Annotated in this window: 38 protein-coding genes, 1 tRNA gene, 2 pseudogenes and 1 riboswitch (1 of these 42 running past the window's edge); of the genes and pseudogenes, 22 read left to right on the top strand and 19 right to left on the bottom strand. The window is 70.5% G+C overall.

Annotated elements, in window-relative coordinates; all coding sequences use genetic code 11:
* On the bottom strand, positions 1–389 hold a 389-nt coding region (locus tag BLS56_RS15475), incomplete at its 3' end, for a phospholipid carrier-dependent glycosyltransferase (protein WP_228771655.1).
* A 221-nt stretch (positions 390–610) separates the two neighbouring features.
* Here BLS56_RS15475 and BLS56_RS15470 point away from each other — a divergent pair.
* Genes BLS56_RS15470 through BLS56_RS15450 form a run of 5 tightly spaced genes read left to right on the top strand, consistent with a single transcriptional unit; the run spans position 611 to position 4,283 of the window.
* Positions 611–1,462, top strand: a complete 852-nt coding sequence (locus BLS56_RS15470) for a helix-turn-helix domain-containing protein (RefSeq protein WP_175482841.1) — start codon at positions 611–613, stop codon at positions 1,460–1,462.
* A gap of 18 nt (positions 1,463–1,480) precedes the next feature.
* The gene (locus tag BLS56_RS15465; protein WP_091450840.1) at positions 1,481–1,957 is read left to right on the top strand and encodes a hypothetical protein; all 477 of its coding nucleotides are present in this window, start codon (positions 1,481–1,483) and stop codon (positions 1,955–1,957) included.
* 24 nt (positions 1,958–1,981) lie between these two features.
* Positions 1,982–2,467, top strand: a complete 486-nt coding sequence (locus BLS56_RS15460) for a hypothetical protein (protein WP_091450839.1) — start codon at positions 1,982–1,984, stop codon at positions 2,465–2,467.
* Positions 2,464–3,291, top strand: coding sequence for a 16S rRNA (cytidine(1402)-2'-O)-methyltransferase (rsmI, locus tag BLS56_RS15455; RefSeq protein ID WP_091450837.1), 828 nt, complete (start codon positions 2,464–2,466; stop codon positions 3,289–3,291). The genes BLS56_RS15460 and rsmI overlap by 4 nt, the downstream gene beginning before the upstream one ends.
* Positions 3,288–4,283, top strand: coding sequence for a DUF4185 domain-containing protein (locus BLS56_RS15450; RefSeq protein ID WP_091450836.1), 996 nt, complete (start codon positions 3,288–3,290; stop codon positions 4,281–4,283). Before rsmI ends, BLS56_RS15450 begins: the two co-directional genes overlap by 4 nt.
* Before the next feature lies 1 nt (position 4,284).
* Here BLS56_RS15450 and BLS56_RS33025 read toward each other — a convergent pair whose 3' ends face one another.
* A complete protein-coding gene (locus tag BLS56_RS33025) occupies positions 4,285–4,677 on the bottom strand; it encodes a hypothetical protein (protein WP_091450834.1) in 393 nt (130 codons plus the stop codon).
* A gap of 50 nt (positions 4,678–4,727) precedes the next feature.
* On the opposite strand from BLS56_RS33025, the gene metG reads away from it, so the two are divergent.
* The 6 genes from metG to BLS56_RS15415 all read left to right on the top strand — a co-directional run bounded on the left by metG (position 4,728) and on the right by BLS56_RS15415 (position 13,832).
* Positions 4,728–6,527 carry a methionine--tRNA ligase gene (gene metG / locus BLS56_RS15440; RefSeq protein WP_091450833.1) on the top strand — a complete coding sequence of 600 codons (1,800 nt, stop codon included), beginning with the start codon at positions 4,728–4,730 and terminating at the stop codon, positions 6,525–6,527.
* Positions 6,524–7,384, top strand: coding sequence for a TatD family hydrolase (locus tag BLS56_RS15435; protein ID WP_091450831.1), 861 nt, complete (start codon positions 6,524–6,526; stop codon positions 7,382–7,384). Before metG ends, BLS56_RS15435 begins: the two co-directional genes overlap by 4 nt.
* Before the next feature lie 294 nt (positions 7,385–7,678).
* Positions 7,679–9,190 (top strand): resuscitation-promoting factor, encoded by a 1,512-nt coding sequence (locus BLS56_RS15430; RefSeq protein WP_091450830.1) that lies wholly within the window; start codon positions 7,679–7,681, stop codon positions 9,188–9,190.
* Positions 9,191–9,565: 375 nt separating this feature from the next.
* A complete protein-coding gene (gene rsmA, locus BLS56_RS15425) occupies positions 9,566–10,417 on the top strand; it encodes a 16S rRNA (adenine(1518)-N(6)/adenine(1519)-N(6))-dimethyltransferase RsmA (protein ID WP_228771654.1) in 852 nt (283 codons plus the stop codon).
* Between the two features lie 107 nt (positions 10,418–10,524).
* Positions 10,525–10,614, top strand: a riboswitch (SAM riboswitch).
* A 202-nt stretch (positions 10,615–10,816) separates the two neighbouring features.
* Positions 10,817–11,827 (top strand): methionine ABC transporter ATP-binding protein, encoded by a 1,011-nt coding sequence (locus tag BLS56_RS15420; protein WP_091450828.1) that lies wholly within the window; start codon positions 10,817–10,819, stop codon positions 11,825–11,827.
* Between the two features lie 1,042 nt (positions 11,828–12,869).
* A complete protein-coding gene (locus BLS56_RS15415) occupies positions 12,870–13,832 on the top strand; it encodes a 4-(cytidine 5'-diphospho)-2-C-methyl-D-erythritol kinase (RefSeq protein WP_091450826.1) in 963 nt (320 codons plus the stop codon).
* 68 nt (positions 13,833–13,900) lie between these two features.
* Here BLS56_RS15415 and BLS56_RS15410 read toward each other — a convergent pair whose 3' ends face one another.
* The gene (locus tag BLS56_RS15410; RefSeq protein WP_139190713.1) at positions 13,901–14,407 is read right to left on the bottom strand and encodes a hypothetical protein; all 507 of its coding nucleotides are present in this window, start codon (positions 14,405–14,407) and stop codon (positions 13,901–13,903) included.
* A complete protein-coding gene (locus tag BLS56_RS15405; protein WP_091450823.1) occupies positions 14,407–14,862 on the bottom strand; it encodes a Panacea domain-containing protein in 456 nt (151 codons plus the stop codon). Before BLS56_RS15405 ends, BLS56_RS15410 begins: the two co-directional genes overlap by 1 nt.
* A gap of 338 nt (positions 14,863–15,200) precedes the next feature.
* Between BLS56_RS15405 and BLS56_RS15400 the strand changes: the two genes are divergently transcribed.
* The 3 genes from BLS56_RS15400 to BLS56_RS31425 all read left to right on the top strand — a co-directional run bounded on the left by BLS56_RS15400 (position 15,201) and on the right by BLS56_RS31425 (position 20,077).
* Positions 15,201–16,973, top strand: a complete 1,773-nt coding sequence (locus tag BLS56_RS15400) for an ABC-F family ATP-binding cassette domain-containing protein (protein ID WP_091450821.1) — start codon at positions 15,201–15,203, stop codon at positions 16,971–16,973.
* A 21-nt stretch (positions 16,974–16,994) separates the two neighbouring features.
* Positions 16,995–18,665 (top strand): fatty acyl-AMP ligase, encoded by a 1,671-nt coding sequence (locus BLS56_RS15395; protein WP_091450820.1) that lies wholly within the window; start codon positions 16,995–16,997, stop codon positions 18,663–18,665.
* 197 nt (positions 18,666–18,862) lie between these two features.
* Positions 18,863–20,077 (top strand): hypothetical protein, encoded by a 1,215-nt coding sequence (locus BLS56_RS31425; RefSeq protein WP_175482840.1) that lies wholly within the window; start codon positions 18,863–18,865, stop codon positions 20,075–20,077.
* Positions 20,078–20,245: 168 nt separating this feature from the next.
* Here the strand turns inward: BLS56_RS31425 and BLS56_RS15380 are convergent, their stop codons facing one another.
* From BLS56_RS15380 to BLS56_RS15345, 8 genes are all read right to left on the bottom strand, one after another.
* A complete protein-coding gene (locus BLS56_RS15380) occupies positions 20,246–20,761 on the bottom strand; it encodes a DivIVA domain-containing protein (protein WP_091450816.1) in 516 nt (171 codons plus the stop codon).
* Positions 20,758–21,624: a DivIVA domain-containing protein gene (locus BLS56_RS32295; RefSeq protein ID WP_091450814.1), complete on the bottom strand. Its 867-nt coding sequence runs from the start codon at positions 21,622–21,624 to the stop codon at positions 20,758–20,760. Before BLS56_RS32295 ends, BLS56_RS15380 begins: the two co-directional genes overlap by 4 nt.
* 17 nt (positions 21,625–21,641) lie before the next feature.
* Positions 21,642–22,226: an aminoacyl-tRNA hydrolase gene (gene pth / locus BLS56_RS15370; protein ID WP_091450812.1), complete on the bottom strand. Its 585-nt coding sequence runs from the start codon at positions 22,224–22,226 to the stop codon at positions 21,642–21,644.
* A gap of 82 nt (positions 22,227–22,308) precedes the next feature.
* Positions 22,309–22,926, bottom strand: a complete 618-nt coding sequence (locus BLS56_RS15365; RefSeq protein ID WP_091450811.1) for a 50S ribosomal protein L25/general stress protein Ctc — start codon at positions 22,924–22,926, stop codon at positions 22,309–22,311.
* A gap of 222 nt (positions 22,927–23,148) precedes the next feature.
* The gene (locus tag BLS56_RS15360) at positions 23,149–24,129 is read right to left on the bottom strand and encodes a ribose-phosphate diphosphokinase (RefSeq protein ID WP_091450809.1); all 981 of its coding nucleotides are present in this window, start codon (positions 24,127–24,129) and stop codon (positions 23,149–23,151) included.
* Positions 24,126–25,634: a bifunctional UDP-N-acetylglucosamine diphosphorylase/glucosamine-1-phosphate N-acetyltransferase GlmU gene (gene glmU, locus BLS56_RS15355; RefSeq protein ID WP_091450807.1), complete on the bottom strand. Its 1,509-nt coding sequence runs from the start codon at positions 25,632–25,634 to the stop codon at positions 24,126–24,128. Before glmU ends, BLS56_RS15360 begins: the two co-directional genes overlap by 4 nt.
* A gap of 85 nt (positions 25,635–25,719) precedes the next feature.
* The gene (locus BLS56_RS15350; RefSeq protein ID WP_091450805.1) at positions 25,720–27,471 is read right to left on the bottom strand and encodes a GGDEF domain-containing protein; all 1,752 of its coding nucleotides are present in this window, start codon (positions 27,469–27,471) and stop codon (positions 25,720–25,722) included.
* Between the two features lie 52 nt (positions 27,472–27,523).
* Positions 27,524–27,594 (bottom strand) — tRNA-Gln (locus BLS56_RS15345).
* 319 nt (positions 27,595–27,913) lie between these two features.
* Between BLS56_RS15345 and BLS56_RS15340 the strand changes: the two genes are divergently transcribed.
* Together BLS56_RS15340 and BLS56_RS15335 are read left to right on the top strand one after the other, a co-directional pair.
* Positions 27,914–28,861 (top strand): acyl-CoA desaturase, encoded by a 948-nt coding sequence (locus BLS56_RS15340; RefSeq protein WP_091450804.1) that lies wholly within the window; start codon positions 27,914–27,916, stop codon positions 28,859–28,861.
* 111 nt (positions 28,862–28,972) lie between these two features.
* Complete coding sequence (locus BLS56_RS15335; RefSeq protein WP_091450924.1) at positions 28,973–29,581, top strand: TetR/AcrR family transcriptional regulator; 609 nt, start codon at positions 28,973–28,975, stop codon at positions 29,579–29,581.
* Positions 29,582–29,768: 187 nt separating this feature from the next.
* On the opposite strand, the gene BLS56_RS15330 is transcribed toward BLS56_RS15335, so the two are convergent.
* A complete protein-coding gene (locus tag BLS56_RS15330) occupies positions 29,769–30,944 on the bottom strand; it encodes a PQQ-dependent sugar dehydrogenase (protein WP_228771653.1) in 1,176 nt (391 codons plus the stop codon).
* 128 nt (positions 30,945–31,072) lie between these two features.
* Between BLS56_RS15330 and BLS56_RS15325 the strand changes: the two genes are divergently transcribed.
* Together BLS56_RS15325 and BLS56_RS15320 are read left to right on the top strand one after the other, a co-directional pair.
* Positions 31,073–32,962, top strand: coding sequence for a hypothetical protein (locus BLS56_RS15325; RefSeq protein WP_091450802.1), 1,890 nt, complete (start codon positions 31,073–31,075; stop codon positions 32,960–32,962).
* Between the two features lie 127 nt (positions 32,963–33,089).
* Positions 33,090–33,857, top strand: coding sequence for an enoyl-CoA hydratase/isomerase family protein (locus BLS56_RS15320; RefSeq protein WP_091450800.1), 768 nt, complete (start codon positions 33,090–33,092; stop codon positions 33,855–33,857).
* A gap of 123 nt (positions 33,858–33,980) precedes the next feature.
* On the opposite strand, the gene BLS56_RS15315 is transcribed toward BLS56_RS15320, so the two are convergent.
* The 6 genes and pseudogenes from BLS56_RS15315 to BLS56_RS15295 form a co-directional block, all read right to left on the bottom strand.
* Entirely contained in the window at positions 33,981–34,391 is a 411-nt protein-coding gene (locus BLS56_RS15315; RefSeq protein ID WP_091450798.1) for a type II toxin-antitoxin system VapC family toxin, read from the bottom strand.
* A complete protein-coding gene (locus BLS56_RS15310; protein ID WP_091450796.1) occupies positions 34,388–35,278 on the bottom strand; it encodes a hypothetical protein in 891 nt (296 codons plus the stop codon). The genes BLS56_RS15315 and BLS56_RS15310 overlap by 4 nt, the downstream gene beginning before the upstream one ends.
* A gap of 162 nt (positions 35,279–35,440) precedes the next feature.
* Positions 35,441–35,578: pseudogene (locus BLS56_RS32760) on the bottom strand (DUF397 domain-containing protein); the annotation flags it as partial.
* Positions 35,579–35,590: 12 nt separating this feature from the next.
* Positions 35,591–35,746, bottom strand: a complete 156-nt coding sequence (locus BLS56_RS33020) for a hypothetical protein (RefSeq protein WP_407640517.1) — start codon at positions 35,744–35,746, stop codon at positions 35,591–35,593.
* 112 nt (positions 35,747–35,858) lie between these two features.
* Positions 35,859–36,032, bottom strand: a pseudogene (locus BLS56_RS33015) (helix-turn-helix transcriptional regulator); the annotation flags it as partial.
* A gap of 194 nt (positions 36,033–36,226) precedes the next feature.
* Complete coding sequence (locus tag BLS56_RS15295; protein WP_091450792.1) at positions 36,227–36,832, bottom strand: HD domain-containing protein; 606 nt, start codon at positions 36,830–36,832, stop codon at positions 36,227–36,229.
* 115 nt (positions 36,833–36,947) lie between these two features.
* Here BLS56_RS15295 and mfd point away from each other — a divergent pair, with 115 nt between their 5' ends.
* The 4 genes from mfd to BLS56_RS15275 all read left to right on the top strand — a co-directional run.
* Positions 36,948–40,544 (top strand): transcription-repair coupling factor, encoded by a 3,597-nt coding sequence (mfd, locus tag BLS56_RS15290; RefSeq protein ID WP_175482839.1) that lies wholly within the window; start codon positions 36,948–36,950, stop codon positions 40,542–40,544.
* Between the two features lie 78 nt (positions 40,545–40,622).
* Complete coding sequence (locus BLS56_RS15285; RefSeq protein ID WP_091450790.1) at positions 40,623–41,342, top strand: ESX secretion-associated protein EspG; 720 nt, start codon at positions 40,623–40,625, stop codon at positions 41,340–41,342.
* Positions 41,343–41,395: 53 nt separating this feature from the next.
* Positions 41,396–42,391, top strand: coding sequence for a SurA N-terminal domain-containing protein (locus tag BLS56_RS15280; protein WP_091450788.1), 996 nt, complete (start codon positions 41,396–41,398; stop codon positions 42,389–42,391).
* Positions 42,388–42,674, top strand: partial view of a MazG family protein gene (locus tag BLS56_RS15275; protein WP_091450786.1) — the 5' end (the start) only. The gene runs 661 nt beyond the window's last position; 287 of the gene's 948 nt are visible here — the first part of the coding sequence; its start codon is at positions 42,388–42,390; its stop codon lies off the right edge, out of view. The genes BLS56_RS15280 and BLS56_RS15275 overlap by 4 nt, the downstream gene beginning before the upstream one ends.

Below are 42,674 nucleotides of genomic sequence, written 5' to 3'. Positions count from 1 at the left end.
CCGGCCACAGCCGCGGAGAACCGCCACCCCCAGCCGTTGTAGCCGAACAACCACTCACCCACCGCGATCAACGACTTGCCCAACGGCGGATGCACCGTCAACTCATAACCGGCGTTGTCCTCAAACCCCCCATTGCGCAGCATCTGCCACGCCTGCGGCACATAATGCTTCTCATCGAACACCGGAGTGCCGTGATCAGTCGGCCACCCCAAATTCCACAACCGCACAAACCCACCCAGCAACCCGACCACAGCGGTCACCAGCCAGCCGCGCAGCCGGTCGGCGGGCATGGGCTTGCCGGTCAGCCTGGTGAGGGCCGAGTCCTCCTCCGGGGCCGGTTCGGGCGCGGGAACCCGATTGGCCTCGTCTTCAGCCGCGAGGACAGTCACTGGGCCACCTCACTGGTTCGGTGCGCCGACGGGTCGCTCGCAAGCTCGCTCACGGGGGGAAATCGTAGGGTGCCCGTTGTGCGGTCCGTGTCGGGCGCTCCGGTCCGCGTCCCGGTTTCCCGGTGGGGGGTAAGTCGATCAACTGATCGTGTAATTGTTTGCCCAGCTCAGGCGCGGTACCAAAGGACGCACAAGGTGCTCACGATGGGACGGGGGTGCGCGTGCCTCCTGGACGGCCGACCATCAGGTCACGGCAGGTCGCTGGTGAGTTGCGCAGGCTGCGCAAGCAGGCCGGGTTCACGACCGGGCAGGTCGGCGCGCAGCTCGGGCTTTCCCAGGCGAAGGTAAGCCGCGTCGAGACCGGCAGCAGCGGCCTCCGGGTCAACGACGTCGCGGCCATGCTCGGCCTGTACCGGGTGCCCGAGCCGCGGCAGGCGGAGATCCTGGACCTGGTGCGCCGCGCAGCCGAGCCGGACTGGGTGCAGGTCCACGGCCGCGGCCTGCCGGAGCAGTGGCAGACGCTGATCGACTGGGAGTCCAAGGCCGTCGCCCTGCGCAGCAACCACGCCTGGCTGGTGCCCGGCCTGTTGCAGACCGCGGACTTCGCCCGCGCCGCGCTCCGCGACACCGCGCCCGCCGCGCTTTCCGAGAGCGAGCTGGACGCGCTGGTCGCCGCCCGTCTGGCCCGGCAGGCCATCCTGAGCCGCGACAGCCCGCCCACGGTGCACGCCTTGCTGGGCGAGATGGCGCTGAAGGTCCCGGTGGGCGGGCCGGGCGTGCTCGCGGGCCAGTTGCGGCACCTGCTGGAGGTGGTCCGCAAGCCGCACGTGGTGGTGCGGGTGGTGCCGCTGTCGGCGGGCGCGCACCCGGGCCTGGACGGCGCCTTCCTGCTGATGGAGTTCCACCGCGACCCGCCCCTGGTCTACACCGAGCACCGCACGAAGAGCCTGTTCCTCGACGACGACGCTGCCGTGGCCGCGCACCGGGCGGCCTGGGACCGGGTGGCCGAGCGCGCCCTGCCCCAGGCGGAGTCCGTGCGGCTCATCGCCGACCTGGCAGACCGGAACGGGTGACGCTTTACCCTCTGCCGGGTGGAGAAGACTTACCCGATGCGCTGGAACCACGTGCTGGGGAACGCGATCATGACCGCCGTGTTCGCCCTGGCGCTGCTGCTCGGGGCGTTCTACCTGTACAAGGGCGGCTTCGATGACCTCAACGTGGCCGGGTTCGTCGTGCTGGCGGTCGTGCCGGGCGCGTTCGTGGGGACATTTCTGCGGCGCTGGAAGCTGGTCGTCGGCCCGGAGACCGTCGTCGTGCGGCGGGAAGCGCTGATCACCCTGCGCTGGTCGGACTTCCAGGAGGTCAAGGCGGTCTCCCGAAACCGCGACCGCCTCGTTTTCACGACCGGCGACGTCGAGTCGGCCAACCCGCTCACGCCGCTCACCAAGCGGGTGACGGCGCGGCTGCGCAAGTCCGGCGCGGACCAGTCCGTTGACCTGGTCTTGTTCTTCCGCGACTGGCGCAAGTCGGACCTGCCGGAGATCCTGGGCCAGGCGCGGCAGGGCTGACCTCTCGGTAGGTACCCTCGCCCGGTGGAAGAGACCTACCGCCTTCGCTGGCCGTACGCGGCGATGAAGGCCGTGCCCGCCGCCGGGGGATTCGTCTCCGCGCCGGTGCTGCTGTGGGCGCTCGGGCGTGCCCTGAGTGTCGAGGCGACGCTGGTCGTCGTCGTGCTGGCCGTCGCGGTGGTCGCCGTCCAGGTGTCGATCATGCGCGCGTGGCGGCTGGTCCTCGGGCCTGAGGAAGTGGTGGTGGTCCGGCAGCGGGCGCGGATCACGCTGCGCTGGTCGGACTTCCAGGAGGTCAAGGCGGTCGCCCCGGGCCGCGACAAGCTGGTCTTCTCGGCCGGGCGGGTGGAGACGGCCAATCCAGTGGTCCGGTTGTCGAAGCGGGTGGCTGACCAGTTGCGGGAGACGGGTGTCGACCGCACTGTCGAATTGCTCTTGTTCCTCCCTGACTGGCGTAAGACAGACCTACCGCAGGCCGTTCTCCGCGCCCAAGCTCAGCAGGCGGGATGACCGGGCGGCTGGTGCTGGCGGCAACGCCGCTGGGCGACCCGGGCGACGCGTCGGCGCGGCTGGTGGCGGCGCTGGGGTCGGCCGAGGTCATCGCCGCCGAGGACACCCGGCGGACCCGGAACCTGGCCGCCGCGCTCGGCGTCGAGCCCACCGGGCGGATCGTGAGCTTCTACGACGCCGTGGAGACCAGCCGCGCGCCGGGGCTGGTCGAGGCGATCCGCGGCGGTGAGACGGTTCTGCTGGTCACCGACGCGGGGATGCCGAGCGTGTCCGACCCGGGGTACCGGCTGGTCGCCGCGTGCGTCGAGGCGGACCTGCCGATCACGTGCCTGCCCGGTCCGTCCGCGGTGACGACGGCGTTGGCGCTGTCCGGGCTGCCCTGCGACCGGTTCTGCTTCGAGGGGTTCGCGCCGCGCAAGTCGGGGGAGCGGCGCAAGTGGCTGGCGGCGCTGGCCGACGAGCCGCGCACGGCCGTGTTCTTCGAAGCCACCCACCGCATCGAGAGCCTGCTGGACGACGCCGTGGAGGTGCTCGGCGCTGACCGGCGCGCGGCGGTCTGCCGGGAGCTGACCAAGTCGTACGAGGAGATCAAACGCGGCACGCTCGGCGAGTTGGCGGAGTGGGCGCGCGACGGGGTGCGCGGCGAGATCACCGTCGTCCTCGCGGGGGCCGAGCCGCGCACCGCCGACCTGGACACCCTGGTCGCCCGGGTCCGCGCGCTCGCGGCCGAGGGCGTGCGGCTCAAGGACGCCGCCGCCGAGGTCGCCGCCGCGACCGGGGTCAGCAAGAAGACCCTCTACGACGCCGCGGTGAGCCGGGCGTGATCCGGGTCGCCGGGACCGAACTCGTCGCCCAGATCACCGGGCGCGAGTCGGTCAACGGCACGGCCGAGCGCTACGGCATCCACGCCACCGACCTCGGCGTCATGTGGGACGACGGCGACGGCCGCACGTTCGTCGTCTTCGGCGACACCTACGGCGCGGGCTGGTGCGGCGAGGGCGCCGGCCCCAGCGAGGGCGGCGACTGGCGGTGCAACGTCCTGGCCGTCGCCGCCGACCGCGACCTCGACTCGGGCTTGCGCATCGAGTCGGTGATCGCCCGCGACGACGGCACGGCCCGGCAGATCCTCGACCGCGACCCCCGCCGCGACGAGGAGACCGTCATCCCCTGCTCTGGCGTCGCGATCGACGGGACGCACTACCTGCACTACATGTCGGTGCGGAACTGGGGCGCGCGCGGCAAGTGGGTCACCAACTACGCGGGCATCGCCGTCTCCCGCGACGGCGGCCACACCTGGGACAAGCCGGAGCGCGCCCGCTGGATCAACCGCGCCGAGCGCGACCACCCGTTCCAGATGGCCGCCTTCGCCCGCGCCGAGGACCACCTCCACCTGCTCGGCACCCCCAATGGCCGCTGGGGTGACGCGCGCCTCGCCCGAGTGTCCACAAGCGACATCCTGGAGCCCAGGGCGTACGAGTACTGGACCGGCGCGCGCTGGCGTCCCCGTGACGAGTTCGCCGCCACCCCGGTCATGCGCGGCCCGGTGGGCGAGCTGTCCGTGCTCTACAACATCCACTTCGGACAGTGGTTGGCCGTGCACCTGGACGAGGCCCGCGCCGCGATCGTCCTGCGCACCGCCGAACACCTGACCGGGCCGTGGACCGACGGCCAGGCGCTGGCCACCGCCGGCCGGTATCCCGGTCTGTATGGCGGTTTCCTGCACCCGGCGTCGGCCGACGGTCCGGTCATCCACTACACGATGTCGCGCTGGAGCCCGTACAACGTCTACCTCATGCGCTCCGAGCTGACCGGCTGACTCACGCGTTCTCCCTGGCGAAAGTCCGCGCGCCCCACAGCAAGCCCAGCACCGTCATCACGAACAGCACCAGCGATCGCGCCGAGTTCCGCGTCGCGCAGGCCGCGGCCGGTGAGGGTGCGGAACACGTCGTCCAGGGTGGGCCGCCGCACTGAAGTGACGTCATGGCGATGTCCGCTGCGTCGAGCGCGCGCAGCAGTTCGGGCAGCGCGAGGGACGCGGAACTCGACGGCCTCCGGCTGCCGGTCCGCCGCAGGCCCTCCCGCGCCAGCCGGGGCTTCACCCTGGCCCACCCGTCGGCCCGCCAGCCCATCAGCTCGGTGCGGACCTGGTGGCCGGGCGCCTTGCCCGCCCGGGTCACCAGGCCCAGCACGAGCGGCCGTGTGGCCGACATCCGGTGTCCTCCTGCGGCCGTCCAAAGTGACGTCCGTAGGCTAAGCGCTCATGAGTGCCCCCGTGCTGACCGCGGTGGCCTGGCCATACGCCAACGGCCCCCGCCACATCGGTCACGTTTCCGGATTCGGTGTCCCTTCGGACGTCTTCTCCCGCTACATGCGCATGTCCGGCCACCGCGTGCTGATGGTGAGCGGCACCGACGAGCACGGCACGCCGATCTCGGTGCAGGCCGACAAGGAGGGGATGACCACCCGCGAGCTCGCCGACAAGTACAACCGGGTGATCGCGGAAGACCTCCAGGGCCTGGGCCTGTCCTACGACCTGTTCACCCGCACGACCACCGGCAACCACTACAAGGTCGTGCAGGACCTGTTCCTGGCGCTCTGGCGCAACGGCTACGTCCAGGTCAAGACCCAGATGGGCGCGATCAGCCCGTCCACCGGCCGCACCCTGCCCGACCGCTACATCGAGGGCACCTGCCCGATCTGCGGCTACGACGGCGCCCGCGGCGACCAGTGCGACAACTGCGGCAACCAGCTCGACCCGATCGACCTGAAGAACCCGCGCTCGCGGATCAACGGCGAGACGCCGAAGTTCGTCGAGACCGAGCACCTGTTCCTCGACCTGCCCGCGTTCGCCGAGACGATGGGCTCCTGGCTGTCGACCAAGACCGAGTGGCGGCCGAACGTCCTGAAGTTCAGCCAGAACCTGCTCGGCGACATGCGCCCCCGGGCGATCACCCGCGACCTCGACTGGGGCGTCCCGGTCCCGCTCGACGGCTGGCGCGACGCGCCGATGAAGCGGTTCTACGTCTGGTTCGACGCGGTCATCGGCTACCTGTCCGCCAGCGTCGAGTGGGCGCGGCGCACCGGCGACGCGGACGCCTGGAAGGAGTTCTGGACCGACCCGGCCCAGGGCTACTACTTCATGGGCAAGGACAACATCGTCTTCCACTCGCTGATCTGGCCGTCGCTGCTGCTAGGACACAATGGTGCGGGCGACCGCGTTGCTCCTGGCGGCGAGCCGGGCGCGTTCGGCACACTCAACCTGCCGACCGAGGTCGTCTCCAGCGAGTTCCTGACCATGAGCGGGTCGAAGTTCTCCACCTCCCGCGGCACGGTCATCTACGTCCGGGACTTCCTCAAGCAGTTCGGCCCGGACACCCTGCGCTACTTCATTTCCGTCGCGGGCCCGGAAAACCAGGACACCGACTTCACCTGGGACGAGTTCGTCCGCCGCACCAACTTCGAGCTGGCCAACGAGTGGGGCAACCTGGTCAACCGCTCGGTGTCGATGGCGCACAAGAACGTCGGCGCCGTGCCGCGCCCCACCGCGCCGACCGCCGCCGACGAACAGCTCAAGGCGTTGGCACGGGCCGCGTTCGACACCGTCGGGGACAACCTGCGCCGGTCGCGGTTCAAGCTCGCCGCCAGCGAGGCGATGCGCGTCGTCGGCGCGGCCAACAAGTACCTCTCCGACGAGGAGCCGTGGAAGCGCAAGGACGACCTGGAGCGCCGCGACACCATCCTGCACACCGCGCTGCAGGTCGTCTCGGACGCGAACACGCTGCTCACCCCGTTCCTGCCGCACTCGGCGCAGAAGGTGCACGAACTGCTCGGCGGCAAGGGCGTGTGGGCGGCGCAGCCGGAACTGCGCGAGGTCGACGACCTGGACGAGCCGTCGCGGCGCTACCCGATTCTGACCGGCGACTACGCCGACGAGACGGCCCGCTGGGAGTCGGTCGACATCGAGGTGGGGCGTCCGCTGGACAAGCCAGCCCCGCTGTTCGCCAAGCTCGACGCCGAGCTTGGCGAGACCGGCCCCGACTGGGCGCCGATCGAGAAGTGACACCGCGCAAGGGCGAGCGACCACCGGTGCCGGAGCGTCTTCCCGCACCGGTGGTCGACGCGCACACGCACCTGGATGCCTGCGGCGCCAAGGATTCCGCCGATGTGTCCACAATGCTCGATCGCGCGAACGCCGCTGGCGTCGACCGGGTGATCACCGTCGCCGACGACTTGGCCGCCGCGCGCTGGGCCGCCGAGGCGTCCACTTGGGACGATCGGGTGTTCGCCGCGGTCGCGGTGCACCCGACGCGCACCGCCGAGTTCTCCGACGCGGACAAGGCCGTCATCGAAGACCTGGCGCGGCAGCCGCGCGTCGTCGCGGTCGGCGAGACCGGGCTCGACTACTACTGGGACTACTCGCCGCCCGCCGCCCAGCACGAAGCGTTCCGTTGGCACATCGACCTGGCGAAGCGGGTCGGCAAGCCGCTGATGATCCACGACCGGGACGCGCACGCGGACATCTTCAAGATCCTCACCGAGGAAGGATCACCCGAAACGGTTGTGTTCCACTGCTTTTCCGGTGATCTTGATTTCGCCCGAAAGTGTGTCGACCGCGGCTATGTCCTGTCCTTCGCGGGCCCGGTGACCTTCCGCAACGCCGCGCCGCTGCGCGCGGCCGCCGCGTTCGTGCCCCCGGGCCAGTTGCTCGTGGAGACCGATGCGCCATATCTCACACCGCATCCCTTCCGCGGCAGGCCGAACGAGCCCTATTGCGTCGCCTACACCCTCCGGGACCTCGCTCACCTGCGTGGAGTCGACGTCGCCGAGCTCGCCGCCGACATCTCCACGACAGCGGATCGCGTGTTTCGGTTGCGGGACGTGACATCCGACCATTCGATCGGTGATCGATTGCGATGAATGGGTGACGAATTAGCCGACTTGGCGGTGTGACGGGACTCACGAGTTCGCCGGATGTGTTTGCGCAACCCCAGCCGTCTCGTTACTGTCCCGTGACCGTACGACTTTGGGGATCATGCCCCGAGTCAACCCGGAGCAAGTCAGTACACGTCGGGGTGGCTGGCTGCGGGTCGTCGGAACACACGAAAGCGCGAAACGCGCCAAGCAGGCGGAGGAGTGGATGATCGCAGCGCGGCTGAGACCAATCCACGACGCCTGCGGAGCGGGTTCCCGCCTTCTGGAGGAATCGACCCTGTGAGCGGTAAACAGATCGGCGGTCTCGACCGCCCCCGGCACGACGGCTTCGCCGACACCGACTGGTTCAGCCCGGTCAAGTCGAGCGCGGCAACGGCCACGGCTGTCCTGGATGACGACTTCCGGGCCTGGCGGTCCGAGTTCCCGGACTACGACTACGACGCCGGTTTCTCCGCGTCGCTGAGCATCACCGACCACGACGTCCGCCACGCGCTCGGCCCGCAGGCCGACGAGATCATGGCCTTCGCGGGCGTCGACGTCGACGAGCTGATCCGGCTCATCAACGCCGAGACCACCGTTCTCCCCGCGCTTCCCGCGCTGCCCGATGAGGTCGCCAGCGGGCCCAAGCCGCTCAAGGCCGAAGACGACAAGCCTGCGCCCGGCCTGATCACCGCCGTCAAGCGCTGGAAGTCCACCTTCCTCAAGGCCACCATCGCCGCGGTCCTGGTCACCCTGACCGGCGGCGGCGCCGCGGCCATCGCGATGAACAACACGGTGACCGTCGACGTCGACGGACACACCCGCGAGGTCAGCACCTACGCCGACACCGTGGGCGAGATCCTCGAAGAAGAGGGCATCGAGGTCGGCCAGCACGACTCGCTGAGCCCCTCCCCGTCCGCCGAGATCGCCGACGACGGCAAGATCGTCCTCCAGCGCGGCCGCCAGCTCCACCTGACCGTCGACGGCGAGCAGCGCGACCACTGGGTCCGCGCCACCACCGTCGGCGAAGCCCTCCGCCAGGTCAACGCCCCCGTCGCGGGCGCCTGGATCTCCGCTGGCCGCGACGTGCAGGTGCCCCTGGACGGCATGGCCGTCGAGATCAAGACCCCGAAGAGCATCACCCTCTTCGACGGCGGCAGCGCCCCCACCCAGCTGACCACCACCGCGGTCACCGTCCAGGAGCTGCTGGACCAGCACAACCTGGCCCTCGGCCCCCAGGACGCGGTCCTCCCCGGCGCCGACCTCAAACTCACCACCGGCGCCGAGATCCGCATCAGCCGCACCGGCGTGACGGTGATCAACCAGGCCGAGCCGGTAGAGCCCCCCCTCCAGACCGTGGAAGACCCGGAACTGGCCAAGGGCAAGGAACTGGTCGTCGACCCCGGCACCCCCGGCGAGCGCATCGCCACCTACCGCATCACCGAGAAAAACGGCAAGGTCATCAAGCGCGAGGAAATCGGCTCCAAGGAGACCCGCGCCCCCCTGCCCAGGATCGTCAAGGTGGGCACCAAGCAGCCCCCCCAGCCCCTGATCTCCGACGGCGCCGTCTGGGACCGCCTGGCCCACTGCGAGGCCACCGGAAACTGGGCCATCAACACCGGCAACGGCTACTACGGCGGCCTCCAGTTCAACAAGAGCACCTGGGACGCCTACGGCGGCGACCAGTACGCCGCCTACCCCCACCAGGCCACCCGCGAACAGCAGATCGCCATCGCAACCAAGGTCCGCGACGCCCGCGACGGCTACAGCGCCTGGCCGCACTGCTCCAGCAAACTCGGCCTCCCCCGCTAACCCCACGCCCCGCCCTGCCCCGAGCCACACGGCAGGCCCGCAAAGCACCCGAACGTGTTCGGTGATCGCGAGTTGTCCACAGGCAAACCCCACCCCCTTCCCCGCCCTGACCTGCGCCGATAGACTGGAGCAGGGTCCGGCCCCCAGGGCGGGTGGGGTTTGCTGTGTGGGCTGCGGGGCGGCAGAATCGGCCGTTGCGGATCTGGCTGGAGTGGCTCGCCCACTGGCCAACCGACCCTTCTGTCAGGCCCAACCGAGGCTCGCCGAGTGCTTGTCGGGACCAAGAAACCACTCCACCCCATCGAGCCGACAACGGAACCAGCCACCCACGCACCCCACAGCCCCCAGAAAGCCACCGCCCCGTACGCTCTGCCAGTGACTGGATCGGCGCTGCTTGGCCCTGCTGACGTGCGAAGGCTCGCCGCCGAGTTGGACGTTCGCCCAACCAAGAAGCTCGGCCAGAACTTCGTCCACGATCCCAACACGGTCCGCCGGATCGTCGCGGCCGCGAATCTCACCGCCGACGACACAGCGCTAGAGGTCGGACCGGGACTCGGATCGTTGACTCTCGCCCTGCTCCCAGCCTGCGCCAACGTGGTAGCCGTGGAGATCGACCCAGTCCTCGCCGCCCGCCTCCCCGCGACCGTGCGCGACCGTGCCCCTGAGTTGGCCGACCGCCTGACTGTCGTGACCGCGGACGCCATGCGCGTCACCGCCCCCCAACTCCACGAGCCGACCGCGCTCGTCGCGAATCTGCCCTACAACGTCGCCGTTCCCGTCGTCCTGCATCTGCTCGCCGAGTTGCCGTCGCTGCGCACAGTCCTGGTCATGGTCCAGGCGGAGGTGGCGGACCGGATGGCCGCCAGCCCGGGCGGCAAGGTCTACGGCATCCCCAGCGTCAAGGTCGCCTGGTTCGCCGAGGCCCGCAGGGTGGCCACGATCTCCCGGTCGGTGTTCTGGCCGGTGCCCAATGTCGACTCCGCGCTGGTGCTGATGACCCGCCGCGAGCCCCCCGCGGCCGACCGGCAGGCGGTGTTCGCCGTCATCGACGCCGCGTTCGCGCAGCGGCGCAAGACTCTGCGGGCGGCGCTGGCGGGCTGGGCGGGGTCCGCTGCCCGGGCGGAGTCGGTGCTCGTCGCGGCCGGGGTGGACCCGGGGGAGCGCGGCGAGCAATTGTCGGTACGGGAGTTCGTCCGAATCGCGCAAGCGGCCGCTCACATGGCGTAAGCGAACTCGAAAACATTACTCCTGATGTGTGATGTGCGGAACGTCGGGGCCGATCTTCGGCACACGCGCTTGCTTTTGAGCAGCGCGGTCAGGTCTACTCTGTAAGCATTCCATCCCGAGCGGCTGAGAGACCTGGCTCGTTGACGCCGCAGCAACCACCCATCGTGGGCAGGTGCTACCGCCAGGAACGATGGAGGAGTGAGAGCGGATGCGGATCCTCACCACCCGACGGGTCATCGACCAGTGCAAGCGATCCGTCACCGCATGTCGTCTGATGCGCGTAGCAAGCTGACTTCGAGCAACACGTCTTCTTAACCCCCCCTGTTCGTCAGTCCCGGATCGTCCCTTGTGGACGAAGGCCGTCCTATCGGCCTGCCGTGCGCCGCGTTGGAGTAGATCGTGATCACCGTTGAGAACCTGAGCAAGTCCTTCCTGGGCGACACCGGCCCTGTCGTCGCGCTCGAGGACGTCACGCTGGACGTGCCCACGGGCACGATCACCGGCGTCGTCGGCCCGTCGGGCTCGGGCAAGTCCACTCTCGCCCGCCTCGTCGCCCTCCAAGACCGCCCCGACAGCGGCGTGATCAGGGTCGACGGTTTCAACACCGCCGCCCTCGACCCCCGCAGGCTCCGCGCCGCCCGCAGGCGCATCGGCGTCGTGCGCCACGGCGACCTGCTTCCGCAGCGCACCGCCGCGGGCAACATCGCCCTTCCCCTTGAACAGGCGGGCGTCGACGGCCCGCAGCGCCGCGAGAAGGTCGGCACCCTGCTCGACCTCATCGGCCTCACGGACAAGGCCGCCTTCTATCCGGACGCTCTCACCCCCGGCCAGCAGGCCAGAGTCGCCGTCGCCCGCGCCCTGGTCGGCGACCCGGGCCTCCTTCTCGCCGACGACCCCACCAAGGACTTGGACCCCGACGCCGAGGCGGGCGTCCTCACCGTCCTCGACCGCGCCCGTGCCGAACTGGGCTCCACAGTCCTGGTCGTCACCGACGACGCGGGCGTCGTCCGCCGCATCGCCGACGACGTGGCCCTTCTGGAGGGCGGCCGCGTCCAGGAGAGCGGCCACCTGCTTTCCCTCGTGCAGGACCCCGGCAGCCAGGTCGCCCAGGCCCTGCTCCCCGCGATCGACGCCCCCAAGTCCGCCCAGGCCCGCCACGACCGCTTGGCGGAGGTTGTGCTCGTCGGCTTCGCCGCCGTCGGCGCCCTCCTCCCGGAAGCCACCACCCGCTTCGGCGCCACCATCGCCGTGGTCGGCGGCGGCCTCACCCGCATCGGCGAAACCCCGGTAGCCCGCTTCCTCCTGGGGGTCTCCGGCTCCCACGCCGACCAGGCCCTGGCCTGGATCGGCGAACGCGGCGGCCTGGTGCGCCAGCGCGCCACCGGCCCCCAGGGCATCGTCGCGGCCTGACCCGCGCGTCACTTCACCGCCCGCCCACCACCCCAGTGGGCGGGCGGTGACGCGCTTGCCACCCCAAACCCGCAAGTACCGCCAACCCAGCCGCCTGCCAACCCCTCGACAGCGCCCAAGGTCGCGAGTTGTCCACAGGCGCGGCGCACCCTCTCCCCCGCGATGACCTGGGCCGATAGACTGGAGCAGGGCTGGCCCCCCGGGCCAGGGTTCCGTCAAAGTCGATCAGCCCCATGGGCCGGGTCCTCCGGGTCGGGAAGACAGCATCGCGAACGCCTTGAGTGGCGGCCGCAGCCGGAACAACCCCACGTGCGAGGAAAGACGACCTCTCGCACGATCGCGGCCAGTCGCACCAGGGAACACCCCGGCGTGCGCGGGAAAGACACTCCTCGACCCTGCGGTTCATGAACCAGAACGGTGTCCTGTGCTCACGTTCAGTCGAGCGCGGAGTCTGTGGACCGGCCCGCCGCACGTGCCGGAGAGAGGTCGGGAAGTCTCCCCGCCGTTCGATCACGCCCCGGTTCCGGCCGACGCTCACCGGCAACACACCACACCGAGACGGCGAACACCACCACCCCCCACCACCGAAGCCATCGCAGTCGAGATTCGAGCAGCATCCTGACCTGCCCAAACCCGACTTCGACGGAGCCCTGGGCCCCAGGGCGGGTGGGGTTTGTTGTGGGGCTGTGGGGCGGCGAAAAAGAAGGAGCTGTTGGAGCGAGATTGGGCGGTGCCGCGCCTGCTCGATGCGGTTGCGCACCCGAACCGCCGCCCGTCACATCGGTAGCCGCTGGCAGGCACCCCCTCACGCGCAACCTGCTGACCGGCGGCCACGCTCGCCAGGTGCTCGATGGGGTGGAGTGGTTTCTTCGGGGGAGAAGGAAGATCGCTAAGCTGGCCGCGCGTGTGATGCCGCAGGCTTCCCACGCTCTTTCACACGGGCGATCTTCCTTCGTAGGGGCCCCGGAGAAACCACTCCACCCGATCAAGCCCACCCACCCCACGCATCCAGGTGCCATCAGAGCGCCCGTAGGCTGGTCAGGTGCTCGCTGTCGTGCCTGCCCCGGTGACCGTTCGTGTGCCGTCCAAGGTGAACCTGCACCTCGCCGTCGGCGACGTGCGCCCGGACGGCTATCACGAGCTGTCCACCGTCTTCCAGGCGCTGTCGCTGACCGATGAGGTCACGGTGGCCGTCGCGGACGAGCCGGGTGTCGAGGTGCACGGCGAGGGCGCCGACGCGGTGCCCACCGGGGCGAGCAACCTGGCTTGGCGCGCGGTGCAGGAGTTGGCCCGGCACGTGGGCCGCGACGCGGACGAACCCAAGGTCCGCATCGTCATCCGCAAGGGCATCCCCGTCGCGGGCGGTATGGCCGGGGGCAGCGCGGACGCGGCCGCGACGCTGGTGGGGTTGGCTTCGCTGTGGCGGTTGGACATCGGCCGTGACGAGCTGGCGCAGGTGGCGGGGCGGTTGGGCAGCGATGTGCCATTCGTGCTGCATGGTGGCACCGCGTTGGGCACTGGCCGGGGTGAGCAGCTGGTTCCGGTGCTGGCCCGGCACACCTACCACTGGGTCCTGGCCTTCGACCGGCGCGGGCTGTCGACGCCCAAGGTCTACACCGAGCTTGACCGGCTCCGCGCCGAAGGCGACCCGCCGCGCATCGGCGAGGTCGAGCCCCTGCTCGCGGCCCTGGCCTCCGGCGACCCCCGGCAGCTTGCCCTGCTGTTGGGCAACGACTTGCAGCCCGCAGCCGTGTCGCTGCGCCCGGGTCTGCGCCGCACCCTGCGCGCGGGCGTCACCGCTGGCGCGCTCGCGGGCATCGTCTCCGGGTCGGGCCCCACCTGCGCGTTCCTCTGCGAAGACGGCGACGCGGCGCTGCGGGTGGCCGCCGAACTGTCCGGCGCGGGCGTCTGCCGCACCGTCCGCGTTGCCCACGGCCCCGTCCCCGGCGCCCGCGTCGTCGGCGACGACACTCCCCGTTCGGCGCCGCCCGAGGCGCACGCTTAGCAGGCAGTGGGTGCGCTAGCAGGCGAGTCGGTCGGTACCCAGCCACTTGAGTTCGCCACTGGTTGACCTCAGCGCTCCCTTGACGGGCAGATCTGGTGGGCCGCGTCCCACCACAGGGGGTAGAAGATGTGATGCCCTCCGACGAACACTCCCCACAGCCGCTCGAGACTTCCCAGCCGAAATCGGAATAGCTCTGGGTGGTCGTCAAGGTCGAGAGTCGTCAGGCGATCTTGAGCGGACTTGATCAGGTGTTCAACGGGGATCGACTTGTGCTTCGGCCCCCTGCGCGAGTTTCCACCGGTCAGTTGGGCCCAGATTTCCGCCCAAGTGAGTTTTTCCATCTCCTGCAGAAACGCCATGATCTTGATCAAACCGCCGCGATCTTCGGGCCAGCCACCCCAGGGGAGGCTGTTGTCGTCGTCGATCAGCGACAAACCCCAAGCTGGTTTCCGGTTCGCGACGGTGGGATCGTCGGGGCCGGGAACCACGCCGTGCAGCTTTCTCGGCACTCGTCGGGTGAGCACCTCGGCGGGAAGGGCCGCGACGGGAACCCTTCGTTGCTTCTTGTTGCCCACTAGACCAAGTCGGCCTCGCTGGAAGATGCCACCGCGCTGTAGTACTCCTGCATGGCGTCCGTGGAGATGAGGCGTCTGCTTCGTTCCGTGGGGCCGAGGCCCGCGCGGGCGGCGATCCACGGTTGCTCGCGATGCGTTAAATCGCTCAACTGCTGTGCGGAGTACTTGCCGTAGGCGTTCACAACACCGTCGACGGTCTCTTGTTCGCTGGGGGACAAACGTGTCGAGTTCCCGTCCGGCCAGTTCGTGAGGGTGTATTGCCCTTGATGCCGCCGGTACAGATCAGGGACGACCGGGCCGTTGGCCCACGCTTCTATCGGCTGGTCGAAGAGCGGCCGCTCGTCCCAGACGAGGTGCCAGGCCTGGCTGTAGTAGACCAACTTCTGCAGCTTCATCGCTGACATGGGGCCTGCCTGCCGCAGTATGTACGCCGCCACATCGTTCACATTCGCCATGGGCCGACACCTCCTTCGTTTGGTTCGCAGGCCATCCGCGACGTCGGCTTGGTCACGGATGTTCCAGGTACAGCATGACAGATCGACAACTGAGCGCCGCTCGTGGAGAACGGTGACCAGTCGACAACGCCAGATGTGAACACATGTTCGATGATAGCCCGCTGATGTGCGGTTTTGTAGACCCGATGGGGTGAAGCTGGGACGGAAACCGCCTAGGGCTTCTCCGGGGTGGCTCCCTCCGTGCTTCTGGGCGCGGTCCCTCTGCCTAGGCTCTACTCACGGATCACCAGCGGCTGGTTGCGCGGGTGACTTCACCATCTCAACGAAAGTGCGGGTAGATGGCCAACCTGGTCAACCTGGAGAACGTCAGCAAGAGCTACGGCGTGCGCCCGTTGCTGGACCAGGTGTCCCTGGGCGTCGGGGAAGGCGACCGGATCGGGGTGGTCGGGCTCAACGGTGGGGGCAAGACCACGCTGTTGGAGGTGTTGGCTGGGATCGAGGCCGCGGACAGCGGGCGGGTCAGCCGGAACCGGGACCTGCGGATGGCCGTGGTCACCCAGCGCACCGAGCTGCCCAAGGGGTCGACCGCGCGGCACGCGGTGTTGGACCCGCTGGGGATCACCGAGGAGCACCAGTGGGCGGCCGACGCGCGGGCGCGGTCGATCTTGGAGGGCCTGGAGATCATCAACCTGGGCCTGGACAACCCGGTCGACACGATGTCCGGTGGCGAGCGGCGGCGGGTCGCGCTGGCGGCGGCGCTGGTGCAGGAACTCGACCTCGTGGTGTTGGACGAGCCGACCAACCATCTCGACGTCGAGGGGGTGCGGTGGCTGGCCGACCACCTGCTCGCCAGCGGCACCGCGCTGGTGGTCGTGACGCACGACCGGTGGTTCCTCGACACGGTGTGCACCCGCACGTGGGAGGTCGTGGGCGGCCGGGTCGAGCAGTACGAGGGCGGTTACGCGGACTGGATCTACGCCCGCGCCGAGCGGGGGCGGCTGGCGGACACGCTGGAGGAGAAGCGGCGGAACCTGGCGCGCAAGGAACTCGCGTGGCTGCGGCGCGGCGCCCCGGCGCGGACGTCGAAGCCCCGGTACCGGATCGAGGCCGCGGAGGCGCTGATCTCCGATGTTCCGCCGCCGCGGGACAACGTGGAGCTGGTGGCGTTCGCCAAGCGCAGGCTGGGCAAGACCGTCCTCGAACTGGAGGACGTGTCGGTCTCCGCAGGGGACAAGCCGATCCTCGACCACGAGACGTGGCGCATCGGCCCGGGGGACCGGGTGGGCCTGGTCGGGGTCAACGGGTCGGGCAAGACCACGGTGCTCCGGTTGCTCGCAGGCGACACCGAACCGGCGAGCGGCAAACGGGTGCAGGGGCAGACGGTGCGGCTGGCGCACCTGACCCAGGAACTCCAGGAGCTGCCCGCCGAGCAGCGGCTGCTGGAGGCCGTCGAGGAAGTCGCGCGCCGGGTCACCCTCGGCAAGCAGGAGCTGTCCGCGTCGCAGCTCGCCGAGCGGTTCGGGTTCCCGGCGAACCGGCAGTGGACGCCGATCGGCGACCTGTCCGGCGGTGAGCGCCGCCGGTTGCAGCTTGCCCGGCTGCTGATGGCCGAGCCGAACGTCCTGCTGCTCGACGAGCCGACGAACGACCTGGACATCGACACCCTCCAGCAGCTGGAGGACCTGCTCGACTCCTGGCCGGGCACCATCGTCGTGGTCTCCCACGACCGGTACCTGGTCGAGCGGGTGTGCGACCGGGTGGTGGCGCTGTTCGGCGACGGCAAGGTCACCCACCTCGTCGGCGGCATCGAGGAGTACCTGACCCGGCGGACGGCCGCGCTGGCCGCCGCCGTCCCGGCCGCCAAGCCCGCCCGGCCTGCCGAGAGCAAAGGAAGCGCTGCCGAGCGACGGGCCGCGCAGAAGGAGCTGGCCCGGCTCGAACGCCAATTCGAGACCCTGGGCAAGAAGGAGGCGCGGCTGCACGCCGCGCTCGCCGAGGCGGCCACCGACCCGGAGAAGCTGCTCGAACTGGACGCGCAGCTGCGCGAAGTCGTCGCGGAGAAGGAAGAAATCGAGCTCAAGTGGCTCGAAGCAGCCGATAGCGCGGAGTAACCCTGATCTAGGCTGGGAAGCATGAGCCGCTTTGTCGACATGCTGTTGGACACCGCGCGCACCCGCGGGCAGGAGCGGGGGATCACCACCGGTGAGCCCGCCGCGCCCGTGCGCCACACCTGGGCGCGGGTCCACGAGCGGGCGACGCGGATGGCCGGTTCCCTGATCGCGGGCGGCTTGGCCAAGCACGGCGCGGTCGCGGTGCTCGCCGCGGAGCCGGTGACGATCGCCCCCGCGGTGCAGGCGGTGTGGCTGGCCGGTGGCAGCGTCACCATGCTGCACCAGCCGACCCCGCGCACCGACCTGGCCGAGTGGGCGCGGGACACCGTCCGGGTGCTTGCCATGATCGGCTCGAAGCTGGTGCTGCTCGGCGCGCCGTTCGACCAGCTCGCGCCGGTGCTGGAGCAGAACGGCATCGCTTACCTGAACCTGAGCGGCCTCGCCGACGGTGAGCCGGTCGCCGACGTGGTCGAGGTCGGCGAGGAAGCGCCCGCGCTGCTACAGCTCACCAGCGGTTCGACGGCCGAGCCCAAGGCCGTGCGGATCACCCACGGCAACCTGTTCGCGAACATGACCGCGATGACCGAGGCGTCCGAGCTGGACGTGGACAACGACATCATGGTGTCCTGGCTGCCGCTGTTCCACGACATGGGCATGGTCGGCTTCCTTACCGTGCCGATGACGGTCGGCTTGGAGCTGGTCAAGGTCACCCCGGTCGAGTTCCTCACCGGCCCGCTGCTGTGGGCGGAGCTGATCTCCCGCTACCGGGCCACGATCACCGCGGCCCCGAACTTCGCCTACGCCCTGCTCGGCCGCCGGCTGTCCGGAGTGGACGACGAGGGCAAGTACGACCTGTCGACGCTTCGGTTGGCGCTCAACGGAGCCGAGCCCATCGACGAGAAGGCCGTCCGCCTGTTCACCGAAGCGGGCGCCCGGTTCGGGATGCGCCCGGAGTGCGTGTTCCCGGCCTACGGCATGGCCGAGACGACGCTGGCCGTGTCGTTCGCGCCGCTGCTCTCAGGCCTGCGCCTGGACCGGATCGACGCGGACAAGCTGGAGTCGGAGAACCTGGCCGTGCCGTCGGACAGCCCCTCGGCGCGGTCTTTCGCGTTGCTGGGCAGGCCGTTGCGCGGCATCGAGGAGCGCATCGTCGCCGAGGGCGGGCGGGTGCTCGGTGAGCGCGAGGTCGGTGAGATCCAGTTGCGCGGCGCGGCGGTGACCCCGGGCTACCTCACCGTGAACGGCCCCGTCGCCACCCAGGACGCCGATGGCTGGCTCGCCACCGGCGACATCGGGTACACAGTGGACGGTGAGATCGTCATCTGCGGCAGGCAGAAGGACGTCATCATCCTCGCGGGCCGCAACATCTACCCCACCGACATCGAGCGCGCAGCGTCCACTGTGGAGGGTGTGCGCGCTGGCAACGCGGTCGCCGTGCGCATCGACGCTGGCAGCCGCCGCGAGCGCTTCGCGGTCGTGGTCGAATCCAAGCTCGCTGGCGACACCGACGCGGAACGGGTGCTGCGCAAGGAAGTCGGCACCCGCGTGTTCGAGGCGGTCAACGCCCGCCCGGTCGCGGTGATCGTGCTCAAGCCCGGCACGCTCCCCAAAACCCCCTCGGGCAAGCTCCGCAGGGCCGCCGCGGGCGAGCAGCTCGCCGCGGCCATCCACGCCCGCGAGACCGCGGACTGAGTCCGCCGATCCGGTATTCGGCTGCTTCTTCATTCGATCGTCAGGGTTGACACCCACCTTCGGTGATCTTCGGATGATCGTTTTCCGCCGATCGGCGCAGTATCGGCGGGGCCATCCGGCGGTAGCCCATTGAGGGCAAAAGCACTTGCCTGCTTGGTCCCCACGACGCTGGACGACAGTGGAAGGAGCACGACATCGTGCATCGCACTCGACGGTCGCTCGCCACGGCAGGCGCTGCCGTGCTGGGCCTGATGACTCTGGGCGCCACCCCCGCGCAGGCTGCGGCCGCGCCGAAGGTGACAGTGATCGACAAGGGCGGCCAGAAGACGTTCCGCCTGGCCCCGAACACCAAGGAGGTGACCGTCTACCTCTGGGGCGCGGGTGGCGGCGGCGCGGGCGGCGGCGGTGGCGCCAGTGGCGGTGGCGGCGGTGGTGGCGCGAACGGCGCCTGGGGCGGCCACACCGGTGGTGGTGGCGGCGGTGGCGGCCAGGGTGGCGGCGGCGCGGCCGGTGGTAGCGGCGGCGGCTCTGGCTCGTTCATCGCGTGCACCTTCACCGTGGACCCGAAGATGTCGAGGATGGCTGATCTGGACATCTCCAGCGGGCTCCGCGGCGGCAAGGAAGGTGCCCAGCGCAGGGGTGGCGCGGGCGGCAGGGGCGGTGGTTCCACCTGGGGCGGCGGTCTTGACGGCGCTCCAGGCACCGACGGCCGCGGCGCCTACGGCGGTGAGGGCAGCCAAGAAGCCAGGACCACCACCACGGTGATCAGCTTCGCCTCCGGGCAGGAGGCGCGGGTGGTCGACGGATTGAGCAGCCCGAATCCGGGCAGGCCCGGCTTCGGCGGCAGTGCAGGCGGCGGTGGCTATTACGGCGGCGGCTCGGCCAAGGGCGGAGCCGAAGGTGAAGGCAAGGGGCAGGCAGGCGTCGCACGCGCCGGTGGCGGCGGCGGTGAGAACGCCGCTGGCGGCGGCTGTGTCAAGGGCACGGAGATCGCGCGGCAGGACGGCAACCCCGGTGGCAAGGGTGGGGAGGCCACCGCCGCCGCGCTCGCCGCGGGTGGCGGCACGGACGGCCAAGACGCCTGCGACCCCAGCAAGGTCACGTGGGCGCCTGGTGGTGGCGGCGGCGCGGGCGGCAAGGGCGGCGCGGGCGGCCCGGGTGGGGCCGCGGTCAGCTTCACGATCGGGTCCACCACGTACGCCTATGGCGCGGGCGGCAGCGGCGGCAGCGGCGGCGACGGTGGTGCGGGCGGCGCGGGCGGCCTCGGCGGGAGCGGTGGCACCAGCTTCTCCAACCGCGACTGCGTCCTCGATCGGCACGGCGAATCCGGAGAGACCGGTGGCAGCGGCACCGCGGGAGGCAGGGGCGAGAACGGCAAGCGTGGGGCTGTTGTCATAGTGGAAAAGCCATAGTGGGAAAGCCATAGTGGAAAGCCCCTGAGCCGTGGCGCGAGACCGGGAAACGGCCCCGGAGCCCCGAGCGAGATCCCTCGGCGGCTCCGGGGCCTCTCAAGTGACACCCCGCCGACGTCTGCGGCGAACTTGCGCGCCACGGCAAGACAGCGCTGCCGAATTCCTGGCTCAGGCGACGTCAGAAGACGAATGCTCTGGTTCCGCGAGCCAACTCGCCGCAGCGGCCAGGAAATCGTCCACAGAGGACTCCCGGTAGCCGCGGCCTTCCGGTGGTGGGGCGGCGAAGACCACCTCGGTGACCTCGGCCGCGGTGAGCGGGTCCGCGCCGCGCAGGGCCGCGTGGATTCGGGTGACGAAGGCGTCCACCTCGTCGGCCGCGTAGCCGCGTCGGTCCGGCGGGGCGGGTGGGAAGCGCGGGTGGTCGGCGGGGTCGGGGCGAGGGGCGCCTGGGAGGGCGGCGGCGACCTCTTCCAGGAAGGCGTCGACGTCCGATGCCCGGTAGCCGTAGTGGCCGGGTGGGGACTCGGCGAAGACGACGTCCCACACGTCGGCCGGGGTCAGCGCGTCGCCGCCGCGCAGGGCGGCGGCGACGCGGGCGAGGAAGGCGTCCACCTGGCGTTCGTCGTAGCCGGGGCTGTCCGCTGGTCTGGCGAAGCGGACGGCGCGCACGTCCTCGGGGGTCACGGCGAGCGGCGGCGGCGCAGTTCGTCCACCCAGGCCGCGACGACGGTGTCGATCACGCCCGGGTGGTAGCCCTGGCCGTCGAACATGGTCCTGGCCAGCGGGGCGTTCGCGATCTGCTTGGCGGTGGGGCCGCCGTCCTTCTCGTAGGCGGCGCGGGTCAGCAGGTGCGCCAGGCGTTCGACGTCGACGGCGCGGTAGCCGCGTTCGTCCGCGGGCGCGGGCGGCAGCGGCAGGAACGGGACGGACGGGTCGATGATCTCGTGCGGCGCGGACGTCGACGCGGGCGCGGAGTGGCCGTTGCGGGCCGCCGGGGCCTGCTCGCCCGCGCCGGGAGCGGGCGCATGGCCGTTGGTCCTGGCGCCGTGCCCATTGGTGGCGCCGGGGCCAAGGACGAGGTCGGCCGGGGAGGTGAAGTCGGGGCTCGCGGGAGCGGCCGCTGGCTCCTGGGCGGCGGGCGGGGCGGGCTGGGAGATGTTCAGGGGGATGGCGGTGGCGGTCGGCGTGACCAGCGTCGGCGGGGTCTGTGGGGTCTGCTGGATCTGCGCGGGCTGCGCGGACACCGGCTTGCGCGGCGCGGCGATCGGCACCCGCTTGCCGATCTTGGCGCGCTCGCGGGCCTCCAGTTCCACGGCGATCGTGTCGAGGAACTCGTCCACCTGTTCCTCGTGGTAGCCGCGCTTGACCAGCGGGGCCGCGTCGAAGACGACTTCGCGGACCTCCTGCGCGGTCAGCGGCTCGCCGCCTGCCAGGGCGTCTTCGATCCGGTCGAGGAAGGCGTCCACCTGGTCTTCGTGGTAGCCCCGGCGGCCGAATGGGGCCTTGTCGAAGGTGACCTCGCGGACGACTTTCGGTGACAGCGGCATCGCGGGGCTCAGCTCCCTCAGCTCGGGTGGAAGGCGTTCTGGGCGGCCGTCAGACCCTGGCCCACCAGGGCCTCCACCGCGTCGGCGCAGCGGTCGATCTCGAAGGCCAACTCCTTGCGCTCCACTGGTGAGAAGTCGCGCAGCACGAAGTCGGCCGGGTCCATCCGACCCGGCGGGCGACCGATTCCGAAGCGCACCCGGTGGTACTCCTTGCTGCCCAGTGACTTGGTGATGGACCGAAGTCCATTGTGGCCATTCTCGCCGCCACCGAGCTTGAGCCGCACGGTCCCGAAGGGCAAATCCAACTCATCGTGTATCACCACGAGGTTTTCCTGGGGCGCCTTGTAGAACTTCGCGGCGCCCACGACCGGCCCGCCGGAGACGTTCATGTACGACCGGGGCTTGGCCAGCACCACCCGCACGCCCGCCAGCCTGCCCTCGACCACCTCCGCGCCCGCCTTGTGCGCCTTGAACTTGCCGCCGACGCGGGCGGCGAGCTCGTCGGCGACGAGGAAGCCGATGTTGTGCCGGTTGCCCGCGTACTTCGGCCCCGGGTTGCCCAGCCCCACGATGATCATGGGGGCGTCGTCGCTGCCTGCCATGTCCTGCGCTCCTGTCCAAACCGCCGGTGCCCCGGCCCAGTGTGAACTGGGCCGGGGCACCGGGGCGGATGTGTGCGAACTCTTAGCTTTCGCTCTGCGGCGCGTCCTCGACGACGCCCGCGCCCTCGATGTCGATCTCGGCCTCCATCTGCGCCGCGGTCGGCGCCGCGTTGACGGCGATGACCAGGGCGTCCGGGTCGGTCACCAGGACCGAGCCAGCGGGCAGGGCGACCTGCGAGGCGGTGATCTGGGTGCCCGTGTCGGCGCCCGCGATGGACAGCTCGACCTGGTCGGGGATGTTGAGGGCGTCGACCTCGACCTGCAGGGTGGTCAGGTCCTGGGTGACCAGGGTGCCCGACTTCGGGTCGCCGGTGATGACGATCGGCACCTCGACGGTGACCTTCTCGCCGCGCTTGACCAGCAGCAGGTCGACGTGCTCGATGTAGTTCTTGAGCGGGTGCGTGGTGACCGTCTTGGTCAGCGCGAGCTCGGCCCCGGTGTCGAAGTTCAGAGTCAGCACCGCGTTCTGGCCGTGCTCACGCACGACGCGGGCGAACTCCAGGGCGGGCAGGGCCAGGTGCTTGGGGTCGGAACCGTGTCCGTAGAGCACGGCGGGAATCTTGCCTGCACGACGGGTTCGGCGCGCTGCGCCCTTGCCGAACTCGGTGCGCTGTTCGGCGGCCAGACGTACCTCGGACACGGTGATGCTCTCCTTGCGATCAAAGTGCGGCGGGGGCGCGACTTCTCAGTCGGGGCGGCAGCCTAGGCAGGGGGCGCGGAGAGCGCGAGACGTACACGGTTCGCGATCCGCCACGTCGATCACGCCAGGCGCGATGCCCGCCTCGCCGAGGCAACTCGAATAGTTTACGCATGACCCGGGCGCGGGGCGAACCGGGGGTCTCCCGCGCCCGGGGTCAGCCGGTCAGGCGTCGCCGTCGAACAGCGAGGTGACCGAGCCGTCCTCGAAGACCTGCTGGATCGCGCGGGCCAGCAGCGGCGCGATCGAGAGCACCGTCATGCCCGGGAACCGCTTCTCGTCGGGGATGGGCAGCGTGTTGGTGAACACGACCTCCTTGGCCCCGCACGCCGAGAGCCGGTCCTTCGCGGGCCCGGACAGCACGCCGTGGGTGGCGGCCATGACCACGTCCGCCGCGCCCTCGTCCAGCAGCTGGTGGATGGCCTTGGCGATGGTGCCGCCGGTGTCGACCATGTCGTCGATGACCACGCACAGCCTGCCCTCGACCTCGCCGACGACGCGGTTGGCGACGACCTCGTTGGGCCGCAGCGGGTCGCGGGTCTTGTGGATGAACGCGATCGGCACGCCGCCGAGGTCGTCGGCCCACTTCTCGGCCAGCTTGGTGCGACCGGCGTCGGGGGAGACCACGGTGATGTTCGAGGCCGGGTAGTTGTCCTTGATGTACTTCGCCAGCAGGCTCTGGGCGAACAGGTGGTCGACCGGGCCGTCGAAGAAGCCCTGGATCTGCGCGGTGTGCAGGTCGACGGTCATGATCCGGTCCGCGCCTGCGGTCTTGAACAGGTCGGCGATCAGGCGCGCGGAGATCGGCTCGCGGCCCTTGTGCTTCTTGTCCTGCCGCGCGTACGGGTAGAACGGCATGATCACCGTGATCCGCTTGGCGCTGGCCCGCTTGAGCGCGTCGACCATGAGCAGCTGCTCCATGATCCACTGGTTGATCGGCGCGCACGCGCTCTGCATGACGAACGCGTCGCAGCCGCGCACCGACTCCTCGAACCGGACGAAGATCTCGCCGTTGGCGAAGTCGTAGGCCGACTGCGGGGTGATGCCGACGTTGAGGTGCTTGGACACCTCCTCGGCCAGCTCGGGGTGGGCGCGGCCGGAGAACAGCATCAGGCTCTTCTTGGGGGTGCCGGACTTGGTGGTCATGAACGTCCCTCGCTGGTTGACTCCGCGCTCTCGGCCTCGGCTGCCTGCCGGGCCCGCGCCTGTTCGGCCGCCTCCGCCGCGGGTGTCCCCGGACGTCGGCGCACCACCCAGTTCTCGATGTTGCGCTGCGGTCCCCCCGAGACCGCGAGCGCGCCGGGCGGCACGTTTCGCCGGATCACCGTGCCCGCGCCGCTGTAGGCGCCGTCACCGACGGTCACCGGAGCCACGAACATGTTGTCCGACCCGGTGCGCACGTGCGACCCGACGTGGGTGTGGTGCTTGTCGACGCCGTCGTAGTTGACGAACACGCTCGCCGCGCCGATGTTGCTGTGCTCGCCGATCGTCGCGTCGCCCACATAGGACAGATGCGGGACCTTCGAGCAGGCGCCGATGTCGGCGTTCTTGGTCTCCACGAAGGTGCCGATCTTGCCCTGGTCGCCCAGTTTGGTGCCGGGCCGCAGGTACGCGAACGGGCCGACGCTGGCGCGTTCGCCGATCCACGCCTGCGACCCGTGCGTGCGCACGACGGACGCGCCCGCGCCGACGGTGACGTCGGTCAGGGTGGTGTCCGGGCCGATCCGCGCGCCCTCGCCAGCCGCGGTCCGCCCGCGCAGCTGGGTGTTCGGCTCGATGTGCACGTCGCGGGAGAGCACGACGTCGGCCTCGATCCAGGTGGTGGTCGGGTCGAGGACGGTCACGCCCGCGCGCATCCAGTTCTCGACCACGCGCCGGTTCAGCTCAGCGCCGAGGCGGGCCAGCTGCACCCGGTCGTTGACGCCCTCGACCAGCCACGGGTCCGCGCAGACCCGCGCGCCGACGCGGCGGCCGTCGCCAGCGGCGATGCTGAGCACGTCGGTCAGGTACAGCTCGCCCTGGGCGTTGTCGGTGGACAGCCGGGACAGCCCGTCGAGCAGGACAGCGGCGTCGAAGGCGTAGACCCCGGAGTTGATCTCGGTGATGGCCCGCTGCGCCTCGGTGGCGTCCTTGTGCTCCACGATCGCGCTCACGGTCCCGCTCTCCGAGCGCACGATCCGGCCGTAGCCGGTCGGGTCGGCGACATGCGCGGTCAGGACCGTCACCGCGTTGCCGTTCTCCGCGTGGTCGTCCAGCAGCGCGGCCAGCGTGGCGGTGTCGAGCAGCGGCACGTCGCCGTAGGTCACCAGGACCGTGCCGGTGAGCGCGCCCAGCCCGGCCAGTCCACAGGAGACGGCGTGGCCGGTGCCGTCCTGGGTCTCCTGCACCGCGACGGCGACCTCGCGGCCGAGGGTGGCCGCGACCTTCGCCAGGTGCGCGGCGACGGCGTCGCGGCCGTGGCCGACGACCACGACGAGGTGGTCGGGCTTGAGCCCGTCCGCGGCCCGCACGGCGTGCTCGACCAGCGGCCTGCCCGCCACCGGGTGCAGCACCTTCGGGGTGGCCGACCGCATCCGGGTGCCTTCGCCCGCGGCCAGGACGACCGTGGTGACCTGGCCCAGGCGTGCCCGGTCCGGGGTGGTTGCGGACATCGCACTCCCTAGCGTCGGCGTAACACTGAGAAGGCGCGGGTCGCTCCGGCAGGTAAACGGTGTCGACTCCGGCCGGGAGTCGATCCTACGTGGTCTCCGGCAGCACCCACGCCGGGTCGCCCGCGCGGGCGAGGGGCTCCTGGGCCTGCTCGGCCTGCCCGGGGCCGGGGCCGTCGGCCGCGGAGATCGCCACGATTCCGTTGCCGCCCCTGCGCTTCGCCTGGTACATCGCGGCGTCGGCGCGGGCCAGGGCGCGCACGGCGGTCTCCTGCGGGCGCAGCGACACCACCCCGATCGACAACGTCACACCGTGGGACAAGTCATGCGGCAGGGTCGCCACCGCGGTCACCGCGCGGTGCAGCGCGGCCTCGGCGTGCGAGAGCGGCGCGCCGGGCAGCAGCACGATGAACTCGTCGCCGCCGTAGCGGGCGACCATGTCGCTGCCGCGCAGCGCGTCGCGCAGCGTGCTCGCCACGACCCGCAGCACGTCGTCGCCCTCGGCGTGCGACATGCGGTCGTTGACGCCCTTGAACCCGTCGAGGTCGACCAGGGCGATGGCCAGCGGGTGGTTCGCCGGGGAGCCTGCCAGCGCCTCCAGCCGCTCGTCGAGGGCACGGCGGTTGGGCAGGCCGGTCAGCGGGTCCTGCAAGGCCTGGCGGGCGATCGCGCCGTGCATCCGGGACAGCCGCTCGTGCTCGCGGCGGGTGTTGAGCGTGGCGATGCGCGACTCGCGCATGTCCCACAGCTGCGCTTCGAGCTCGGTCGCGTAGTGCTCCAGGGCGCTGGTGGTGCGCTCGCCGCCCTCGGGGCCCGACAGCCGGGCGAACTCGCGGATCAGGCACAGCCGCAGGGTCGGCTCGGCCGCCTCGTGGTACATCCGCGACCGGGCGTCGCCGAGCACCGCGACCGCCTCTTCCTCGCGGCCCTCGTGCTCCAGGCAGCGGGCCAGGGCGATCGCGACGATCACCAGCTCACGCGGGTAGCGCAGCGACTCGCGCAGCCTGCACAGCCGGTCGATGTGGATCTCCGAGGGCTGCGCCAGGGCCAGCGCGGAGCCGATGACGGGGTTCTGGTCGGCCGCGGCGGAGTTCGGGTCGCGCGGGAACAGCGACTCCCGGAACGGCGCCTCGACGGCCACCGCGATCGCCGCGGCGGTGGCGAACCGCTCGGCGGCGCGCTCGTCCTCGCCGATGCGCTCCAGCCGCAGGCCCCAGCCGACCAGCAGGCGGGCGCGGTTGATCAGGTGCACCGAGATCAGGTGCGGGCCCCCGCTGGTCCGGATGCACTTGTGCGCCCGGGTCATCACCTGGTCGGCGACCTCGTAGACGCCGAGCTGGGTGAGCACGGTGCCGATGTCGAGCAGCGTCGAGGCCATGATCATGTCCCAGGTGCGCCCGCCGAGCATGACGTCCGGGGTGATGTCCTCGTCGAGCATGGCCAGCGCCACCGCGGCCTCGGTCAGCGCGGCGTCCTCCGCGCCCGCGAGCAGCAGCCGCCGCCCGCGCAGGGCGTGCGCGTCGGCCTGCAGCACGATCAGGCCGTGCCTGCGGGTGTGCGCGAGCAGCTCGTCCAGCAGCGGCTCGGCGGAGTCGGCGAGCTCGTTGTTGACCACCCGGACGGCGACCGCGGAGCGCAGCAGTTGGGCGACCATCCGGGGCTCGCCGCGGTGCTGGGCCTCGGCGAGCAGCCGGTCGACCTCGTCGGTGTGCCGGGCCCGGTCGGCTATCGGGCTGGTCTGGATGATCGCGAGCAGTTCCCGCGCGCGGCCGACCAGCCAGGCGTCGGAGCGTTCCTCCAACGCGGGCAGCTCGCCTTCGTCACGCTGCTCGTCGTCCACGTGCGCCGCTGTACCCCTTTGTGCTCGAGGCCGACCGGATGGCTGTCCGGTGCTCCGCCGCCAGGATTCGAACCTGAACCATTGGAACCAAAATCCAAGGTGCTGCCTTTACACCACGGCGGATCGAGAAGCGGTGTTTCGCTCTCGGTGGGGAACATCGTGGCACGACAGCGGTCAGGGGGGCACCAGTACCCGGACGATTGGTGCGCGCTCGCGTCCGATCGGGTGTAAGCGGGGTCACAGGAATCGCGACAGTGTTACCCAGCGGGTGCGGACGGGTGCGGTGCGTTCTTTGCCTGATCAACTGTCTGTTGGGGGAATGGCGCCCGGGCCCGGTGGGAAGCCCACTGGCGGGGTGCCGGGGTCAGTCCTTACGCTGTCGTAAGTTACGGCGCCGTAGGCGAGGCTCCCCTAAGGCGCGGGTGCGGAAAAGAGGTAGGACATGACGACGACCCTCGACGCGAAGGCGGGCGGGGCGCCCAAGGGCGGCAAGCCGCTCTTCGAGGGCAGGCGCAACCTGGCCACGCAGATCCTGGTCTACATCTTCATCCTGGTCCCGTTCGCGGCGCTGATCGCCGCCGTGCCCTTCGCCTGGGGGTGGGGGCTGGGCTGGGTCGACGTCGTGCTCGCGGTGTTCTTCTTCTACCTGTCCGGCCTCGGCGTCACCGTCGGCTACCACCGGCTGTTCACGCACGGCTCGTTCAAGGCCAAGCGCCCCCTGAAGATCGCCCTCGCGGTGATGGGCAGCATGGCCGTGCAGAGCCCGCCGGTCACCTGGGTCGCCGACCACCGCCGCCACCACGCCTTCTCCGACCGCGAGGGCGACCCGCACTCCCCATGGCTGTTCGGCACATCGCCGCTCGCGCTGGCCAAGGGCTTCTGGCACGCGCACATGGGCTGGATCTTCGACCACGACGTCACCAACAAGCAGCGGTTCGCCCCCGACCTGCTCGCCGACCGCGACATCGTCCGGGTGAACAAGCTCTTCGCCGTGTTCACCGGCCTGACCCTGATCCTGCCCGCTGTCCTGGGTGGACTGATCACCTGGTCGTGGTGGGGCGCGTTCACCGCGTTCTTCTGGGCGGGCCTGGTCCGCGTCGCCGTCCTGCACCACGTGACCTGGTCGACGAACTCGATCTGCCACATGATCGGCGAGCGCCCGTTCGCCAGCCGGGACAAGGCCGCGAACTTCTGGCCGCTGGCCATCCTCAGCTTCGGCGAGTCCTGGCACAACCTGCACCACGCCGACCCCACCTGCGCCCGCCACGGCGTCAAACGCGGCCAGGTCGACACCTCCGCCCGGCTGATCTGGATCTTCGAGAAGCTCGGCTGGGCGACCGACGTCCGCTGGCCCACCGAAGCGCGCTTGGCCAAACTCGCCGCCGAGTGAAAAGCCCTGGCCACTGGCCCTAGGTCCAGGGCCTAGGGTGGTTCGGTGGCGGGAAGACGACGCGGACGCGTCCCAGACGACCCCGAGGCGGCCCCGGTGGCGCGCGTGCGGATGACGGGCAAGGAGCGCAGACAGCAACTGCTGGACGTCGCCCGCGCGCTGTTCGCCGAAAAAGGCTTCGACGGCACGTCCATCGAGGAAATCGCGCACCGGGCCAACGTGAGCAAACCGGTGGTGTACGAGCACTTCGGCGGCAAGGAAGGCATCTACGCGGTCGTTGTGGACCGTGAGATGCAGGCCCTGCTGACCGGCATGACCCGCGCGCTGTCCGAGGACGCGCATCCCCGACTGCTGCTGGAGCGCGCGGCTGGGGCGCTGCTGGACTACATCGAGGGGTCCACGGACGGGTTCCGGATTCTGGTGCGGGACTCTCCGGTTGCCACGGCGACGGGGACGTTTTCCAGTCTGCTCAACGACATCGCGAGCCAGGTGGAGCACATTCTCGGAGTGCAGTTCGCCAAGCGCGGGTATGAGCCGAAGCTGGCTGCGCTCTACAGCCAGGCGCTGGTGGGGATGGTGGCGCTGACGGGGCAGTGGTGGCTGGAGGTGCGCAAGCCGAAGAAGAACGAGGTGGCGGCGCATCTGGTGAACCTGGCGTGGAATGGGCTGTCGGCCATGGAGGGAAAGCCTTCGCTGCGAGAGCGGCCCGGTTCTCGTTAGTCGCTGGGCTGGTTGCTTGCTGTTTGCTCGATGGGCTTCCGTGATTCGGAGTTTGGGTGGGTTTGCTCGATGGGGTGGACTGGGCGGGCGTAGGTCCGGTTTGGCACGGGCGTTGGTGCTGCCTGGCAGGTGGGTGGGCCTGCCTGGGCGCGATGTGGTGGGTGGATCGGCTTGGTCCTGTTGGTTCTCAGGGCTTTGGGGTGATCCGCAGGAGTTTGTCGTCTGTGCCGTTGGAGGTGGTGACGTAGAGGGCGCCGTCTGGGGCGGTGCGGCTGGCGCGGAGGCGGCCGTACTGGTCGGCGAACTCTGGGGGGATGGTTACCGAGGTGACGTTCGCTTCTGTGTCCAATGTGTACAGAAGTAGCTTCGCGCCCTTGAGTGCTGTGGCGACCAGCGCGCCGTCCACAGTGCCCCATTGGGGGCCGGTGAGGAAAGCGGTGGCGCAGATGGCTTCTGTGGTGTCGCCCGACTCCCACTTCGCGGGGATGGCGTCGGGGAAGCGGTCCAAGTCGGTCATGGGGACGCTTTCGTCGTAGCCGGAGACCGTGCCGCCTTGGGAGGGGTCCCAGCCGTAGTTGGCGCCGGGGACGAGGAGGTTGATCTCGTCGTTTTTGTCCGGGCCGTGTTCCGCGGTCAGGACTTGGCCGGTGCCGGGGCGGATGGCGACGCCTTGCACGTTGCGGTGGCCGTAGGTGAAGACGGGGGAGCCGGGGGTGGGGTTGTCGGGCAGTGGCGTGCCCGTCTTGAGGTCTATGCGCAGCACTTTGCCGCCCAGGCTCGTCTTGTCTTGGGGGACGGCGCCGCGGGCGCTGTCGCCGGTGCCGACCAGGAGCGCGCCGTCGGCGGCGAGGGTGGGGCGGCAGCCGGAATGCCTGCCGTTGGCGGCGAGTGGCAGGCCGGTCAGGAGTTCCTTCACCCGCGTGGCCGTTGTCTCGTCCTCGGTGAGGCGCCAGGTGACGAGTCGGATGTCGGCGGGGGCGCCGTTCTCGGTTTGGGTCTGGCAGGTCGTGAACTCGCGGGAGGTCGCGAAGTCGGGGTGGACGACCAAGCCCATCAGGCCGCCCTCGCCGCGGACCTGGACGGTGCTCGTGTCGGCCTTGAGGGTGGTCACGGTCGCGCCCGGCAGCCCGGATGACAGCAGTGCGATCGCGCCGGTGCGCTGCGTGACGAGGACCTTGCCGTCCGGGAGGAAGCCGATATCCCAGCCGTGGGTCAGCCCGCCGGTCACCAACTCGACGTTCAGCGCGGGGGCCTGCGCGGCCGCCGATGGCACCGGACCCGTCCCGTCCGACGTCGAACACGCGGCCACCGCGGCCGCGGTCACCACGATGATCGACATGACCCGTGACGAGGTGCTGCGCATACCGCAAGAATGCCGGTCACCATGTCTGCGCGCCGTGTGGCGAGGATGAGGGGGGACCTGCGAGCGATGAGTGAATCCTCAGCACAGGGCGTGGGCGCGGGGGGCCGCCGAACGGGTGAGGTGGCCTCATGAGCGACTCCACCTGGGACTGGCCGACGTGGACCTGGAGCGCGGACGGGGAGAGCACCCGCATCCGGGAGTTGCGCGGCGAGCTGTCGCGGGTGCGCGGCTCACTGGCGCAGGCGCGGCTGCGGTCCGACCTGGCGTCGGTCGCCGGTCCCCTGGAACACCGCGTCGACCGGCTGTCGGCGGCGTTCGACGCGTTCGTCGAGCTCAGCGGGGTGCGGGAGGAACTGTCGGTCTTCGACGAGGAAGCCGAGGTCCGCCACCAGGCCAGGATGCTGTTCGCGGGCAGGCCCCGCGTCGACGCGGTGCGCGACGTCGGCCAGTACTGGCTCCCACCGGCGCTGCGGGCCGTGCTGGCGGTGGTCGTGGGGGAGGACACCGCCGCCCACCTCGCGTCGGCAGCCGAGCGCGACCACACCCGGGCCACCCTGTTCCACGTCCTCACCGCCGCCATCGTCGGCCGCGGCGACACGATCACCACCGGCATGATCGCCGAAACCCTCCCCAAACTGACCCCGTCGCTGCCCCTGTCCGTCTGGGCGGTGTGGACCCTGGCCGCCGACGGCCACTACGGCGTGGTCGGCAAGCAGCTGGCCCAGCGGCGCGCGATGGACTACCTGTCCCGCCTGCCGCAGCCGGACCGCCAGGCCGCCGTCGCCGGGTGGCGGGAGACGATCCCACCGGACCCGAACACCGCGTTCGCCCTGCCCAAGGAACTGGTCGGCGGCGACCGGCACGCTGAGGTGGCCGGGTGGCCCCCGGTAGGCGAGACCTCGCCGGGAGCGGGCGGCGCTGGGGCGGCGGCTGCCGGGGTCGGGGGTGCTGCCGCCGGTTCGGCGGCTGCGGGCGGCGCTCGGCTGGAGTCGGTGGGGGCGATGCCGTCTGGTGGGGAGGCGCGGTCAGGGGCGGTTGCCGAGAAGTCGGATCGGCGGAACGGGGACGCCGGGGTCGCGACGTCCGGTGAGGTGTTTGGCGGAGATGGGCAGGGCGCGGCGTCGGCTGATGGGGGACGGCAGGGTGGGGCTGCTGAGGGGTTGGCTGGTGTGGCTCGGGCGGACGTGGCGGGCCCTGGCGGGGATGTCGCGGTGGGGGAGTTGGCCGACGCGGGGGAGTTGCTGGCCGTCGGGCTGGCGTGCGACCGGCTCGCGGCGTTGCGGCGGTGGGTGGGGGACGGGTTGGTGCCGTCGACGGGGTACGACGAGCTTGATCCCGCCGTCAAGCGGACGCTGGAGGCACTGGTCGACGAGGGCAGCGCCCAGGAGCGGGACCTGCTGCGCCGCGAGCGGGAACTGCGGCAGGTCATCGAGGGCACGGGCGGCCCGGCCGCCTGCTGGTCCGACCCCGCGGGCGACCCGGCCGCGCTGCTGCGGGCCGCGGCGGTGCGCAGGCCGAACCGGCGCGGGCTGATCATCCGCGCCTGCGCCAAGGACATCGCCGCGGCGGCGGAAGCCTTAGCCGACGAGGGGCGCAAGCGCTTGCCCGAGGTGGTGGCCGTGCGGACGCGGCGGGGGCAGGTGGCCGTCACGGCGACCGGGCCGGTGCCGGGCGCGATCGAGGCGGCGGTGGCGCGGGCGTGCGCTGTCGACCCGATCCCACGACGGCTGGCGGTCGGGTTGGCGGTGCTGGGGGTGGTGCTGGTGGCGCTCGCTTTCCTGCTGGGGTGGACGTGGATGGTGCCCGCTGTCGCGGCCCTGGCGGGCGCGGTCGCTTACCAGCGCAAGGACAGCCGCATCCGCGAACTCGCGGAACTGGACTCGGCCGCCACCCGAGACATCCTCCGCGCCGACACCAGACGCGCCGTCTCGGCCTTCGCCTCGGCGCTGGCTGATCTGGAGGGTCGTCGCTCTCAAGTGCCTGATGATCTCGCCACGGTGCGTGCGCTGCTCGCGTGATGTTCCAGTGCCTGCCTCAGCCGCGCTGTGGGGTTCGCCGCTGGAGTGACTCGGCCGTGGAGCGTGGGTGCGTGACGCCAATCTCGGAAAGGGCTGTGCGGGGCTGCTTGCCCGTTACGGTGACGCGGTGAGTGAGCACCTTGTTCTCAGCGTCGACGGGCCCGTGGCGACCCTGACCATCGACCGGCCAGCCAAGCGCAACGCGTTGAGCTTCGAGATGTGGTCGGCGATCCCCGGGATCGTGGCCGAGGTCGCGGCCGACGACGAGGTGCGGGTGCTGGTCATCCGGGGGACCGAGAACTTCTCGGCCGGGGCGGACATCAGCGAGTTCTCCACGCTCCGGCGGGACGCGGCGGGCGCGCAGCGGTACGGGCAGGCGGTGGAGGCCGCGACCAAGGCCATGACCGGCCTGCCCAAGCCCACCATCGCCGCCATCACCGGCTTCTGCATCGGTGGCGGCTGCGAGATCGCCCTGGCCTGCGACCTGCGGATCGCGACGGACGACGCCCGGTTCGGGATCACCCCGGCCAAGCTGGGCATCGTGTTCAACCTCCCCTCGACCAAGCAACTGGTCGACGCGGTCGGCCCCGCCTGGGCCAAGCAGATCCTGTTCACCGGCGACATCCTCGATGCCCCCACCGCCCTGCGCATCGGCCTGGTCAACGAACTCCACTCGGCCGACGCCCTCCCCAAGCGCGCCCAAGACCTCGCCGACCTCATGGCCTCCCGCTCCCAGGTCACCATCCACGGAGCCAAGACCATCGTCGGCTGGATCTTGGCAGGCCGCACCGACGAGGACGACGAAACCCACGCCCTCTACGCCCACTCGGTCACCAGCCCCGACTACGCGGAGGGCGTCACCGCCTTCCTGGAGAAGCGCCCGCCGCGCTTCTAGCGGCTCACCGCACATAGCCGGACCTCTGCTGAATGGTGGCCGGAATGACCTCCAGATTCAGGGTGGTTGGCCCCGAGCCAGTCCACCGCTGGTCGGCGAGAGCCGCCTGCTGGTCGGGAGTCGCTACCTCGCAACCAGATGCAGTTGTGGCATTGCCTCGAAGTGCCGGACGTTGTTGGTCACCAGTGGTGCCTGATGAAAAATTGCGGTAGTGCAGATCCAGAGGTCGTTAGTGTGTCTGGCATCGCCTAGCGGATGGCCTTTCTTCCTGGCTTGCGCCTTCAATCTGCCCCACAGGGCCGCCAGTTCAGGCGTGTATGGCGCGATAGCGTAGGTGCGCATCGCGGCTTCCAGCTGAGTCAACCGTTTCGTTCCCCAGTTGGCGTTGACGGCACCGAAATGCGCCTCGGCGACCGTTGCGAAACACAGCACTGGTATGGCATCGCGCATCGCGGCAATGAACGAGGCTGGCACCGGTTTCCCCTGCCAGAGATTGGAGAACACATCTGTGTCGACAATGACGAATTTTTTCATTCGTCACCGCGAGCGGCTCGTATCGCTTGTAGGAAGAGTTCGAAGTTTTCCACCGGTTCGCCTCTGAGTTGGTCGATGCTCCGCAACGGGGAGACGCCCTGCTCGCGGGCCAACTCGTCCAAGGACAGTGTTCGCGATGTGTCCACTACGGACAATTCGGTGAGGTGCATGATACGAACGCCGATCCCGTCCGGCTCTATCTCGGCTGAACCGGTGGCCATGACGAGTTGGTCCAGCCTGGTGAAGACCTCGTCTTTGAAGTCGATGTCGAAGTCGCACGAGACACTGCCCAGATTGGTGTCGATTCGGCACCGCAGGGAAAGCGGGTCGAAGTCTCCCATGTGCAGTCGGCCGACGATCGTGGTCTCTGTTTCGACGTTTGACTTCTGAAGGGTTCGCAGAGCTGCTTGGATGTCGCGATCGAGGGTGAAGTGAATGGTGTTTCCGGTGATGAACTCGATGTGGCTCAGGCTTCGGTGTCCGATTCCGCCGCAGAGAGTCACGAGACCGTTCAACACGGCCGGGGTGAAGTGAACTCCGACATCGCCAACCGGTTGTTCGCCAGTCGCCCTGATGTGTTCGACGCCTTCGCTCAGCGTGGCGAAAGACATGTCGAGCAGGTTGTCCAGTGTCGTGCTTTCCCCTGGCTTCAGTTCGAGCACGGCCGAACCGTCCCGGAACCCCACGAAGTCCAAGCGGACCGCGTCCGCGATTTCCGGTGGACGCCTTCCCGGCCGCTGTCGCGCGCCAACCAGGGAGAGCGCGATGCGCTCCAGTGTCGCCTGGAGGTTGGACGCGATTCGGGCAAGTTCACTCAGGGGAATCCGGTTGCCGACAGTCACAGGGCCGACGGCACGAACGACCAGGCCTTCTTCGATCGACTTCATCGGCGTGCCTCCTTCCTGTCGTGGTCGGCGTTCACTCTGTGAGAGTAGTGGCGTTCGTCATGGCATGGCGATGGTTATCAGCGGTGCGCAGTCCCTGGTGCGGTCACTTGGGGTGGCCGGGACCTCTCCTCGCGGGAGGGGGGTTGGGGCGGGCCGTGCCTACTAGGGGTGGTGGGTCAGGAAAGTGGACCAGGCGGCGGGGGTGACGGTCAGGTGGCCGGACTCGGGGTTCTTGGAGCCTCGGACGGCGACGGTCTCGGTGAAGCCGGCCTCGACGCAGTTGCCGTTGGCGCCGCTGAACGTGCTCTCGCGTCAGCTTGGCTGGGGGAGCATGGGGTCACTGAACGAGTTCTGTGCCAGCAGAGACAAAATCAACTGGTAGGCGGCGATATCTGTCGGATCGCCCAGGAACAGTGTGTGATTCAAGGTTTCGGTGCTGACCACCGGAAACTGGTCTTCGTACCGCATGATCCGGAACGGGCCGCTCAAGGGTGCGGAGTTGGTCCGGCAGGGGGCGGTTCGACCGGATCCAGGCTCCGTCGGCGTCCTTGACGAACGCGTCGATGATTCGGTCGATCTCGGACCTCGCCACGCGGCAGGCGGACAGGGCGATGGCGGCCTCGACCTCCGAGCACCCCAGCTTGCCGGTCTCCACCCGGCACAGCTTCGAGTGTGGCCAGCCCACCCGTCTGGCCAGCGTGGACTGGGTGAGGTTCGCGCGCTCGCGGGCTTGGCGGATCTCGTCTCCCAACATCCGGCGGCGGAGGTTGGCTCGGTGGTCGTTCAACATGACGCCAACTTAGTGGTTGCCGAGTGGTGAATCTCGTTTGTCGAGGTAGAACCAGCCAAATGGATTACTGATGTGCTGATAGTTGCCTACCGTGAGCGCGGAGGTCGGCCGGGTCGTGGCCTCGGAGCGTTCCGTGGACCAGGCCGTGGAAAGGAGGATCACGCGGGGGTGAGCCGGGTCAGTTCCGCGTGGAGGTTGGCTCGGGCGGGGGCTTCCCAGAGTTCCTGGCCGAGCGGGGTCCGATACAGGGTGGGGAGGGTCAGCAGGCCCTGGAGGACGGCTGCCCGTCCCGCTCGGAAGACCGCGTCGGGGAGGAAGGCGTATTCGGCGCGGATGGCTTCGGTGTAGTCCCAGTAGGCGGGGGAGGCGAGGATGGCCAGGTCCGCGTCGCACAGGACTTCGCCGTTGGTGTCGCCTGGGGTGGTTTTGTGGCCGTTGGTGAGGCGGACCAGGCGGGCTACCTCCGCCACGGCGGGGGCGGGTAGGCCCAGGGCGGTCAGCTCTGTCTCGGCCAAGCGGGCGCTTTGCTCTTCGTCGTCGCCGCGGCCCTGGTAGATGGCGTCGTGGTACCAGGCGGCGAGGCGGGCCAGGTCGGGGTCGGCGGCGTGGTCGGCCAGCAGGTCAACCCCGTCGAGCACCGCGTGCAGGTGGGCGAGGTCGTGGTAGCGGCGGTGCGGCTCTTCCCAGCGGGCCACCAGGGCCGCGCCGCCGGTGTCGGGCAGGCCCAGCGACCCGGTCAGCGCTGACCATCGTTCGACGGACATGGGCGCCACGTTATCGGCGCGACGAGTGTCGGGGACAGGCCGTAGTCTTGACGGTGAGAACCCCTTCCGGACTCAAGGTCCCGGGCAGGGGTCTGTCCGCCTTTTCCCTCCCGTCATGAAGGACTGGCTTCTCATCGTGTCGAAGGCTCCGCTGCACGGTCTGCTCGAAACACTGCTCGACGATCCCGCCGCCGCCACCGTGATCGAGGCCGCGGGCGCTCCCGTCCAGGAACTGCGGGGGCCGGTCGCCGCGCGGCCGCTGGTGGTGGCCGCGTTGGCCGCCAAGACTCCGGTGCTCGCCGTCACGGCCACCGGGCGGGAGGCCGACGACCTGGTCTCCGTCCTCGGCGACCTGCTCGGGCGGGACGTGGTGGCCGACTTCCCGTCCTGGGAGACGTTGCCGCATGAGCGGTTGTCGCCGCGGGCGGACACCGTCGGTGGGCGGTTGGCGGTGCTGCGCAGGCTCGCTCACCCCGAGGAACACCCGGCAGGGCCGCTGAAGGTGGTCGTGGCCACGGTGCGCAGCCTGATCCAGCCGATGGCCCCCGGGCTGGGTGAACTGGCTCCGGTGCGGCTCGCGGTCGGCGCGGAGCAGGACTTCGACGGGGTCGTCGCCCGGCTCGCCGACCTGGCTTACCTGCGGGTCGACATGGTGGAGAAGCGGGGTGAGTTCGCGGTGCGCGGCGGCATCGTCGACCTGTTCCCGCCGACCGCGGAGCACCCCGTTCGGGTGGAGTTCTGGGGCGACGAGGTCACCGAGATCCGGCCGTTCGCCGTCGCCGACCAGCGGTCGCTGCCCGGCGAGCTGAGCGAGGTCGTCGCCCCGCCCTGCCGTGAGCTGCTGCTCACCGACGACGTGCGGGAGCGGGCCGCCGCGCTGGCCGAGGCGCACCAGGCCGACGCGCACCTGCACGAGATGCTGGCGAAGCTGGCCGAGGGCATCCCGTCCGAGGGCATGGAGGCGCTCATCCCGGCGCTGTGCCGCGGCGAGATGCAGCTGCTCACCGACGTCTTTCCGCCAGGCACGCACGTCCTGCTCAACGACCCCGAGAAGATCCGCACCCGCGCCCACGACCTGGTCCGCACCGGCCAGGAGTTCCTGGAGGCCTCGTGGATGGCCGCGGCGGGCGGCGGCAAGGCCCCCATCGACCTGGGCGCGTCGGCTTACCGCGACCTCGGTGACATCGCCGCGCACGCCCGCGACAGCGACCACCCGTGGTGGACGCTCTCCCAGCTCACGAGCCCCGACGAGACCGCCATCGCCCTCGATCTCCGCCCGGTCGAGGCTTACCGGGGCGACGTTGAACGCGCCTTCGCCGACCTGCGCGGGCACACCGCGGCGGGCGGGGCCGCGGTGCTGGTCGTGCCCGGCGCGGGCACCGCGAAGCGGGCCGTCGAGCAGTTGGCCGACGCCGAGGTCACGGCCACGTTCGCCGAGGACGGGCTGACCGAACGGCCCAAGGCGGGCATGGTCACCGTCGTCCGCGGCGCCATCGAGGACGGGTTCGCCGCGCCCGGGTCGGCGCTGGTCGTGCTCACCGAGACCGACCTGACCGGCGGCAGGCACGGAACGTCCACAAAGGACATGTCGACCAAGATGCCGTCGCGGCGGCGCAACGCGGTAGACCCGCTGGCTCTTAAAGCAGGCGACTACGTGGTGCACGAGCAGCACGGCATCGGCCGCTACGTCGAGATGGTGCAGCGCACGGTGGCAGGCGCGACGCGTGAGTACCTCGTGCTGGAGTACGCCAGCTCCAAGCGCGGCCAGCCCGGCGACCGCCTGTTCGTGCCGACCGACCAGCTCGACGAGGTCTCCCGCTACGTCGGCGGCGAGCTGCCCAGCCTGAACAAGCTCGGCGGGTCCGACTGGAAGAACACCAAGGCCAAGGCCAAGAAGGCCGTCAAGCAGATCGCCGCCGAACTCGTCCAGCTCTACGCCGCCCGCCAGGCCGCCCCCGGGCACGCGTTCGGCCCGGACACCCCGTGGCAGCGGGAGCTGGAGGACGCGTTCCCGTTCACCGAGACCGTCGACCAGCTCGCCGCGATCGACGAGGTCAAGTCCGACATGATGCGCGGCGTCCCGATGGACCGGGTGATCTGCGGCGACGTCGGCTACGGCAAGACCGAGATCGCCGTGCGCGCGGCGTTCAAGGCGGTGCAGGACGGCAAGCAGGTCGCCGTGCTGGTCCCCACGACCCTGCTCGCCCAGCAGCACCTCAACACCTTCTGCGGCCGGATGCACTCGTTCCCGGTGAACGTCAAGGGCCTGTCCCGGTTCACCGACGCCGCCGAGTCGGAGCAGACCATCGCCGGGCTTGCCGACGGCACGGTGGACATCGTCATCGGCACGCACCGGCTGTTGCAGACCGGATTGCGGTACAAGGACCTCGGCCTGGTGATCGTGGACGAGGAGCAGCGCTTCGGCGTCGAGCACAAGGAGCACATCAAGGCGCTGCGCACGCACGTCGACGTGCTCACCATGTCCGCGACCCCGATCCCGCGCACCCTGGAGATGTCGCTGGCGGGCATCCGGGAGATGTCGACCATCCTGACCCCGCCCGAGGACCGGCACCCGATCCTGACCTACGTCGGCGCGTACGACGACAAGCAGGTCGCCGCCGCGATCCGCCGCGAGCTGCTGCGCGACGGGCAGGTCTTCTACGTCCACAACCGGGTTTCCTCCATCGAGAAGGCCGCCCGCAGGCTGCGCGAGCTCGTCCCCGAGGCGCGGGTCGTCACCGCGCACGGGCAGATGAACGAGGACCGGCTGGAGAAGATCATCCAGGGGTTCTGGGAGCGCGAGCACGACGTGCTGGTCTGCACGACGATCGTGGAGACCGGCCTGGACATCTCGAACGCGAACACGCTGATCGTCGAGCGCGGCGACATGCTCGGCCTGGCCCAGCTGCACCAGCTCCGCGGCCGCGTCGGCCGGGCCCGCGAGCGCGGCTACGCGTACTTCCTTTACCCGCCCGAGCAGCCGCTGACCGAGCACGCCCACGACCGGCTCGCCACGATCGCGCAGAACACCGAGCTGGGCGCGGGCATGGCCGTGGCGATGAAGGACCTGGAGATCCGCGGCGCGGGCAACATCCTCGGCGCCGAGCAGTCCGGGCACATCGCGGGCGTCGGGTTCGACCTCTACATCCGGCTCGTCGGAGAGGCCGTCGACGCGTTCCGCAGGCACGCGGGCGCGCCCGGGGCCGAGGACGAGGAAGAGCTGGCCGAGGTGCGGGTGGACCTGCCGGTCGACGCGCACATCCCGCACGACTACGTGCCCGGCGAGCGGCTGCGGCTGGAGGCGTACCGGAAGCTGGCCGCCGCCCCGGACGCCGCCGCGCTCGACGCGGTGCGCGAAGAGCTGGTCGACCGCTACGGCGAGCCGCCCACCCCGGTCGTCACCCTGCTCGCGGTCGCGGAGTTCCGGCAGACCTGCCGCCGCCACGGGGTCACCGAGGTCGTCGCGCAGGGCAGCAACATCCGCTTCGCCCCGCTCCCGCTGCGCGACTCGCAGCTGGTGCGGCTCAAGCGGCTGCACCCGAAGGCCGTGCACAAGGCGGTCACGAACACCGTCACCGTGCCGCGCCCGACCGAGGGCGCCGCGGGCGGCCGGATCGGCGCCCCGGTGCTGCGCGACCGCGACCTGCTCGACTGGTGCGCGAAGTTCCTCGCTTCCCTAGAGGTAGCCCCCGCTACCGCCGGAGTGCGCTAGGCGGGTAACACTGCGTGCCGATCTCGCGACTCCCCTGGCGACTCCGGCAAGGCGGGGACCCAGGGGAGGGCGGCGTTCGTGATCCACACGACCCAGCTTGGCTGGACGCTGACTCCCGACGAGTTCGCCGACGTGTGGGACCGGCTGGACGTCGACGGGTTCCCGTATCCCATCCGGGTCGAGCGCGCCGATCCCGACATCAGCCGGGTCCGCAAGCGATTACGGGCGGCGCGGGTCCTCGGCCGCGCCGACCGGATGGACCCCGAGCTGGAAACCGCCCTGCGGATGCTGCACACCCCGCAGATGTCCGTGGACTCGATCTGGCTGGCCGAGGACGGCTCGGATTCCCCGCACCGGGTGCTCGCCGCCCGTGCGGGCAAGGCCGCGGTGATCGCGACGCAGGAGCCCGGCCCGAGCGAGCACGCGGGCGGTGACGTGCTGATTCGCGACCTGGCGCCCACCGCGCTCGCCGCGTCCGTGGTCCACGAGCTGCCCGCCGACCGCCCCGGCCGCGCGCCGGGCGGGAGCTGGGTCGGCGCGGACGCCGACCGGGCCGAGGCGCTGCGGGACCTGCTCGCCGCCCGCAGGCTCCGCGCGGGCCAGCTCGGCGTCACCGCGCACGGAACGCGCGGGCCGCTGCTGTTCTGGTTCGACGTCGCGGGCGACGGCCGCTACGCCCTGCTGCGCGCCATGGGACTGGACGGCAGGCCCTGGGTCCGGCTCGCCCCCGCCGACACCGCTGTGCTGCGCGAACTGCTCGCGCGGATCTTGCGGCAGACCGCCGGACACGGTGGGTAACCCGAACGGGTGCTCGTGACCATCGCGGCACGGCTGTGAGAGGCTACGGCACTGTGACCACCGTCATCCGCCGCCGCGGCCCGTTCTTCGCGCTGCTCGCCGTGCTCGGGCTCGTGCTCACCGCGTGCGCCTCCGGGCCGAGTCAGGTCAACGCCGCCGCGATCGTGGGCGGCAAGGCCATCGCAGTCAACCGGGTCCAGCAGCTGGTGGACCGGGCGCTGGAGATCGAGCCAGCCACCCGGACGCTCGCCGACCAGCGCAAGCTCGACCTGCTCTCTCGGGGAATGCTGCGCCAGCTGGTGCTGCACGAGCTGATCGAGTCGTACGCGGCCAAGCACCGGCTGACGGTCGAGTCCGCGGACGTCACCGAGCTCGCCCGGCAGCTGCGCGAGCTGGAGCCGCTGCCCACCGACGGCACCGTGCCGCCCACCGCGCTCGTGCAGCAGGCGGTGAACCGGGCCTTCGATCCGGAGGCGATCGCCCGCGACCACCTGCTGATGACCAAGATCGGCCAGGCGCAGGCCGCGACGCTCGCGGTGACCTTCGACTTCATCCTCATCGCCCCCGGCGGGGCGGGCGGCGCCGGTTCGCTGCGCGCGCAGGCCGTCGACAAGGCCAGGGAACTCGCCCAGGGCCTCGACCAGGCGGGCAAGATCCTCGACGCCGAGATCGCGGGCGGCGCGCAGGCGGCCAAGAACGAGACGATCTCCCCGGCGCAGGCCCCGGAGATCGCCGACAGCGCGCTGTTCGGCACACCGGCCAACTCCGTGGTCGCCTTCCAGCCGGGCGATGAGAACGCGGGCTGGGTCGTCGCGCTGGTCCGCGAGCGCGACACCAAGGCCAAGCCCGCCGCCGAGGCCCCGGCGCCGGACGCGCGCCTGTCGACCGCGCTCGGGCCGCGGCTGCTGCAGTCCACGGTGGCCGACTTGGGCGTCAAGATCAGCCCGCGCTACGGCCTGTGGGACCTGGCCGGGATGACCGTCGCGCCCAGCGAGGGCGAGACCAAGGGCGTGGTGATCCCGGTCAAGAACGCCCCCGTCGCGCCGTGAGCCAGCACCCCGGGACCGCCGTGGTGCTGGTGAGCGCCGCGACGGTCCCCGCGACCGCGCTCGCGCCGCTGCGCGCGGCGAAACGCGTGTACGTCACCGGCGGGGCCGACCCGGCGCTGGGCGACGCGCCCGTCCCGGACAACCTGCTGGACGAGGCGGCCACGGCGGCTGTCGTGCTGGTCACCGACGATCTCGGCGACCCGGCCGCCGCCGCGCTGATCGCGGCGGGCGCTCCCGTGCACCGCACCCCTGGCGCGGGCCTGGTGGCCGCGGCGCAGGTCAT

The organism is Actinokineospora iranica (assembly GCF_900101685.1).
GTDB classification, from domain to species: Bacteria; Actinomycetota; Actinomycetes; order Mycobacteriales; family Pseudonocardiaceae; genus Actinokineospora; species Actinokineospora iranica.
Note: the sequence above shows the minus strand (reverse complement) of the source record. Positions and strands in the feature narration are given on the sequence as shown.

What these genes read in the sequence shown, in the direction of transcription:
- pth (WP_091450812.1), bottom strand. Translation starts at nt 22,226, where the DNA reads ATGGCAGGCAGCGACGACGCCCCCATGATCATCGTGGGGCTGGGCAAC.
- BLS56_RS15315 (WP_091450798.1), bottom strand. Translation starts at nt 34,391, where the DNA reads ATGAAAAAATTCGTCATTGTCGACACAGATGTGTTCTCCAATCTCTGG.
- BLS56_RS15325 (WP_091450802.1), top strand. Translation starts at nt 31,073, where the DNA reads ATGAGCGACTCCACCTGGGACTGGCCGACGTGGACCTGGAGCGCGGAC.
- BLS56_RS33025 (WP_091450834.1), bottom strand. Translation starts at nt 4,677, where the DNA reads ATGTCGGCCACACGGCCGCTCGTGCTGGGCCTGGTGACCCGGGCGGGC.
- BLS56_RS15405 (WP_091450823.1), bottom strand. Translation starts at nt 14,862, where the DNA reads ATGGCGAATGTGAACGATGTGGCGGCGTACATACTGCGGCAGGCAGGC.
- BLS56_RS15395 (WP_091450820.1), top strand. Translation starts at nt 16,995, where the DNA reads ATGAGCCGCTTTGTCGACATGCTGTTGGACACCGCGCGCACCCGCGGG.
- BLS56_RS15295 (WP_091450792.1), bottom strand. Translation starts at nt 36,832, where the DNA reads ATGTCCGTCGAACGATGGTCAGCGCTGACCGGGTCGCTGGGCCTGCCC.
- rsmI (WP_091450837.1), top strand. Translation starts at nt 2,464, where the DNA reads ATGACCGGGCGGCTGGTGCTGGCGGCAACGCCGCTGGGCGACCCGGGC.
- BLS56_RS32295 (WP_091450814.1), bottom strand. Translation starts at nt 21,624, where the DNA reads ATGCCGCTGTCACCGAAAGTCGTCCGCGAGGTCACCTTCGACAAGGCC.
- BLS56_RS15340 (WP_091450804.1), top strand. Translation starts at nt 27,914, where the DNA reads ATGACGACGACCCTCGACGCGAAGGCGGGCGGGGCGCCCAAGGGCGGC.
- BLS56_RS15330 (WP_228771653.1), bottom strand. Translation starts at nt 30,944, where the DNA reads ATGCGCAGCACCTCGTCACGGGTCATGTCGATCATCGTGGTGACCGCG.
- BLS56_RS15360 (WP_091450809.1), bottom strand. Translation starts at nt 24,129, where the DNA reads ATGACCACCAAGTCCGGCACCCCCAAGAAGAGCCTGATGCTGTTCTCC.
- glmU (WP_091450807.1), bottom strand. Translation starts at nt 25,634, where the DNA reads ATGTCCGCAACCACCCCGGACCGGGCACGCCTGGGCCAGGTCACCACG.
- BLS56_RS33020 (WP_407640517.1), bottom strand. Translation starts at nt 35,746, where the DNA reads ATGCGGTACGAAGACCAGTTTCCGGTGGTCAGCACCGAAACCTTGAAT.
- BLS56_RS15400 (WP_091450821.1), top strand. Translation starts at nt 15,201, where the DNA reads ATGGCCAACCTGGTCAACCTGGAGAACGTCAGCAAGAGCTACGGCGTG.
- BLS56_RS15310 (WP_091450796.1), bottom strand. Translation starts at nt 35,278, where the DNA reads ATGAAGTCGATCGAAGAAGGCCTGGTCGTTCGTGCCGTCGGCCCTGTG.
- metG (WP_091450833.1), top strand. Translation starts at nt 4,728, where the DNA reads ATGAGTGCCCCCGTGCTGACCGCGGTGGCCTGGCCATACGCCAACGGC.
- mfd (WP_175482839.1), top strand. Translation starts at nt 36,948, where the DNA reads ATGAAGGACTGGCTTCTCATCGTGTCGAAGGCTCCGCTGCACGGTCTG.
- BLS56_RS15335 (WP_091450924.1), top strand. Translation starts at nt 28,973, where the DNA reads ATGACGGGCAAGGAGCGCAGACAGCAACTGCTGGACGTCGCCCGCGCG.